The organism is Legionella stuttgartensis (assembly GCF_977063405.2).
In genome coordinates, this window is the sequence record NZ_CDRUHA020000056.1 from 115,344 (window position 1) to 173,014 (window position 57,671).

Here is a 57,671-nt window from a genome sequence, read left to right on the forward strand (position 1 = left end):
CAAAGCACAGGTACACACGTCGTTCTAACCTCTTATGATTCTTTTAAGAATTGGTTTTCCGAACTTCCCTTGAGAGAAAACATTCCCCTTAATCCTGACTTTGGAATGTATAAAGTTAATGAAAACACCTTGGCTATAAATAGTGGGCCAAAAACTCCTGGAATCCAAATTCAAAAAAAGGGCGATACATTTATAGTCTGTAATAACTTAACTGCAGATACCGCAACCAGCAAGATGTCACCTGACGAATTAAATTTAGCAAGAAAAAACCATCTTGTAATGCTATTAACCGCGCTAAAACAGACCTTACAAGCAGAGCCTAAAAAGGTTCAAACAGAAATTAGAGAACAAGAACAAGAGTCAGTACCCAAAAGCGAAGAAATTTGTTCAATACAATAAACTCTGCTAAAAAAGCCCTCCTTTAAGACGCAAAAATATTTGTGCATCCTGGCATAAAATCAAATTTTTTGCGTCTATGGCTTCGAAAGTAGCCAAGCAACTGTTACTTTTCTGTATAATACATCCCTATACTTATCCATCAGAGAATTCGTACTTGAATCACGAGAATCAAACACCCTATGCGCAACTCAATCCCAATACCATTTTGGATGCAATTGAAAGCACGGGGGTTCTTTGCACAGGCAGCCTAATCGCACTCAATAGCTATGAAAACCGCGTTTATCAAATAGGCATTGAAAATGCCGAGCCTCTCATTGCTAAATTTTATAGACCGAATCGCTGGTGTTCAAAAGCTATTATAGAGGAGCATCAATTCTCACTTGAGTTAGTACAACATGAAATTCCCATTATTGCCCCCCTAATTATAAACGACCAAACCTTACACCATCATTGTGATTTCAGATTCGCACTCTTTCCTAGGCGCAGCGGCCATGCACTAGAATTGGATAATAGCGAACAACTAGAATGGATGGGACGCTTTTTAGGGCGCTTACATAGAGTTAGTGCATGCCAGTCATTTCAACATCGCATCCAATTAAATCCCCAAAGTTATGGCCATGATCCCTACAAACTTCTCCTTGAACAGAGTTTTATTCCTGATTACTTAACCTCTAACTTTTGCAAAGCAGTTGAAACAGCATTACATAAAGTAAATCAAATATTTAAGTCTATAGGTGATATTGATCAAATACGCTTGCATGGCGATTGTCATGCAGGAAATGTGTTATGGAGCGAATCAGGTCCTCATATCGTTGACTTAGATGATTGTCTGATGGGCCCTGCGATACAGGATATTTGGATGTTACTTTCAGGTGAACCAAAACAAATGGATTTGCAACTGGAGAAGATTTTACAGGGTTATTGTCAATTTCATGATTTTAACCCGCGTGAACGTCATTTAATCGAAGCATTGCGTACACTACGCATGCTGCATTATTCAGGATGGATCGCAAAACGTTGGGCCGATCCCGCATTTCCTTTGAGTTTTCCATGGTTTAATACGCCGGTATATTGGCAAAATCTGATGATGAATCTTAATGAACAGATTGAATTATTAGATCAATTTGAATGCTAGTTAGCGCGGCAGAACAGACGATTTTTCCAGACTTCATCCTGCTCTTACTGCAAAAAATTTTAATGAATGCTTGGTGTCTTTTAAAGCAAGCGTTTAATTAAAATTTTTCTTGATTTTAAGGTCAGTACCTATATCAGATCCCGAGAAAAAAAGGCCAGTATCAGTGTCTTATTATTACCATAGTATGAAGTGCTGTATTACCTACCATAACCAAGTTGATTTTACCCTTAATAAATCAATGTGCATCTTTGCATAAAAACCAGCTAGCTACAACTCAGCCACGTTGCATCCTGTTTTAATTCTGTCTTTTAAATTTAAGCAGTAAAACGCAGTAAGCGTAGTCTCACTTCCATTGAGTTAAGGCATAATTTGATATTATATGTTTGAAATTATGCCCTAGGGCCACACAAATCGCTGTTACATTTAGCTTGCAAATATATGCTATATTTTTATGAGAAAAAGATCGGAACAAGTCTAATTCATAAGCTCATTTTTCCTATTCGTTAAAAGCCCTGGGCAGAAGGAGGTAGGAATGACAACTGCTGCGGAACACTATAAAGATTGCCCTAGAGGCATGACTATTGACGAATGGAGCGCACGTATCGATCTAGCCGCACTCTATCGTCTTGTTGCCTTGAAAGGTTGGGACGATCTGATCTTCACTCACATATCAATGCGAGTACCTGGGAGCAAACACCATTACCTGCTAAGTCCATTCGGCTTGATGTTTGAAGAAGTGACCGCTTCAAGCCTGATTAAGGTTGATGTAGAAGGCAATTTGATTGGGTCGGGAAGCAAAATGATAAATCCAGCAGCTTTTGCCATCCACAGTGCAATCCATAAGGCACGTGACGATGCAAAATGCATTATCCATCTTCATACTCTAGATGGTGTTGCGCTTTCTGTGTGCGCAGAAGGGTTATTACCACTAACGCAGCATGCCATGATTATTGGTGGCGAGCTTGCCTATCATGACTATGAAGGTATTGTACTTAATTCTCACGAAGGGGAGCAGCTGGTTAATGATTTAGGCTCCAAACATCTCATGTTGCTTCGCAATCATGGAACGTTAGCGGTGGGGCCTAACTGTGGGGCTGCCTGGTTACTGATTTACTACTTAGAATCTGCTTGCTCCATACAGTTGCGCGCCACAACTCATAACAGAGAACTTAATAAACCAATCCAGGGCATTCCTGAAAAGGTTCAAAAAATGACGAGCGCTTGGTACGATGGAACCTTGGGTACATTTGCCTGGCCTTCTTTTTTGCGAAAACTTGAGCGCATTGATCCCAGGTACCGAACCTAAAGAAGTCTCCGTATGAAAACATATACCGCTTTAGAACAAGGCATTCATTTTCTTAATAGAAAACATACGTCAATTCCTACACAAGAGCTTAAAGGAGAATGCGCCTGGAAAGTTAAGGAAATTGGACGTCTTGAAACAATCGCACATCATGTGTCTTTAGCTGAAATAAACGCTATAGATACTTTAATTGATGAAGTCGAAGCAGCAGATATCAGGTTTGATGAAATCGGTCCCGGAGACTGGGGTAATACCAATTTACAATTACTTATTGATGAATGTTGCACTGCATTGTTTAAGGGGCGAGGATTTATCCTGATCCGCGGTATTCCGATTGAGCGTTGGTCAATATCACGCGCTAAATTATTTATGGCAATTTTCGGCAGTCAATTTGGCCATTTAGGCATCCAAAACCTACAAAATGACATCATTGGGGAAATATGTAACCGCCCCGAGGCGAATATCAACTATGCACGTAATTATCTCACTAACCGGGAATTTCGTCCTCATTGCGACGGCGCTGACCTACTTGGGCTTCTTACCATCCGACCTGCGGCACAAGGTGGGGAAAGTCGTTTGACGAGTTCCGTTTCAGTATTCAATGCATTACGTAACGAATCACCACATCTGATACACCGATTGTTTGAACCTGTATTACTCGACTTACGCAACGAACAAGCTCCAGGGACTCCCCCGGTTGTATGGATAACACCTTGTGCACACCATGAGGGTCAACTTAAAACGGTTTATCTCTCAGATTATTTCCGAAGTGCAGACCGCCATCCCGGAGTTACAATTGATCCTGAAGCGAAAACTTTGTTTGACTTATATGATCGTCTTGCTACTCACCCTGATCTAGAATTACGCTTCACTCTGAAAGCAGGAGATTTACTAATTATCAATAACCACGTTATTCTCCATGCACGTGATGCGTTTGTCGATGTACCCCATGCAAAACGACTTCTGCTTCGTTTCCTGGTATCCTCTAATCTCATGCCCTCTCAATTCGGCAATCCCTAGTCTTCTGCTTTTTGGCAGACTCAATCCAACAGAATCATTCATTGCGGGCAAGCGGTGTAATGTTCTCTTATACAGCTAGCGCCTTCGTATCAGAAGATGATACCTTTTGAAAATCCATTGGCAAATTATGCACTACACCAATTGTGATGTTCTTTCGAGTCATTATCTCTATGAACAAAATTTTTATCGGAAATTTGTGTTTTATATGCTTCCAATATAGGAAGCATGACACGTTGAACCATGGTTGCAATCAGGATCAGTATCACCTAATAAAATCGATAATTTCTGCATCGAGATCGCTACCCTTTAACTTATTCATAAGCGCTTAACTTTTTGAAAATAAAACGAGTTCTGCGTGAGATTTTTTAACCTCGATAGGATGTTGCATCCCTATATGACATCAATAATGTCCAAGCCAGATCCTAAGAGCCGTACACTTTAAAATTGCAATTAATCTTGATTGACAGTTTACATCATTAAATTAATCTCGTTATAGTAATAGAGTAAGTGTCTACAAATTAAGGATAATTAGTGAAAAAAAATATAATTTATATTATTTCGGGTCTAATCTTTTCTGGAAACTTATTTTCAGGGACCATGGGAACAGATACACCACTCAGAAATTTATATATAAGGGGTGATTTAGGTTACAACTTCTTTAATGACCCCTCTGCCATTACTGCGAGTTATCTTTCAAATACTCAAATCAGTGCGCTCGATACGCATATAGAAGACAGACTGGGCTATAGTGTTGGGATTGGTTATCGGTTCATGCCGCAATTGAGAACTGATGTTACATTTACTTATCGCCCTTCTATTTCGTTCCAAGCAACGGATGATGCACCTGAAATAGGTACTGCGAAACTCAAAAATTATACCGTTATGGCTAATGGTTATTATGACCTGGACATAAACCTCCCAGTTATGCCTTATTTAATGGCGGGTATTGGCCTGAGTTCTAATAAAACCAATAGCATTTATTGGCCTTTCGTACAGCAAAATGAATTCGGTCATACAGTAAATCACTTCGCTTGGCAGGTAGGTGCCGGATTATCTTATGCTCTCTGTGATCGTTTGTTACTTGACTTTAATTACCAATTTGTAGATCTGGGTAAATTTTCCAATACCGGACACTATGATACCGGAGGTCCTTTTAATATTGGTTTAATTGGAACACCAACCAGTTTCAACACCCTTTATAGCAATCAGATTCAATTGGGATTACGATATTATATTTTATAAAGCCCATGGTGATTGTGCTAATATTCGAGAGAATTGTTCCTTGTATCAAGGCTTTTTAGAAATTAAAAATAAAGAGTAACGATCTTAGAAAGATTGATGGTACTCATTTATTAAACAAATACTCTATACTCTTTAAATGACTTCTGAAATTTATTTTTGGAGATGCAATGAATAACACGGCTCCCCCTTATAAAAAGCTTTGGCGATCCCGGGATAATAAAATTATTGCAGGTGTTTGTGGGGGGTTGGGAGAATATTTTAATTTTGATCCATTTTGGGTTCGTATTTTATTTATTGTGTTTTTCTTAGCTGGAGGGGCGGCTTTTCTTGCATATGTAATTATATGGCTTATCGTCCCATTGGAACCTTTAAACAAAGAAAAGAAAATCATTAACCCGGATTTGTAAAAATATTTTCTTAAAGCTAAATCATTTAAGAAAACTTTTTGGTAATTTTAAATACCAAAAGTTTTTCCATTATTCTCTGTGAACTATTATTTCGATATTCTATCTTCCGGGCGCGCCATTTTTCGATAAAAACAATAAAAGCAAAAATCACTCCAAATAGTAGCCAAGACCTCCTATGTCTTTGGCCCGGAAATATTCGAACCGAACGAGGTTCGAAAAAATGCGAACGCGAAGAGCACAAAGCGTGGCGTTTTGATCTAACAAATAATCTCGGCTCTTCCCCAAATCCAGGGGCACTTCACTCATCCACAAAGCACTCTAACTCTTTATGTGGATCGATGACCTAACCTACGCCTGGTATCGAAGATCAAAGAAAAAATATGAAATATCAGATCTAGAAAACCGGCTACTGAAATGTAAGTATTCAAATACATGGAGAAGCTCAATAGGATAAATTATGGACCATGGAAACCAATACTTTCTTCGTCTTCTTCATCGGTAAAAGGATTAAATTTTTCTTGCTCTCCTTTTTTATTTTCACTTAGGGTTGGAGAGACCTGAGAAAAATTTTGATCATCTTCGTCATCCTTGAAAGGATCAAAATTTGGCGGCTCTACTATCTCATCTCTAGTTTTTGTTTGAGAGAAACTCAAATCCTCTTCCTCATCTTTAAAAGGATCAAAATCTGGCGGCTCTACCACCTGATCTCTAGTTTTTGTTTGAAAGAAACTCAAATCCTCTTCCTCATCTTTAAAAGGATCAAATTCATAGGATGTTACATTTTCTCTTTTAGTGTTCATTTTTGAAAAGGTATAATCAGGCTCTTTGTTGTCACTTTTATTAAATCTATTTTGTTCATTCGATTCATGTTCAATGGAAAAATGTGATGCCGTTGATGAACCACCCATCATTGATTCCATCTTCTGATGGGACGATTTTATCTCAGCTTCCGGATTTTTAGATGGGGCTTCCGTAACTAAACCGCATTGTTCCGCCTTGGTAATTATGTTTAATAGTTGTTCAGTGCTACCATGTTTGCCACCAAATAAATGAAAAACCACTTTTCTGTCATCAATAAATACCTCGATTTGTCGATAATTAGGATTACTCTCAAGTATCATTCCTTGTTCGTCCAACAAAGGAAGATGGAGACGGCCAAACAAACCGAAAACTAATTGGACTTGCGGATTGTTTTTCAAGTAATGGATCATATTTTCCTTAGATATGGTGTTAGAGATTGCAATGATATTTTTAGTATAAGATTCACATCGCGCCTTGAATTGCTCTTCGTCGCTTCCAAAATATTGGGTGATAACCCCTCCAACAAATTCTAGAGAATTTTGAGGATTTATTTGGGTTACCCACGTAGGAATTGAATCAAAATAGTTATTTTCAACCAAGAATTCAAAAGGGTCTATTATGGCTTCTTTAATGGCAATTTCTAGGTTTTTCTCGGAATTGGGATTATCTTTTCGTGTAAATGTAGACAATAAATAAGCAACAAATATTTTTTGTTCCTCAACACTCGATGTTTTTAAAAACTGTGAAATTTGTTCTACAGTATAAGATTCAATCGGATCATAGATTTGAGCGTTGTTTATCTCAGCAAATGACATGGTCAAGTCAATCTCTGGAAATAGAGCTCCTGTCCCATCTTTAAATGTTCTTAATCCTTCTAAAAAGAATGCCGTTGTCTCGCCCATAACACTCCACCTCTACATATAAGTATAGATTTAGAAATGGGAGTAATACATAGCCATGTATCAGGCGAGCCTTGATACCGCCAAGCGAGATCAAGGTTTGATTAAATCATAAGAATAAAATCCAAAGATCTAGGAATTCAATTGAAACAATTAAAAAGCTATTTCTTTCTGAAGGTATAATTACCAAAAAATTAATCAAAATAGGTTATTACATATAATTCTAGAATAGAAAAAATACTGATTATGCTTCGCGCCATCAAAGCTATTATTTATGTTTATGGGTGTCGTAATATAGGGATTATTCCTAAGTTTACAAGAGTAATCTTTACTAAAATTTTTTTAAAACCAGCATTGAAATTTCCCTTAAATGTCTCTATAGATTAATCAACAACGCATTTAATAAGGAGGATTAATAACAACTACTTAGTAATATATGAATCATATCTCTTACCATTAAATTGAAAATTTTTTTGTTTTAAAAATTAATTTAAATTAAGAGGATTTAAGCTATGTCATCAGTTCAAATAATATTTCGATCTATTTCATACTCATCAGCAATTGAATGCTATATCGATAAGCATTATAACAAACTCAAGAGATTCTATAGAAAAATAAATCATTGCCGAGTGGTCATCGATAGGGAACAAAATAATCGACTTAAAGGGATAATGTTTCGTGTAAGCATTAATATGACTTTACTTGGCAAGGAAATTAGCAGTAGCAAGCAGAACCCCAATTTATATATTGCTCTACGTGATTGTTTTATGGCAATTGAAAAATTACTGGAAAAACAGTTCAAAAGAAAAATTAAAATATCTAAAAAACATTTTTTTACTCTTAGTGATCATAAGATTCACTCGGAAGTACAAGCATATTAAAAATAAATCAGGACTTCTAAATATCAATATTTTATAGAAGTTATTTGGAAGTCCGGAAAAAAGCTCATAAGCAACGAATCTATCCTTTCCTTGAATCTTGAACAACAAAAAATTTTCGATATTGCCCTTTCTAAAAAATATGTGAGATAGTTCATTAGCTTAGATTAAATCAACTAATCGATTTTTCTATCTCGTAGTCCCCTCAGAACCTATTATCAATATATGGCCTATAATTTAAACATGTTGTATTAATTTGTATCCAGCCATGAAACTTAAAATTGATCCCACTTTGATTAATAATTCCCAACAAGAAGCACAAGCATTAGGTGATTATCTGATTAAGAATGATTCAGCTTTTCTAGAAAAGAAGGGAGAACATAAGGTAACCCCCTCTCTCGAATTAGAAATAACTCATAATTTGATTCTTGATCAAGAAAACACCAATTCTAACATTAAAAGGTACTATGTTATAAGTAAAGACTTCCTAGGAAAAGGAGCTTTCAGTAAGGCTAGAGGAACTATGGGTTATATTGAGGTTGATAAAGCGAGTGGTGCGGTTACCTATACACCAAGTGAGGAAAAAGCTATTAGAGTAAAAAACACTCACTATGCTCAAAAGAACATACTGGATACAGGTGCAGCTCCATATAGCCACTCAGAAGCAGTTGCAGCTTATCAGCAAGCGAAAAACTTTAGTCATCTAGGCATGCAACCTCCTATCGAGGTTAAAAAATCACACGCTCAACTCGGTTTATTTTCAAAAAGTTATGCACTCATGAATAAGTTAAAAGGTAGCGATCTAGACACAGAAGTTGTCAATTTCATTGCTGATAATGATCCTGATACTGCAACAATGGTTAAACGTGTCATCCTCCCTATATTGGAAGCATATAAAACACAAATTTCAGATAAAAATTTTGTTCACAGAGATATTAAATTAGAGAATATACGGGCCTATTTATCTATGACGGATTCTAAAATTAATTTTTTAGATGTAGATAGTGCTTTAAAAGTTGGTGAAAAGGATACTATTTATGGGAGCCCTGCCTTTTTACCCCCAGAGCTCGCTCAGATAACATCTTCAAATACCATCTTAGTAACTCCTGCAAGAGACATATTTCAACTTGGGGTGTTGTTAATAGCGTGTCTAAATCCAGATTTAGATCCTAACTTTTACTTTCCTGAAAAGTTAAATGCACAGAGTGGTGCGGAGGTTGTTAAATTCGCACTTGATCAAATACACCAAAATGGATGTTACGATCCAGACAAGATGGGATCTAATTTATTTGAGTACATCCAAGGCTCACAGGTTATTCCGTTATCAGAAGAAACTGACCTACGTAATGAGATAAAAGAGATTTTAAAAGAAATGACAAAGGAAGATCCGACTCAGCGTCCTGACATTGGTACTGTTATTTCAAAACTTAATGAAATATTAATTAAGTTAGAACCACAGCAACCGCAACTAGGTGTCACACCTTAGAAGCTCGGTTCCTAATCCACATTAAGCGTAAATCAGCATTAATGTGCGCCCCGCCCCTGCCCAATAAGGAGAGCGGATGTTCGACAAAATACGAAGTGAAGAACACGAAGTGAGTGCAACATTTTAGACGCGCTTCAGATTGTACGGATATAGTGCTCACTTGAATCCTCTAAAAAGAGACCAATAATGAATTAATTAGTAAAAATTTAATTAAAAATGTTGTCCGAACATCTAGGCTAATCCAACTAAGCCACCAATTATCAAATTACGAATTCGTGACTATGTGAATGATCGGATTTGCATGCATCAGACAATATAGTAAAGGGGTAAGTGACAAACATAGTTGCTAATGCAAGTACCGCTGCAATAGAAGCAATTGCAATAGTTACGGAGCTAATTGCTGGTAAAATAGGAACGATAGTGGATAAAACAAGACAAGCACCGATTCCTAAAGCAAGGTCATTTGGATCAGGATGTTCAGAGTCCAGGAAAGCCTTAATTGTTAATCGATAGGGGGAAATAGCTAATTTTGTGCAGTTCCAAAAAAAAGATCCATAAAAATTAGTTAATCTTTTAGTAGCTGACATACATTGTTCTCCATTACAAACTTGTTATTTAAAAATAATTATAAATGAAATACTTAAAAAATATTAGCGCTTTATTTAAAGCGGGTGATCTAATATAGACCAGTTCTTATTTAAATTAAGTTTTCCTCGTACTGAAACCAATCTCTATTAACAACCACTGTAACTAAATTTTGTAGAGGGTAATAACTCACGATGAGACGCTTGAATGGTCTCCCTATGATCTTTTAGGTGTTTAAGATAAAAATGACTATATTTTTCTAAATCAAAATTATCCACTAATTGATATTTTAGTTCTTTATATGAACAAGAAGGGCCTTTTCCAAATTCCTTTTTCATTTCTTTAACTATTTCTTGAAATATAAGATCACTAAGTGTTGAATAATTTGGACCACTCATGAAAAACATAGCTAATGCTTTTGCATTACAATAACTATCAGTATGACTATCAAAATAACTCCCAACGCTCGAGCGTCTTGAAGATCCCCACATACTTCCCCATGATTGTGCTTCATATTTTTTAAATGAAGACATAATTAGACTTTTAAATGTGGTTTTAGGGAAACTATCTACCCAATCATAAACAGCACGATAAAATAATGACATCCCCACCTCGCTATAAGGATGGGTAAATCGTTTATCATTCTTAGCAAAAAACTCTATATCACGAGTAAAATTAGATATTTCTTGTTCAAATCTTTTATTTCTAATTGCAATTTCTATATCGGGTATGAAATGCCTCTGCAACATTAAAGGAGTAAGCTCCTGGATGAGCAGCATATTTAAAGCTCCACTTTGCGCTCCTGAACATAAAATATACGCTAATCGATTATCACCACTTTCATGCGTACTCGCTTTTAAATACTCTTTTACAGGAAATGTTCTTAGTCTAAAAGTAGAAAGTGCAGGAGCATATTTTTTATCGATAATTTCAGTAATGTAGTACTCGAGTTCGTCTGGTTTCAAACTTTTTGCCCAAATAAATAAAGAGTCATGGTATTGTTTCTTTACTTCATCACCAGTAATTACCTCTAGTTGACACTTTAATGAAGTCAACTCCTCTTCCTTGCAGTTTAATTTTTCAGGGGTAAATTGAGTGAAAATAATATCTAGAAGCTTGTCTGAAGGAAATAGCGTGGCAACAGACTGCAGTTCTGAGAGAGAACAAATAAAAGAATCCAAACGGAATAAATTTAAAAATCGTTCATAACTGGAATTAGACATATAACCCAAACATTTTTCAAATAAACCTTTGGTGTTAATGAGTGATTTAAATTCGGTAACAAGTTTTATGCGTCCTTCCTCATTGGTCGCCTTTAACAGATCAAACAATACATTACTATCAATTATATTATTCTTAAATTGAGAAAAAAGTTGCTCTAATAATAATTCTTGAATTGCGGTATCACTTTTCCAAAGCATAAAATGAGTTTTCCATGCTTCAAAGGAAATACAATGATTTTTTATTTGCTCTGCATATTTTTGTCTGAAACTTTTCTTTACTGACTCGCCCAGTTTGGACATTATTAATTGATATTTTTCCGGTGTATTATATTCCCCCGCCAACTCTGAAAATTTTGACTCTACAATGACTTGTTGTTGCTCTTCAGAAAAAAATGAAAGCAGTTTATGAATTTTAGTCATATAGGGCAGTTTATCCAGGCGTGACTGAGCACGTGTGGCTACTGTTTTAAAAAGCTCAGGGGTATCGGTCAAATAGTTAAAATGTTCATAATCTTTAATTCCCGGCGCTATAAAATCGGCTGCAATGAACACATTATATCCCGTGCTTTGACGCACTAATCGAATTAATAGGGAAAATAACCCGCTATCATCACCATCCAGCATTTGGGGACGATGAGCTAAGACTTTTAATACCCCATCCAATAAAGAAGCCAGAGAGGGTAAATCCTCTTTCGCTTTTGTTGCTTCCGCATGAATAGGAATTTTATAGAGTTCAGGGTATTGATTGAGAAATTCGAAAAGACAATTGGAAATTTGAAAGGCGCAAGGGAAAATATCTTCTGCCTTTTGTTGCACAAATTCTTCTTCAGTGAGCGGACAATCCTTATGGCGTACGAATAAAGCCAGTAAATAGCTCTTAATCGTAAGATTCGAACCCCCATAACTTTTAAGGCAGAGGTTACTAATCAGAGTTTTGTGCGGTTCAGGTAAACTGATATCTTTGGGAAGTTTGCGCCAAAGTTCATAAAACGTTTTAATCGCTCCTGCAACAACCTCATTATCAGCCCATCCCTCACTACCTGAATCAGCAACTGACGCTTTTTTAAGCTCCAAAGCCAATTGACCTAGAGCAAAACCGAATGACTTATCGTCATATCTATTTCTATGGTGTTCCTTCAATACTCTGATAAATGTTTCACTGGCTTTTCCTGCAACCTGCTCTAAATTTAGCATGTCTCTACCGCTCAATTGATAGACTACTTGGTTCTCAGGTGGTTGAAAATCAGCAATCACGAGATTACTATCCACTTTAGCCATTTGAAAGACTTCTGATACAGGGATTAACCTGTTATATGCATGATTAATAACATAATTCTCAAGCTCAAAATGCCCCTCTGTCTCTGTTTCAAATTTAAGATCAGCACCTTTTCGATTTAAGCCAACAAGCCCAGGCATTAAAATTTGACATATTGCTTCGTCAGGTCCGGCAATAACCTCCGCTATTTTGAGACAGAACTGATTAGCAGGTAAAAAAGGATGACGGGTATAGACTAGATTCGATTTTTTCAGTAGCTCCCAACGATTCTTGAAATAACGCCTAATGTGACTAATAATCTCTTGGGGAAGAATAGTATCCTCGTCCCCATGAGTGAATTGATTAAAAAAGAAGAACACATAGTCAGACTCTTGTTGCATCGCATCCAGAGTTTGAGCATCTAATGTAGAAGAAAAAATAGCTTCTTGTTTTTTATAAATATGCAGGAGGTTTTTTAATGTTTTTATAGTAAGCATGGTGGGTGTTATTTAAAACGAATGTTATATTTTATTGTTTTCTAAAGATATTTCAATAATCACAACCAGCGGAGATACATAAAACATTTGCATCTTTTGAAAATTCAAGGATTGGATTCCCGCCTTCGCGGGAATGACAATAGCGATAGGCGCTAACCCTGGACCTATCTATTCCGGGGCGTGCCATTATTCAATTTTTATCTAATTACAAAGCGATTGATATTGCTAATTTGCATATTTGCTTTTCCAAAGGAAGGCGCGGGGAAACCCGGTATGCTAGGGTCATACACACCTATTCCTTCACCACCAGCAGCAAGATTAACATTCAAATAATAACCCTTGTCAAATCCATGGGTTAATGAGTCGAACATCACTTCCGCTTCGGTTAAAGGCATAGGAACACTTAATGCTAGATTGCATCTGTTTGATTCAACAGTACAACATCTTGGGCTAGAACTTGTACACCATATTAATTGCTGTACCCCGTTTACTTCTCTTTCTGCACTAAAAATCATATTACCTGTGGTCTCACTTTTACAACGAGTTATTGTAATAGAAGTGTACTTAATACCATCATAGTACCAGCTGAGAACATAACGAGTAATCGAGGTTCCATCCTTTTTCTCCCAAATGAAGCCATAGTTATGCCAGTTAGATGAATCTGCTGCAGGATATAAGGGCATTATTGGTCGGTCAAAATCACCTATATTATTGATATAATTCCATGAGGTTGCAGTTGCGTTTGCTAAATAACCATAATGTATTGAACCAATAATAGGAGTAGTTGCCGTCCAACCGCCGTTGATTAATTCCAAAATATCAATTTCCATAGCAGATGGCCAAAGATTTTTTGGTGTAAACTTTTCTGAATTAAAGCGAAATGTATCATCTATGTAGGGTGACATTATCCATACAGCAGGCCACGCCCCTTTTTGATAAAGCTGGTCCATTGTTAAGTTGGGATCATCTTTTTCAACTCTCAATCTAATCTCTATACCACCATGATTAATCGTTTCACCCTTAGAACCTTTATTAACATAAAACCCCTTACGATATGAATAAAAAGCTCCTGACGTGTAAGTGCATGTTCCAGTAGATACTATAGCCCGATTATTTGGATCTACGTATCCCCTTCCAATACAAGGAAAAGCACTTGAAGGTTTCGCTGATAATTTAATAAATGACGGATTTTCCTTATTTTTTGGGATAAAAGAAACATTTTTTGGTAGGTACTCTTGGTATTCTTGTGTCCCAACATGATATCCATTAACTATGGTAAAATAATTATCGAAAGTTGACTTTTCACCACCAAAAACCGAGAGTTTCTCCGTACATGAATTTGTATCACATAATGATTGTATGTTCTTTATATTAAGTAAATTTTCTTCGCTTGGTTGATAACATTGATGGGCGTTGCCTTGGGTGCATACTTTTGGTCCGCCAACTACATTACCTTTCAAAACCCTGCCATCGATATACAGACTTAAAATGCAAGACTCTTTATATCCTAAGGTGAATACGTCTGTACAATATCCAGGGCTTGTTAATTGACTTATACCTGGTATAGGCGTCATTACTAAAGAGTGTGTTTTTTTCGAGTGGTTCGTGACTCTATATTTTATAGTTTGTTTACTATTTCCAATGATAATTACTTTAGTGTCGGTCAAAGGAACAAAAGTCCATAAAGGATTTGCAGAGGAAGACATAGCCATGGGCGTAGAAAGACACATCCACAACACACAGAGTTTCTTGTTCATCAAATAATATTTTTTCATAGCTGTATCCGTACATAAAAAAGTAAGTATGGAGTACAAAAATCATGAGTGAGTTAGAGCTAGAGTCCATATATGGTCAGGCGACAACCTCGCATTAATCAAACCATCATCACTTACTTTTTTATCTCCATCAAACATTATCAAGGACTTGATAATAACAGTCAATGCGACGTTTTCCATAAAACGGGTTGATATTAAAATAGGAGAACCTAAGGGAATAACACCTAATGTGAAGCGCAAAATGAAGTACTTTTTAATGATGACAAGTGTAATGTATTTCCATTTTAACGAAGTAGTAGCCCTTCTATATATTTTATTTTTGTTGAAAATAATGATTCAATTTAAAAATTAAAAAATGATTTTACATGTATTGGATGAGAAACTTGGAACAGAGGCTCTATTTGGGCTGCCACACGTTGCAGACATAATGGGATGATAAAATTGAAACAGAAAAAACTAGCACTCCGACTCCATTTCACGTTTATAGGAATGTTGTTGCTACTTCCTTGCACTATCAGTTTTGCGACAAATAAGCCCATTGATGTGATTGTTATTGGCGCTGGAGTTTCTGGAATTACTGCTGCCCGTCAATTACAAAAACAAGGATTATCTGTTCTAATTCTTGAGGCTCGTGATCGTATCGGAGGTCGAGTCTGGACTGATTATTCCCAATTAAAGCCTTTTGAACTAGGGGCTGGCTGGATTCAGGGGACAAAAGGGAACCCTATCACCGCTCTTAGTAAACAGTTTGGGCTACAAACGCTTCCTTACAACTTCGATAATGCAAAAATATATAATGCTCATGGAGTACCTTTGAGTGATAAAATAAACGCTTACATGGACAAATTAGAAAATCAATTCATGCGTTACATAAATGAGCACCAAGAAAATGATAACCAAGATATTAGTGTAGAAAATGCATACAACGATTATGTAATAGAGAAAAACTTAAATGAAGAAGACGCTCGCTTGCTTCATTATAGGTTGCTTGCCTCTATTCAATATGAATACGCAGGTGACTTATCACAACTTTCTATGTTTGAATTCAACCAAGACGATAGTTTTGAAGGCGGGGATTTAGTTTTTCCTAATGGTTATTCGCAATTGCCTGTTAACTTAGCTAAAGGACTCAAGATAGAACTCAATAAAGTAGTGCAAGACATAGACTATCAAAATCTCCCCATAATTGTTTCTACTAATCATGGACGCTATAAAGCGCGCTATGTCTTATGTACCGTTCCCTTAGGTGTATTGCAAAAAGGGATTATTCATTTTCATCCCGATTTACCTGATACTAAAAAGATGGCAATGTCTAAATTAGCTATGGGGGTCTTGGACAGGGTTTATCTGCAATTTTCTCATGTATTTTGGGATAGTGCGGTGGATGAAATCAATTACCTTCCTGCACAAGGCGCGCGCTGGCTCGAAATTGTCAATCTTTACAAAATCAATCAAAATCCTGCGCTTATGGCTTTTGTCTCTGGAAAACAGGCAGAGCAAATGGAACTGGAAAGTGATGCAGAAGTAGTAAACGATTTAATGGGTCATTTACGCATTATCTATGGTGAGAAAATACCTCAACCTAGTTATTATAAAATTACTCATTGGTATTCTGATCCCTTTAGTTATGGTTCCTACTCATTTATTAAAATAGATGGTGATGGTAATGCATACAATGTCTTAGCCCAACCTGTAAAGCAACGTTTGTTTTTTGCAGGAGAAGCAACTAATGCTAAATTCCCCGCCACAGTACATGGCGCTTACCTATCAGGCCTGCGAGCAGCAAATGAAATATGGGTAGTTGAGAATGAAAGCAAAAAATCGAACAACGTATAGCATCAACAAAGTGGATATATATGAGAAAGAAAATTGAAAACCAAGATACTGAAAAGGAAAACGAAGAGCAGCAGAAACCCAGAACCATTATCACCTCCAACAATTCGACCTATACAGAAGCTATGCTTCTAAATCGTCTTGCTGAAACGGGGTTGTTAGACGACTATATTAGCGGCAGTGAAATTACAAAGCAAAGCGTGAAGTGGGTTGAAAGTTTTTCACGAGACGATCTAGTAAACATATTTACTACGTTCCCCAATGTATATGCACGCTGTATAGAGCAAATGAGCAAAACTCTAGGTCCGTCAGTAAAAGATACTGTATTATTCAATGAGGCATTTTGTAATCTGTTTGAAAATATTTTAAATAAGGCCAAAAATATTCACCTTAAACATAAATGGGCTTTTTCTGGAAATACTCCTCAATTCCATGAGTTTGAATTTGCACTATTTTTATTTCATACCTTTGTAGAGGAGGACTATCAAGTATCTACCCCCAAAGACTCGAGCTTAATGAGAGCATTAAATAGATTTGCCGACTCTGATTTTGTTAATTTGAGAAACATAGGGGCTCCCATATATTCTCAGTTAAATGAAATTATTGAACATGGAACTTGCAGTGCAGGACTGTCGGAACAATTATCCAAAATTTACACAGCAATGATGCTCGCGCGCGCTTTGTTATTTTATGGGAATGTGCTCAAACAACAACGAAGTGAACACTGCAGCGAACACAATGACTCCAAGCTATGGAATTATCCCCAGGCAGCAGCATTCTTCAAGGTAAAAAAAGAAATAAAAAAAGAGATGAAATTTCCATTGTATCACGGCAATATTGATACCGAGGCCGCGAAGTGTTTACTTACCAATCCAGGTGACTATCTTGCCAGATATTCATCTAGTCAAAAGAAATATTACTTCACCATACTTCTGGAGCCCAACATCAGACATAATAAGATTGTACTTAACTTTGTAATATCCACAGATAAAGTGAAGTCCTGGATACAAAATCCAATTGAAAATCATGCAGAAATAGAATGCTACATTAAAGAACAACTATCTATGGAACAACCAAAAAATATTCAACCATATGTAACTAATTTTCTCCTAAATGAAAAATATTCCCCTGTATTTAACCCTATATGTAATGCAGATATGCTCAACGCATCCCTCAGAGCAGGATAATCCTACTCTAAAAAATTAAATGATTAGGGGCGCTATAATTTACAGTTTAGAGGCCCTTTTTTTATCTCAAATAGTTGCCCTTAGATTCAATGTTTATTACTTGTAGGGCTAAGTTTTAAGTGATTTTCCAAGACGTCTATTATTTTTGAGTACGATTCTATGATTTGCTTGTTGCCCCCACCGCTCTCACGATATTGCTTTAGATTATGTTGAGCTATTTCAAGCGCTGTTTGGCCTTCACTTTCACTATTTTTATTTTTTAAATTTAAATCAGGATTATATTGAAGTAGTAATTCTACTCGTTCAAAATCCGCTTTATCAATAGCAAACATTAAAGGTGTATATCCAAATTTATCTTGAGCGTTTAGGATTTGATCTAAATAATTTGTCGTATTAAAAAAAAGTGAAGTGTTTGTTGTTAGCTTTTTTACAAAGTCGAGATAGTTTGCAATCGTGCTTAAATCCGCCTCTGCAACTAGTATATGAAGTAGTCTTATATCGTTATAACTAAGATAGTTAATGCACTCTTTTCGTGTGGGATCGTGGATAACTTGCCAAGCAGCATCTTTTTTAAGAGTTTCCTTTATTACTTCGACTCTTGTAGTATCAGCAAATATTGTAGAGGAAAAAGCAATATACTTATCTACATCTTTTCTTACCAGGGCGTTAAAAACCCATTCAGCAAGCTTTCCAGTATCTGGGGTTCCATCGATTAAATAGTCCTTTTTTATGTCCTCGCTGTTGGATATAAACCATTTTTTAGTTGTCGTATCATAACCAATACTAATGGAGTGCGTAGTAGTCCCCATTAAAAAGGAAACTGCAGGATTAGGTGATTCGTTTTCTTTTGTGGGTTCTGTTTCTAATGCATTATGGAGACGATCAAAGTAATGTAAAAATTCTGTTTTATTATATATACCAACCGAAAACTTTTCGACGCTACACTTTTTATATTCTTTTGGAGTGAACATTAAAGGATATACCAGCTCAGCAACTTGGCCAACAGGCTCTTTAGGAGAACCTTCAAACAAAGCAGTAAACGACGCTGGATCATGGTAGACCACTAGTTCTTGTGCAAATGAAGTCAAATCGTTAAGAATAGGTAGATCACCATTTACAAAAAAAGAAGGTTCTTGACTGTTGGTCTCTTGTTGAAGAGACAATACAACTTCTCGAATAAGGTCCTGCATATGCTCAGGAACCGTACTTAAAGTACTAATAGAGGACGTTTGGTCCTTTATCTTAAGTAATTCTCTGATGATTTCTATCCGTCGATAAAAATCTGATCTCCCCTTCTCACCTTGGCGCATGCTATTCATGAATAAGCTGGAAAATCCATTGCAGTGTCCAAAGCCTTCCATTTCATCTGCTAAGTATGTACCCTCAAACATATATTTTAAAAACGATGTAAGTTCCTCATATTTCAATACAATACCTGTTGTTTCAGTTGGAACCATAGTAATTATCTCAATCTATACGCTTGTAATTTCATAGCTCATGAATTTCACTGCGTGAAGAAAATCCCACACTTATATATTAGACTAAAATCTGTTCAACCATCTGAAGCAATGGTAGTTTATGGAACCTAATAAAGCATATCGCTAAAACTCATCGCTTGATCGCCAAAGATAAGAAACCTACAATAAAATCATAGGTTCTTTGTATAAAAAGGGTAACAAATGCACAATGTTTCCCAATTGATGGTTGATTATATAAACCAACATAAATGGAGCACAGTTTTTTTCCTAATCTTTGGAATATTTTGGGCTATAACCCTGCCTTATATGGCCTATCTATTAGGAACGATCATCGATCAAATCAAAAACAATGGTTTAAATGGAATGTCAATTTGGTTTGTCGCAGGTGTTCCAGTGGGTTTGTATATCACTATTCATATCTTACGTAGTCTTGGCTATTATGTTCATGCACTGTTCATGTTGTTCAGCATGACAGCCCATAAGTCGCACATGATAAATAAACTATTTTCCCATTTAACGGATCAATCCATTGCCTACTTTGAGCATCAACAATCAGGGTTTCTTTCCAATAAAGTGACCAATGCATGCATTAGCCTTGAACCCATAGCGCAAAATATCTTTACAATTATTTTCCCACAATCACTAGCCATCTTAATCACGGGGATCCTTCTTTCTACAGTGGTTCCCTATTTTGGCTTGGTGTTATGGATTTGGGGGAGTGCTATTATCATTTATACCTATCGAGCAGCCAAAATTGGCCGTGAAAAAGCTTCAATTTTTGCTAATGCATGCAGCCTCTTTAATGGACATATGATCGATGTGGTAACGAATATTCAAACGGTAATCCAAAATGTGACCATTGAAAGCGAATCAAATTTATTGCAAAAAAACATAGACAATTTAGTTAAAACCGAACGTATTCGGAATAAGCATGCGGCGAAAGTAATGCTCATTCAACATTTAGCAATGAATGGATTAGTTGCTTTTTACTTGATTGGTTCTGTCATAGGCTATGAATATAAGTTGGTTAGTGTTGGAGAACTTGTATTTGTGATGACTTCTGTAACCGCAATCGCAGGACTAACCAATAGTCTGGGCAATGCTTTTCTAGAACTCATTTATAACCTTGGCTTGATAAAAGATGGATTAAGTCTGTTAGAAGATAATCCTGATGTCCAAGACAAGGAAAATGCAATAAACCATATTATCCAAGATGGGGAAATAAACATTCAAAATGTATCATTTGCTTATCCAAAAATGCTTTCGGTATTTAATGACTTTAGTTTAACTATTCCTGCCAAACAAAAAATTGGTATCGTTGGAAGTTCTGGAGCAGGCAAAACAACATTAATTAAATTATTAATGCGATTGTATGATACAACATCTGGAGCTATTTATATTGATGGGATTGATATCACGGATTTTAAAAAAACGTCACTTCGCTCTCAAATCTCAACTGTATCTCAACATCTCAATTTATTTCATCGCAGTATCTTTGAGAATATTGCCTATGGTTGTGGAAAAGTAACTAAAGAGGAGGTAATTGAAGCAGCCAAAAAAGCAAATTGTCATGAGTTCATTATGAAACTAGAGCAAGGCTATGATACGGTTATTGGTGAGCAAGGTGTGAAATTATCAGGAGGTCAAAGACAAAGAGTTGCTATTGCTCGCGCCATTTTAAAAGATTCGCCCATCTTATTGCTTGATGAAGCCACCTCCGCACTTGATTCAGTCACTGAACAAGCTATTCAGCGAGCACTAGAAACTTTGATTTTAGATAAAACAGCCATTATTGTGGCTCATCGTCTCTCGACATTGAAAGCTATGGATAAAATTATTGTGCTTGAAAATGGTAAAGTGGTTGAGTCAGGCTCACATCAAGAATTGATCGATGCAAAAAAAGTATACTATGAATATTGGAGCCATCAATCGAATGGATTCATCAAATAATTTTCATCTAGTTATATCAAAAATCCCAAATATCTATCCATCATGAAGGCAAACTTATTGAGTTTTATGCTGAATAATAATTATTAAGAAGTATGCAATGTATAGAGTGACTCCTATAATGAAACCTGAAGAGTTGATGGCAAAAGAGCAACTCTTCTATTTCAATAGTATGAGGCATAGATTGTTTGGATAGCCCCCCTTTTATATGCCAACTATTTATATTTAAGAAGTTGATTTATATCTGGTTCCGCTTCAACAATATTATCTAGATTATTAATACTCTCATTTTTATCCTTAACTGCTTCTATTTCTGAGTTCTTTAAATTTTTTTCTTCATCTAAGACTTGTTTGGACGCACCTAAAAAAGACCATTTCTTTGATTTATCGCTAGATTTTTGCGCATCACTAGCTGTTTTCGATTTCATATTAACTCCTTGTGAATAAATTATGACATTGGATCAGGTTATATATTAAACTAAGTATATAGGTAAATTATACTTTAAATGCCAAAGAAGCATCTTCCGTTGGATATTTAAGTTCGAAACCCCTCTCAATTAAAGGACCAAAATATTCGTCAGTTGCACGAACCGGTTTTTCTATATATAAAGATTCACCTGGTCTTGCTTTAGGATTAATGTTTTCTTTTTTAATCCAATTTTGCATCATTTCCTCATTATAAATAATAATCTCTTTCTCTCTCATATTAACCGAAGCAAACATAGTTAATTCTCTTGTAGGACTATTGTTATCAAAAATCGCCACAGATACATTAGAACCCATTAATTCCTCTTGATTTAATGACTTCATCATTTCTCCAGGAACAGCTTGATGAGATCCTAGTAATCCCTCTGTATGCTCGTATCGTTGTGTATCTATCCCTCGACCATGTGCTCGTCCGATTGCAGCAGCTGCATCAGTAGAAATCGCGACAATATCTACTTCCCCATAGCGTTGATTCGCCTCTCTAAGCTCATCGGGTTTTAATTTGGTTTGATCATGAAGGAAACAAGGATACCTTTTTCCACCCAATTCACTGCTTTTTTTTGCAATAATTTGCATCACTCTTTCTTTAACCAATAAGGCTTCTTCATAGGTAAATTGAGAATATCTCAGGGGATCCACTTCTGGTTTTTGCAGAAAAGGCTTCAGTCTATCCGCATTATGATGAACGAGTTGATTCCATGCAACAGATTGGGGTTCATATTGTCCTATAACTTTTGCCACGAGTTTAAGACAACTTCCTTTTCCAGAAGCAACTCCTCCAGTAGTAAATAATGCTACGGCTCGTTCTTTTTCTAGATACTCTAATGGCTCTAAATCACCTTGTTCACAAAGATCATGAATAACACTGGTTACAATAGGTTCAATTATTGCCCGTGCTCTTTGAGTATAAATCGATGCCATAGCTCGCTGAGCGCATATCGTTTTAAGTAGTTGTTTATTGCTTTCCCAGGGTTCCTTTCCTGAAATTGACGAATAAAATGATTTCATGGACTCCAACTCATCAGAGGAAAAAGGGTATTTTTCTTTTAATTTTCCAAGTTCTAAGTCATCAAAAAATTTTATAATATCTACGTAGAGATGGGCATGTAATATAGTTATTTTAGAAGTAATTCCATCATATACCTCTCCCTCTAATTTTTTTTGTACTTTGGTAAAAGCATGTCCAAATGTATCCATTTCATCATCAACATGCTTATCCAATTTTATGGTTGCTTGTAACTGAGCGAGTATCTCATGTTCAATAAGTCGCTCTGGATACAAACATACTAAATTTCTAACCATTTCTTTGGGAAAGGCAACCATAGTTTGTTCTAATAACTCAATGGAATGTTCATCGTTACCTGAACTAGAATAAGCTATTATGGTAAAATCTTTTGGAGTAACTTCCTGTTTTGACTTTATTCTTTCTTTTAGTTCAACTGTCGGCACAAAGAATCGCCCTTCATATGATGTTTTGACCACCTTTGATAACATTAAACACCCTTTGAATAATTAAAGAGCTTATATAGTATAATATGTAGATTAAGTGCACATTAAGAGCTCATTAAGTATTTTTGATGTAACATGGATGTGGCTTGATGAGGCATACAGGGGAAATGTGTCATAAAATGTTTACTTTTAGATGCTTAACCCATTATCTTCAATCTTTCCCTGTAGGTTATTTTTAACAAATAAAATCCTAGCGCTAATTGACGAAGAGAGTTTAAATTTAAAGGCGGATCCATAAGGACTAGCGCTTTCACCATGGAGGGTTGAGTTGCAGCAAGCATCCCTCCAATCATTGCCCCTAAAGAATGTCCAATTAATAGTACAGGTTCTTTTATCACCTCTTGGATGAAAAATTGAATATCTGCCAAATAATCATCCAAAAAGTAATGACCTGTTTTTTTTTGGGATTTGCCATGACCACGAAAATCCGGAGCATAAACATGAAAAAAGGTACGTAGCTCGAGCGATATGGACGAAAGAGATTGCCATCGATGTGTGGCTCCATGAAGCAATAACAGCGGCATACCATTATTAGGCCCCTTGCATAATTAATCTGAGCCAAATGATTATGATGCAAATATTCTTTCATTCGAACCTCTAGAAAACTATTAAATAAACAAATCAACATGTGTTCTTATTCTCTGTGTCTAATTATAGTCAAATACAAATAAAGGTTTAAAAAGCTGGTCAAATGAGTAATTTATAAATTTGGACGTTTAGTAGTTTGATCTTGGAGGCGTTTAAAGTTCTTAACGTTGAATTAAACGTTTCGACGATATCACAGTATCCTTCATACCATACGCCTCTATTGTAAACACAAATAAACTGTGCAATTTTTTATCAGTTTTCTCGAATGAGATCTATAATTAAATAATACCAAACATTATTGTATGGTATTGAATGAGGGATTATGGAAAAGATCTTTGATTATAACAAAATAAGTCTTAGCCAAAAAATTATGATGATGTATGTATTTTTAGTCGTATTTAATCTTGTAGTATGGCTTTGGACTTTTTACGCATTTTATAATTCACCCTTGCTATTTGGAGCTGCGGTGATGGCCTATAGTTTTGGCTTGCGCCACGCGGTAGATGCCGACCATATTGCAGCAATTGATAATGTTACACGTAAAATGACGCAAGAAGGAAAAAAACCGGTTGGGGTAGGTTTCTTTTTCTCCCTAGGCCATTCTTCTGTTGTTCTCATAGCAACTATAGTAATCGCCTTATCTACTAAAGCATTCATGAATTCCAACTGGGCTCAATGGCATGAAATTGGAGGTATACTTTGTACTTCATTCTCTGCCATATTTCTTTTATTTATAGCCTTAATAAACGTTATTATTTTTCTTGATATCTATAGGATTTTTAAACAACTTCGTCAAGGGAAGATATTGACCGAAAAGGATACTAATGAAGTAATTGATCAACAAGGATTTCTTGTTAAACGTTTTCGTAGATTCATCAGTCTCATTTCTCACAGTTGGCAAATGTTCCCTTTAGGACTGCTCTTTGGGATTGGTTTTGACACCGCAACTGAAATAGGTCTTCTTGGACTATCAGCCTCACAAGCAGCGAATGGGATTTCAATATGGTCCATACTTTTATTTCCTGCTCTTTTCACGGCGGGTATGGCACTTATTGATACAAGTGATGGGGTTTTAATGTTAGGCGCTTACAGATGGGCGTTTTTTAATCCAGTGAAAAAGCTTTATTACAATTTAACGATCACACTCGCTTCAGCTCTGGTTGCTTTTTTTATTGGAGGAATAGAGGCATTGCATTTAATAGCCGAAAAATCGGGTTTAAAAGGTTCACTTTGGGATTTCATTAATCAACAGAATGCACGATTTAATAGTATCGGTTTTTTCATTGTTTTGTTTTTTATTCTGAGTTGGATTATCTCGATTCTTATTTACAGATGGATGAATTTTGCGGTTTTGGAACAAAGAGTCGAGCAACAGAGTAAAGTAGTTTGGAAATAGGAGGATATTAATATGTCTCACGCAGCAGAAAATTACACATCTTTAGTGGAGATAATTAGGAAACTTGTTCCCGTATCACGGGGGGAGATGGACTTACCCTTTTCATTAACCCCTGAAGCTGCTCAAGCGATACTCCATGTAGTTCATGATATTGGTGGTCAACCCGATGGTCCTCTTGATAAGTCTCTTCATGATACCGAACTTTGGGAAATGTATACACATGCGACTGCTGAATGCTTGGCTTGGAGAGGTCATTGGGTTTCAGAAGAGCGTAGACGGCGTGAAAATGACTTGGGTGTAACTCTCTATTGTGGAACACCTTATTACGCTCGCTGGTTATTGGCTGCAACGAAAATGTTACTTGATAAAGGCTTGATAACCCCGGATGAATTGATGTTGAAATTAGATCAAATTAAGAAACGTGAGGAGGCCTGTAAATGAGCACTAAATATAAGGTTGGCGATAAAGTAAAGGTTATTGATTTACCCTCACTCTTTCATACACGAACTCAGGGATATACTCGCGGAAAAATAGGCGAAGTCGTTATGATTAGACCCTCTTGGGTTATTCCAGAAGATGAAGCATGGGGTAGATATGAAGGACGAAGAGAGCCCTTTTATATGGTTCGTTTTAAAATGACAGAGCTGTGGGAAGACTACGGCGGTCCCGCCAATGATACGTTAGAAACAGAACTATCTGAGCGATGGATTGAGAAAATATAAATATATTTTTGGAGAATTTCATGACAAAGAAAGCTAAAAACTCAACTTGTTGCGAGGGACACGATCATCATCATGAACACAATCATGGAGATGAGTATGTCAATCTGCACCCGATAAAAGAGCGTGAAGAAGCTGAAGAGTTTACTATTTTAGAAGCAGCAATACGTGAACTATGTATTGAGAAGGGTTTATTTACGGCAGACGATCATCGTCGTTTTGTGGAATGGTATGAAAGTATAGGCCCTATGGGTGGCGCTCGCTTGGTTGCTCGCGCTTGGGTGGATCCTGAGTTTAAAAAAAGATTACTCAAGGATGCAGTAGCTGCATGCCTTGAAATAGGTATCGATTGGCTCAAACCCACTGGCGAAGGAACACCCAGTGACTATACATTCTTACTGGTATGCGAGAATACCCCAAAAGTTCATCATACTATGGTATGTACACTGTGTTCTTGTTACCCAAGACCACTACTCGGCACATCACCAGCTTGGTATGAACGCATGAATTATCGCCGTAGAATGGTACGTTGGCCTCGCCAGCTTCTTGCTGAATTTGGCACAATTATACCCGAGGATGTTGAGGTAAGGGTTCATGATTCCAATCAAAAAACTCGTTATGTAGTTTTACCTATGCGACCTGAAGGTACTGAGAACTGGACCGAGGAACAACTTCAAACGATAGTTACACGTGACACTCTGATAGGAGTAACTATACCTAAAATTGAACGGTTGAAGGATTCTCATCCAGGGAATCAGAAATGAAGATAATCGCTTTTGACAACTGCTCTGAAAATCGGTTCAGTTGTCAAAAGTGTGTTCCATGTCCTTGCTATCAAAATCTTACCCTTATAACTTATAAGCAGTAAGAAACAAACGGCCTTATAAGAACTATCAATACATTAATCTATATTTGAATTTATTGCCTCTCTTTTAGACAAAAACGTCAGTAGCTGCTATACCTTATCGTAAGTCTATAAATTAAGGAAGAATCATGAACTGGATTATTCGACTAACTTTATTTCCTCTCTTCTTATTACTAAGTTTTTCGGCTTTAGGTGCTGAGTGCAAAGGCAATGCCGAACATTTTGAATCGGGAACAGCAAATCATGAGAAATGGAGATTAATCGGTAATAGTTATAGCAAATCCACCAGACAAGCAATTTTATTTAATGAATTTAAAGGAGGAATCGTAAAACTCCCTAAAGGCCACAACCATCCCAAACACTTCTATAAACAGAAGTTACTGGTTGTCATCATGGAGGGAACGCTTCACCTTCATCTTAATGGTAAAACAACGACCTATAAAAAGGGAGAATATTTTATTCTACCCGCTTACACTTGTTTTAGTAGCCATACTAAAACTGGTGCAACAATAGTCATTGTGGGGGCGAAACCTGGAGATAGTTATCCTGCTAGTAAGGAATAACTAGGCAACTACTTTGTCCAATACGAAGGGCTTAACTATTGGGGCCCTTCTAACAAAGTAGGCTTAAGCAGGAAAACATACATATATTCAGCCACCTCATCAACTAAATGAAAACTTTGGTAAAAGAGTAATCTATGGTTGGGATACAAAGGAAGAACTAAAGTCGCCGCTTGCTCCCCATACTGTAATTGTCGGTGCAAAAAAGATTACTAATGAGTCTTACGTATATTTTTTAGATCCACAGATGGCAGTTCGGAGAATAATCCGAAGAAATTGTATAAATTTCCGTAGGGAAGATTATTACTCAATATTCGTAATCTTCATAGCCAAAATTTATTTGAGACCGGCACATCAAATAAAACTAATATTTCCGGGCCTTTTGCTTATCAAAATGAAAAAAAGATAAGCTATGTAAAAGAATTTTATGACTCATTAGAAACGTTTCTTGCAAATGACTCTATCGATGAAGGAACAATGCAGCATTCAGGGCTTATAATTGCGTAGAATAGATACATAGGTTTGGTTAGACTGGGCAACAAACTCAATCCAATTCATTCCTATTGAGATTTTTATACATAGCGTAATCAAGCCTAGAGGGAAGCCAATAATTTTGGTTATTTATCGATGGGGACAGCCAGGCCAATAACAAGGACGGCGCTTACCTTTTTTAAGGTCATTACATGCCTTCTCAATTCGTGGCTCCCTGGTCTCCTGTTTTTTGGCAGACTCAATCCAACATATCCATTCATTACGCGCAAGCGATGTAATATCTTCCCAAGGCAACCAGCGCTTTAATGTCAGAAGATAATGCGTTTTGAAAACCCATGGTACTTTATGTACTAGAGCAATCGCACTTTTTTCGAGTCATAAATTTAGTCCAAAATATCAAATTCATACGGTTGTTTATGAAAAAACTATATCAACCAATTATTGAGGGATTGATACACTATCACTATTAATTTTAATAGGGATACTTTATTAAAACTAAATGATATCCTTAAATGAAGAAATCTTAGGTCTGATTATCAAAAGAGCCCACCAATGAGAGCTAGATTATTTAAATTGTTAAAATCACTCACTAAGCTTGTTTGCTTATCTCTTGTAATTTTACTCGGGTTAAGGATATTTGATTCACAGCGTGGCCCCTCCTTAGAACTATGGCATACTTATGTCCCCAAAGAACTACATGCGAAAGAACTAGATAAAATTAATTGGTTCCAATACATAAAAATAGAAAATGCTCTTTTTGATACGATACGAATTGAAGTAACTGAAAAATTAAACAGCAACGAGCGTGTTCCGATTAATCGATATTTCGCCGGAAGCCCAGTTTATCCCGAAAAATTTTCCACTGATTGGAATCGGTCTTATATACTTGAACCGCAAAGTCCCCCTGTTGGGGCGGTTGTATTTTTACATGGACTAACTGATTCACCTTATAGTCTGCGTCATATTGCCAGACGATATGTCGCCCATGGTTATGTTGCCATTGCTATTAGACTACCTGCTCACGGCACAGTACCTGCTGCCCTAACGGATGTGAAATGGGAAGATTGGTTAGCTGCAACCAGGCTTGCCATACGTGAAGCTCGAAGACGCATAGGTCCCTCTAAACCTCTTCATCTCGTAGGTTTTTCTAATGGCGGAGCACTGGTATTAAAATATGCTCTTGATTCTCTTGAAAATAAACAATTAGCACGACCGGACAGAATTATCTTAATTTCACCCATGATAGGAATCACCCGCTTCGCTCGCTTTGTGGGATTTGCGGCCCTACCGGCTATCTTGCCACCATTTGCAAAAGCAGCTTGGCTCAGTATACTTCCTGAATTCAATCCATTTAAATACAATTCTTTTCCAGTTAATGGAGCACGTCAATCTCATCGTTTAACTGCAGAATTACAACAACAAATAGTTCGTCTTGCCAATGAAAATCGACTAATCGAACTTCCACCTGTATTGACGTTCCAGTCTGTAATGGATTTTACAGTGAGTACTCGTGCAATAATTACTGCTTTTTATGCCAACCTTCCTGCAAATGGTAGTGAATTAGTATTATTTGATTTGAATCGAGCTGCTAAATTGGGTCTTTTATTACGTCCTTCCGCAGATATGGCAGTGACAAAGCTTTTAAATGCCCCTCCGCGAAAATTTCGCACCGTAATCATCACTAATGCGAATCTGGACAGTATCGATGCTGTCGAACGAGTCACTGAAGCTGGAACAGTAAATGAACGTGTTTCCCCTATAGGATTGGCTTATCCACCCGATGTTTACTCCTTGTCACACGTTGCTATACCGTTCCCTGTAACCGATAGTCTATATGGCATTTCCTCCGAAACGAAAAAATATGGTATTCAATTAGGAACCACCGCTTCGCGGGGTGAACGAAATGTACTTATCATGAGTTTGGATTCAATCCTTAGACTTTCATCCAATCCGTTTTTCCCCTACATGATTAAGCGAATAGAAGAATATATTCCCTCAACTCCGAATCACGCAACAAGTAGAGTGCATCAATGAAATTTAATGTATATATTAAAATTTTAACTGCATTCTTTGTGATATTTTTAATTTTTGCTTTGGCATTTTTTAAATATTTAAAGTCGGTTGAGTCAGCGATTGTTAATAATGCAGGGAAAACGATGTCACAAGGACTTTTAATTAGTTTAGAAAATAAATTAATTACTAATCCAACATCAAACTGGAACGATATAATAAAGAAAGAAACGAATAATGATGTCCATATCATAGCGATCGACCGCCTGAATCTCACCTCTTCACAAAATAATCAGTTAAAGAGTGGTGAGATAATTTACTTATCAGGTACAACTTACCAATTTCTCAACTTAGTACTCGTACAACATACCGCATATAAAGAAATTGGCGACAGTTCTTACGCTTTAGCTTATTATTTTTCGGATCCAGGCCAAGTCATTTTTCATTATATGACCCCTACTTTAAAACAAATCGTTAAACATTTACTATCAAAGCCCCAAAATACCTGGGCTAAAGAACTATTAAATTTAGAAAAAATATATGGTTTCCCACTTCATGTTTATAAAACCAATAGTAAACTCCTGCCAAGTACTATAACTAATTCTTTATTAACAGATCGTCTTGCATTTGAAACAAATAAAAATTCGTCACAAATTAGTAGTCTCTACTATGGTTTTAGGGGTGGAATACTCAAAATTGGCCCACTTAACTACCTGCCAGTTACAACAAGAATTAGTGATGTAATGTACTATTTTATCTTAGCTTTCTTTTTCTTATCTCTTTGTCTTATTACATTTTTTTCTCTGCTTTTTGTGAAAAACATGAAGAAGGTATACCAGATAACAAAGCACTTTAGTCAAGGGAACTTCGACTTTCATCAGAAAATAGGGACCACATCTGTTTTGTATGGGCTTTATATAAATATCATCCACATGGGTGGGAGATTAAAAGAGCTCATTGAATCACATAAACAACTGTGCCGATTTGTCGCACATGAAATTAGAACGCCTTTGTCAACCATACAAATGGCGGCAGAGAATATCAAAAGGAACAACGCAGAAGATGGATTACTCAATAAACAAGTAAACAGCATCCAGGAAGATATTGCTGATATGAACCGCATCGTAAGCACCTTCTTAATCTACTCAAAAATGCATTCAAGTGAATTAAAATTAAAACAATCCAGAACAGATATCATAGTATGGTTAAGGATGTTATTAGAACCTTACTCTTCATCAAGATTTGAAATTACATTTCATGTTACGGAGTTAAATTATTTAGAAGCGTACATCGACAAAAATATTTTAAAACATGCAGTTACTAATTTGATTACAAATGCCATGAAATTTGCAGTGCGTCACATTTCTTTGACCCTATCCCAGGATGATAATCATATTTTCATTCACGTCGATGATGATGGCCCAGGTTTACCCCATGATAGTGTGGAGGACATTTTTTCTGAATATACCATTGCTAAAAACGTCGAAATTGGAGATAAACATATTGGGTTAGGCTTAGCTATTGTTAAGAAAGTTGTTACTCTACATGCAGGAAAAGTCATGGCTACACAATCACCGATATTAAACGGCGCACGATTCACAATTGAGCTACCAAGACAAAGTGTTTAATTCTTTGTAAAGCTCACAAGTAAAACTCGGATTTTGTCTCTGTATTCAGATCACCTGGCTGTGATTCCCTTAATTGTCTCATTTCGTCCTTATAGTGTAATAATGATTTTGGTGAGGGGTCTTTTGATAAAAATTTATCTCGGCCACCGTGGATATAACTAATGATCATTTGCTCTCCATCAAATCTAATTTTGAACGATTGGTCTTTTTCAGGTAGAAAGTCAGTTTCAGTTATCCGCACCAGTTTCATCTCTTGATCAAATTGTTTGAAGATCAAACTACCCTCTCGTATAGACATCTCCACATCATCGTTATAGCGATTTTTGTAATTTCCAACCAACGCGTTTAATGACGAGATAAATTTTTTCGCTGGAAAAAGATAATGTATCGCATTAAACCATTCTAAACGTCTCAGTTTGGTTTCATCCTTAGGTGCTAACTCCGTGGCTCTTTGAAAAAAACCTCTAGCCTCTTCAAATTGGTCCTCAACTTCAGCAACTTTTCCTAGAATTGTTTCTTGCCATCCTGGCTCATCACTTTGAGTATAATGTAAGTGTTTATAAAGCTCTTGCATGTTTCCAATAACTAGTAAATCATGGGAGTTGAACACTTGATTTGCAATACTCATCCCATTCTCTGAGTTCGTAAAAAATACGGCCCCCTTTTTTGTCGTTAGATTAATCGCAGCAAAAGCTCGAGTATTTGGGTTTTCACCAAATTGATATACAATTAGCTCATCTTTATGTCTATAGATATGCCAGCCTAAACCACATGTCATGAAGTCTGCTGTGCTCCTTGGTTCAAATGCTTGCTTTATAAGTGGATCATTCATATTCTCTAGCCAGGCAGCCATAAATTTCGAGAAATCTTCCCCCGTAGTGAGTAATGATCCAGCCGCATTAAGATGAGGGTCGCCCACATAAATTGAAGTCGGTTTTCCAAGCTCAGTATGAACAGTTACAACATTGGTGTCGGCCTCAGATGGCGGCATAAATGTAGAACGTCCCATTCTCAAGGGACCAAAGACATACTCTTGAGCTAACGCTTCTAAATCTTTACCCATTTTGGTTTCGATGACTTTTTGCAAGTATAGAAAAGCGTCACCTGAATAGGAGTATCCCTTACCCAGCTCCGACTTAGGATCAAAGACGAGCGCTGAAGATAAACTTCCCCCAAAATTCGGCAAGCCTGTAGTATGTGACAATACATGTCGCGCCGTTAGTTCCTTAGCTTTCTTTGGATATTCACCGTCCACTAAGAATCGCTCATATTGTAATATATTATGTAATGGTTCGTCCAAATCGATTTGCTTATCCTTGACTATCTGCAATACCAAATAAGTAAACACAATTTTGCTGAGGGAAGATGCTGGAAACCTGGTTTTTTCATCAACGTCCATTTCAGAGTCGTTAGATTTTTTGCCAACAGACATTGAGGTTCGTATAAACTCATGTTCATCTTTTTTTGGAGATTGAACACAACCATAACTAACAGCAGGAACATGACCAAGTTTAGTTATTACTTGTAATGCAATCATTAAAGGAGGAGTAGCCATATCATCGAATTCCACTTAAAATAAATTTGATATTTTAATTTTATCAAGAATTCTCGAGCCAAATGTATATAAATTGTACATCCGTTGTTTTTAAATATGCTACAAAAATTAACTCCTCATTCCCAAGCCTCTGACACAAATACATATCCTTTTTTATGAATTGTTTTTATACGATAAGGCTGGTTATTATTATCGTTTAATGCTTTCCTTAAACGAGATATTTTTAAATCAATACTTCGGTCAACTCCATCATATTCGCGTCCAGAAAGTGCATACATAATGCTATCCCTACTAAGCAGCCTATCATGATTCTTAACCAGCAAAGCAAGAACTTCAAAATCAGTAGTACTTATTGAAACTTCTTCACCAAAGAGATAAACACTCTTAGTACTAAAGTTGATAGAAAAATTTCCAAATTGAAATTGATTTTGAATATTAACTAAATTAGGTCGGCGTAATAATGCTTCTATCCTTGCTTTTAAAACCCCGTCTGCAAAAGGTTTGGTTAGATAGTCATCTGCCCCTAAGTTTAAAGAGGATACTTCACTTTCAATGTCATGAACTGCAGTTAACATGAGTATTTTTCCCAAATAGTCCTCTCTAATGGTGTGACATATTTGATCCCCATTCATCCCAGGAAGCATGATATCTAATAGTACTAAGGCGGGTTGCTCACGGATAATGCGATAGACTGCTCTATCACCACGTTTTTCAATAGAAACATCATAACCGGCTTCCTGGAGACTTTCTTTAAGGTAATTTGCTAGTTTGATATTATCCTCTACAAGCAATATGGATTTATCGTTCATTCGTTCTGCCTAAGCTTTCTTTAAAATAACAAAAAGAAAAGAGTTTCTGAAATACTGTCTCAATTAAGTTTTACATAGATATATACCTGGAAGCAAACATACGACGTCCAATGTACATTTTATATACAATTGATTTTTAGTAACTCGGTATACTAACAGATAAGTCGATCTTTATTCGAATTATCATTATGAACGTGTACTGGAGAATTCTCATGAAAAAAGCCAACGAAAAACATCCGCCTGTTTCGAAATCCATAACGGAAGATGAACCTAAAATCTCTTCTATAGCATTAGCTTTACAACAATTTAGAAAAGAAACAGAAAAAAAGGAAGCCGCGGAGGAAGCTGCAAAAGTACGTTGTCGGGTTTGTTTTAAAGAAATCGCCCCTAAGCCTCTTTGTTCTGGACATGGAGGCGGTAGCGCTGACGGTAAAAGCGATAGTGCCAAATCTGATAAGACACCCGAAGAAAAAGCTCGTCTTGGTGAAGATAACTTTCTAACTAAACCTCGCAAAGTAGTAGAAACTCCAGAAGAATTGATGGTCGAGTTTGCTCCGGAGTCTTTAGGTGAACTAAGTTTTGACCCTAAAGTAATTGAGGCATTGATCGCTCAAGGACGATTGCTGGTTGACAGTGATCGCGAATCGAAGACGCTTACCATTAAATTGCTTTGTGAACCTAACTCATTAACGGAAGAACAAAGAAGAGAGTTAAAAAAATTCATGGAAGCGATTATAAAAGACTTCCATAAGTTTAAAGAAGAAAATCATCGTTCCGATGACTATCCGCGCATTACTCAAGATAAAGAAGGTAACATAATTGCTCTTCATATTAGCATGCCCACGTTAAACTTATATGATGCATTTATTCAACGGCTAGCCAATAATTTAGTGCCAACATCACAATTAAAAGCCCCATTCACAAAGGATCAAAGTTGTGCTCCAAATCCTCTTGCCATGGAACCACAGCCTACTTCTATAGAAGAGAAAATTGAAATGGATGATGAAAAACAGGAACTATTTAATCCATCGCCTTTCAAAATGCAGCCATGGTAAGAACCTTAACTTCAAAGGAATTATATAAAAGCTACTGTCTTGAACAGGTTTGTTCAAGACAGTCACTAAATCCATCAATCTTTTTAATAGTTCTATACTTTAAGAATATACTGAATAAAGAATGGAGTCTGTCATGCATTCCAAATATGATAAACTCATTTACATCAATCTGACCCAAGATCAAATAACAGCAAATATTGATACGCTTATAATACATGAAGACCCCGCAATACTCGTAAAATTACCCAATGGATGCGATCTTAAAACTTTGCAGGGTCGTGATTTCTTTCCCAAACCGATTACAAACCATACCAAAATATATTTTTCAGCACATGGACGTGAAGAATTAGTTGATATGGTACTTGATAAACAAAAAGGGGATGCAACGATCTACACTTTAAATGATGTTGCTATTTATTTTGGAAAACTCCTAACAAATCCTGAATTTAAAGATCCTAATGTCATCCCTCGGTTGACACTTGTGATGTGTGTATGCGAAGGAGTAGGTTTTGCCAAAAAATTACAAAAAAAATTACTTGACGACTTTGGACTATATATTGATGTGATTGCCAATAAAAATGTATTACACGAGCAATTTGTAAAACCTACTCCTGAAAAAATGGTGTATCTTACTCATAGAGAAACATCCATAAAAGAAGTGGGTAGAGAACACAAACGACAGCATAGTAAGGTTTTATTGAGCATTGATCGAACAGGTGCACAACGAGAAATTGATGCTTATGAATTAAAATGGATTGAAAATGTTCTCAATATGACTCATCAGCAAGTACTAACTTTTAGCAGATGGGCTGATTTCGAAAATCCAGAAAATATTAGAATATTAGAAGGACTCACTGCATTTTCTAGGGATGTTCATACCCTCATTTCGTTATCCATAGAACAAGATACTCATTTGACTGCTAATAATCTCTTTGCGTTATTACAAAGTTGTCAGAAAACCTCTACCGAACCGCTATATCAACAAGCAATGAATTATGAAATGTTTCAACTCATAACCAAAAATCTGATTAGTGAAGGAGTAAAATATATTAATCCAAACCCGGAGATGCAAGAATATCTCCATGCTCTTGAGGCCTTAGAATCACAGAAAACCAAAATAATTCGTGATGCAGTTGTCCCTAATATATTCAAGGCAAAAAAAGCAATATTTTCTGGATTACTTTTTGAGGCTTCAGAATATGGTATAGAATCGGTATTAGAGAAACTTGAAAAAGCTATGCAAGACCTACTCCAGGGGATGAATCCCTCTTAACATCGAAAAAGCGTAGGTCGAGGCAAGGATTCAGGCTTAATTATTGGAACAAATATATAGAGGTTGTTTCATATGACGAAACGATACCTAGATAAGTTAACAGTTGCTATCTAAATTTCAGACCCAAATCATCAAACTTCTACCAATATGCTATCTATTTATCACTATAATCTAAAATTTAATATAAAATTATGGGTGATTTGGATTCAAAATTGATAGTTTTAATATGCAGTATAAATTTTTTTTAGATAATACCAATCAGCAATTAAGTGCCAAAAGCACATTCGCTCGCATACAAGAAAGAATAAGGAAAGGAAAACTCAAAAAACATTACTGTAAAGATTTAGCACATGAGTTGATAAATTATTTATGCGGAAGACAACGATTTGAAAAGCAACCAGAACAATTTTCTATCCCATATTTTCTTGAACATGTACTGCAAGAAAAACTACTAGACAATAAATGTGATAATAATATATTTCTGTTACAGATAGGCAAAGACTACCATTCGTTTGTTATAGAAAAAATATACAATGGAGAAGAATTAAAATTTATCATTTACCAATCTTGGTATAGTACGTTTACTTTAGCTTGGTGGTTGGGAAATGACAAAGCGTCTCATCAAACTTCGGAAGAGCAAATTTTATTACGTGAACAATACGGTAAAGGAAAAGAATTAACTATTGATGATTTGAAGAACTTTATCTTGCTCCTTAGGAACCCTAAAGACCAAGCATTCTCAAAAAAAATAGGTATCGTTGGTGCTTATAAATCATGTGAATATTGCTTTGAAAACAACAAGCCACAATTTACTTAATGACAAGTAGATGCAGCTAATCATTGATGCAATAAAAGGATATAATTGACAAAGAATTTCAAAATGATTGAAACGATGCAGAGCGAACTAGACGTACCTTTTACTTATAATTACAAACAACCGGACGAATATCATTTCAGTCTTGATTCAATTCAGCTTGCAAAATTTGTTGCAACACAATTGAAAACCCAACCAGATCTTGGTTCATTAAGGGTATTAGATCTCTGTGCGGGCTGTGGAGTCATAGGATTCGAACTATCATGGCACCTTCAAGCAATACGACAAATTGATTTTATTGAAGTCCAGGATATTTATACTGAATATTTTCATCAAAACATCGCTACCGTCAATCGGCCTGAATTACAACTTCGGTGGCATCTTTTAAATTATGATCAATTACATGAAAAAAAGTGGGAAGGAAAATATGATTTGACAATTAGTAATCCACCCTATTTCCAATTAGGCCACGGAGTTCTTTCCCCTTCCCAATTTAAAAATCGTTGTAGATTTTATTTAGATAGTTCTTTTGAGAGTTATATTCGTGCGCTAGAAAACTCCCTTGCTAATAATGGTAAGGCTTATTTTTTATTACGCTCATTAAAACATCATGGTCTTGATTTATTTTCAGATATACAAAAAATCCTACAAGATCCGTTAGTAACAGCAAAAAAAATTTCCCATATCCGTGGCTCAGATATTATTTTATTAGAAAAACTGAAATGAATGGTAGCCTGCGTGCCCTGAGAAAGACTTAAGCTACTCAATGCCTATGTTAAAAAGTGACGTAGGTAATACACTTTAGTGGGTTTTAAGCGTACCAGAGCAAGGAGGTTAGGTCATTGTGACTAATCCTCCTTGTTATCCAACATGAACAATCATTACTTTAATTTATTGGCAGCTTTTGGTTGCACAGTGCAATACCTTGATATGCTTAGCGGTTGGAGTATAGTAACTAGCAACCGGATTATTATTTGCATCAAGCACTAATGCACTATCGTACCTTTTGTCGTTGGATCAACAGCCGTTATTACATTCCCGGTAGTACATGATGCATTACCACAATACCGTATCGACATCGTAGTATTTGTTCCAAAGCTCACCATTGGATACCCTGTTGAACTATCGATTTCGATCGAAGATTGTAATCCAGTGTTCGCCCTAGTTACAGGCGATGCAATAGTATTACCAGCGTTACATGCAGGAATTTCCACAATACAAAACTTTTAACGCAGAGTTTTCGGTATCCCAATATGCTGCAATCACTGGGTTGCCACCAGCGTCTAAAATAACTGATGTAGCACGGTGATCGGCGGCTTGAGCGCCTGGATCCAGTACTGTTAATGTATTATTTTGCCCAGCACAATCAGCATCCCCACAATGTAGCAATTTCAATTGGTTTTATCCGCTCGATAAAAACTAACCACAGGAAAACCTGTTGCATCAAGCACTAATGAGACACCACGAACATCAGCATTAAAGGGAAAAGCCGGAGAATCCGGGGAGAGTACTTGGGATCAATTAAATCAGCGTATCACATTGAACATTACTTCAAAAAATCTTTTTATATTAAATGCCTAATTTTTTGGATTAAAAAAAAAGCCCCATCAGTCCACAACTGATAGGGCTTTCTAAAATGTATTAACGTGCTTACGCCATAGCAGCAGCTTTCTTTTCCTTTTCTTTGGCGATTACTGCTTCAGCTACGTTGTTTGGACAAGCAGCATAGTGAGAAAATTCCATTGAGAATTGACCACGACCAGAGGTAAGAGTACGCAATGTACTAATGTAACCAAACATTTCTGAAAGTGGAACATCAGCCTTGATACGGACACCAGCTGCACTTGGTTCTTGACCCGAAATCATACCACGACGACGGTTCAAATCACCAATCACATTACCAACATCTTCTTCTGTACTATAAACGTCAACCTTCATGATTGGTTCAAGCAATTGTGGAGCAGCTTTGGGTATTGATTGACGGAAAGCACCCTTCGCTGCGATTTCAAATGCAATTGCTGAAGAGTCAACAGCATGGTAAGCACCATCAGTAAGGTCAACTACAACATCCAGTACAGGGAAACCAGCTAAAGTTCCTGAGTCCATCATTGAACGGAACCCTTTCTCAATTGCAGGGAAGAATTCTTTAGGAACGTTTCCACCCACAACAGATGTAATAAACGTAAATCCAGTGTTTGGCTCGCCTGGTTGAATTGTATAGTCGATTTTACCGTATTGACCGGCTCCACCTGATTGTTTCTTATGGGTATAGCTGTCTTGAACCATTTTTGTAATGGTTTCACGATAAGCAACCTGAGGCTGACCTACTATTAACTCAACATCGTATGTACGTTTCAGAATATCCACTTTAATATCAAGATGTAATTCACCCATACCACGCAGAATGGTTTCACCAGAATCTTGATCTGTTTCTACTCTAAACGTTGGATCTTCTGCAACCATCTTACCAATAGCAATAGCCATTTTTTCAGTGGCGCCTTTATCTTTTGGCGTAACTGCAATAGAGATTACTGGCTCAGGGAAAACCATCGCTTCCAGTGTACACTCATTATTTGGATCGCAAAGAGTATGACCGGTGCGAACGTTTTTCATGCCCACTATCGCGATAATGTCGCCTGCTTCAGCACTTTGCAATTCAATACGATCATTTGCTTGCATCTCAACCATACGGCCGACGCGTTCAGTTTTACCAGTAAAGGAGTTAAGAATCGTATCACCTTTATTTAGTTTTCCTGAATAGATACGTATGAACGTTAGCGCACCAAAACGGTCATCCATGATTTTAAATGCCAAGGCACGGAATGGCTCATCAGCAGAAACGATAGCGAACTGGCCGTTTGGCACACCTTCAGCATCAGTCAAAGGTTGTGGATTAACTTCATGTGGAGCCGGTAAATAGTCAACCACCGCATCCAATAATAACTGCATCCCTTTATTTTTAAAGGCAGAACCGCAATAAGTTGGGAAGAAGGCTAATTCAAGCGTGCCTTTACGGATACAACGCTTAATTTCTTCCAATGAAGGCTCTTCTCCTTCTAAATAAGCCATCAGCAATTCGTCATCCATCTCAAGTGCGGTTTCAATTAATTGCGCACGATAGATTTCAACATCGTCCTTCATATCGGCTGGAATATCAGTAACTTTGTAATTTTCTGGCTGGCCAGATTCGTCCCAAACATAGGCTTGGCGAGTTAATAAATCGACAACACCTACGAAGCTGTCTTCGAAACCTATAGGCAAAGTCATAATTAATGGATGTGCACCCAATACTTTTTTAATTTGCTCAGTTACTTTTAAGAAGTTCGCGCCAATACGGTCCAATTTGTTTACAAAAATCAAACGAGATACTTTTGAATTGTTCGCATAACGCCAGTTAGTTTCAGACTGAGGCTCAACCCCACCAGAACCACAGAAAACACCGATACCGCCGTCGAGAACTTTTAGTGAACGATAAACTTCTACAGTGAAGTCCACGTGTCCTGGGGTGTCGATAATATTGAAGCGATGACCTTTCCAGAAGCAACTAACCGCAGCTGATTGGATGGTAATACCGCGTTCCGCTTCCTGTACCATAAAATCGGTTGTTGATTCACCATCGTGAACTTCACCTATTTTGTGGATTTTACCGGTGAGCTTTAGAATACGCTCGGTAGTGGTGGTTTTTCCGGCATCTACGTGGGCGAAGATACCAATATTTCTATAAAGGTTTAAATCATTCATAGCGCTCTTATTTAAAGTTAATGGATAAAAACTAGTCATATATTGTACAGTATTTTATCCAGATTTGCAGCAAAAAAATGTTCCAATCATCATTTTTATGATGTTTTTTCCTATCTCCATAGGGCAAAATAGCTAATAATCCCTAAAAATTAAAAGAAAGAATACAAATAGGAGTGCTTATTAGTAGTTGGCATACATAATCTCTGCTAAAAAAGGATTTAATGGTGTTCAATTTTGGAATTGGTGACTTAATTATTAAAGATCCTTTTCCTAATCCAATTAATAATCAGCCGGTTATAGAAAATAATATATCTTTATGTTATTACCTGATTAAAAAAAAACAAAGTGTTGAATGGTACACGGATAGAAGCATAGATCATGAAACTCTATGAATCTTCCACATAAGAACATTATTTTTTGAATTATCGAAGGGAGACTCCAAAAGAATGAAAGCGAAATTATTTGACCCGAAAAAAACGAGCACAAAGACATGCCCATACTCCCTAAATACAACAAGAAAGTCAGCAACGTCTCCGCATGAAGCATTGCCTGACATATCTGAAGCAGAAACAGCCTCTAAAGTAGTACCTCAGCACCAACAAGGATGGCGTAACTTAGGACGTTTATTGGATCAAGGAGCCTCTCCTTTCTTTTACGAGATGGCTGCACGCACAAAACAAAAATTTTTTAAAATCTTCATCGGTACTCAATGCGTATACATGGTAACAGATGGCAAAATTGCAAAAGAACTGCTGACAAAACATCCAGAACTTGGGCGTGGAGACATCCTTGAACCTTTTACGCATATGGTAGGAAGAGTTTTTTTCGCGGAAGATGGAGCAAAGGCTTCTGAGCCACGCAAAGTTTTTTTGAATACTATTGTACGTGGATCGATCAATTTCGAAAAAATCGCTGCAGTTAATAATCGTACCTTTGCCTCCATGCAACTAACATCCAATGGAGGATTTGATGACCTGTATGCTTCTGTCGCATGGCATACTATAGGTTGCATTGCTGCATGCTTTGTAGGTACTTATGATCTGTCCGCTCTACCATCAGATACACACAAAACGTTCATGGAAGCAACTCGCCTAATTACAAAAGCAAGTATGGATCCCTTAAGCCGTTTAGCCCATCCCAGCCTACGATCTGACTTTCGGGTGACCAGCAGAGCAATGGCCGATATTGCACAGAAACTTCTTTTTTCAAATATTGAAAACATTTGCAAAGGAAATAATTACATTTGGGATTTAGGTGTATTTCGTGCCGAACAATTGCACCCACAGATAAATTTTGATGAATGCACACACTTTGAGGAAAGCAATTCACAAGCAAAAATTGTGCGGGACCTTATCGAAAATGATCGCTTTATACGTGAACACGGACCTCTCACGATTTTCGCCTCTTCTAACATAGGGGCAACGATGTTTTATATGCTCGACGTGCTCAGCCAAAGACCTGATGTTGTAGACAAGATGCGGGAGGAAATCACTCGTGTTTTGAATAAAGAACCCTTTACATACAAACACATGGCCCACTTGCCCTATGTACGTGCGGTTGTTCAGGAGGCGCTATGGCAAGCAACTCCTATTCCCAATTTTCCTCGAGCAGTACTCAAACCATTTCAAACGAATATTAATGGAGAAACAGTATCATTTCAGAAAGGCGAAATGTTGATGTTTCTTTTTAGACCTATGCAGGGACCAAATCGAACGTTTTCTCCAGAGAAATGGCTTGAGGGCGATGCAGACCTATTCTCGTTTGGAGCCGGGCCCAGACATTGTCCGGCAAATCCATTTGCAAAACAAATGTTGACTCAATTCCTGGTGGACATGACGCTACATGGACTGCGAATTATGCCAACGAGAAAAGCCACCTACACCACGCGCAACGGTTTGTTAGGACCCGATTATCAGCCAGATCAGCCATTGGCCGCAGAGGTGGAGCATATTACAGAAGAGGAATATCCGAGAGTAAGTGCAAGATTATAACCGTTAACCAAGTTAAGTCGGGCTTGGTCCGACTTATGCTAGCTAAACCCATTATAGGATTTAACTCTGTCCAAGGTTTTCTCTATCAGTTGAGTATTTTTAATATACGCTTCATTTCTCTCCATCTTTGCCCAAAAGTTATTTCTAAACCCTGCTCCTTTTTTAGATTCTGAATCTCGCAGATATTGGTTATGTGTTGTCAGATAAAAGCCAAGATATTTATGTTGGAACTCGCTGATCGATTGGAAATCTGTTTTTCCACTCGTGTCCACTTCAATGGGTAATTTTTCATTTCCATCCAGTAGCACCGCTTGAGCATAAAAATGAGTATCAAGATTGATGTATAATGTGCCTTCATGTTCTCCAATGATCGTTCCACGTTTTTTTATGCCGTGATCTGTGAATATTATGCGGTCTAAAAATTGAAAATGGTAATTTTGCAGAGTTTGAACATTGAAGTAAACATAACCCTTTTCCTTTAAAGGAAAATAGAAACTTTCCCATGTTCTTACTGGCTCAGAGATATTTCTAATAAATTCCAGTATTTCGCTGTCTACTATGGGAGATTTATCTTCTACTTTTGCTTTCATAATATTATCTACCTTTTGCAATCACAGGCAGATTCTAATGGATATCGATAAAATATGCACATTTTCGTTTTTCGGAGTGTTCATTGAATTTGTCACAAGATACTGTTCCGGCAGGATAAGATCTTTAAATTGCATAAGAATCTCAAATTCTGTTGATGTATTTGTGTATTTAGATGATTTGCGCGTATTTTATGCGCTATAGTATAAGCAACATTATATGATAGAGAGTATTATGGTAAACGTCGTTAATCTTAATAAAAAAAGAAAAGCTAAAGTTCGTTTGGAAAAAGAAAAAACCGGTTCTGAAAATCGTGTTAAATTTGGAAGAACCAAAAAAGAAAAGCAACTCGCGAAACAAGAAAATGAACGCGAGGAACGTCATTTAGATGGTCACAAGTTGGAAAAAAAAGAGAAGTAATCGAAGTGCGACTTTTTTGATAAAAGAAATAGTTCCTTTGAAGGTCCAATTTGAGAATAATCAAGACCTGAAATAAGTACACATTAGTTATCAAAATAAACTATCAGATTAGACACTCATGCAGTTAATGTAAAAATTAACTTAATGCAAAATGCCTAAACCTAAAATGCCCGCAATAATAAGATAAATAGCGACAATGTAGTTTAATAATCGTGGCATAACCAGAATTAAAATTCCAGCAACTAATGAAATAATCGGTGTAAGATTATCAATAACCATTATTTATTCTCCTCCGTAAGCTCAATGCTATTATTATAGCATTAAAAGCAACTCCTGAATTTTAAACATTAATTAACTTGAACTACTTGTATCGAGCATGGAATGAAGCTTTAAAATTTCAACTCCACATGCAGGTTTCTTTTCTATTAAACATGCCCCATATCCCCCTGTACTATACTTTATAAAACCCTTTGCTTTTTAGGTATTGCCATGAAAGCACGATATGAACAAATAGTTGATCCCAACAAGGCGGTTAAGAAGGAGTTTAAAAAGGCTTATGATCAAAGTGGAAGTAAGTTTGATATAGCTTTGAATACGACTAGTTTTGTCATGTTTACAGATAAAACTTTGCGAGGGCAACGTGCGAATGATATAGGTACAAATTGGAAGGCCCATATTAGTATTCATCCTGACGATCTCCCAAGAGCCTGGGATTTAATCCATGATAAGCTTTATAATGGCGCGCAACAGTTTAAAGTAGTCGATTTGAATAAACTTCGTGAAATAAGGGAACAACACTATAAAACATATATGGAAGCTGACGAAAGGCGTCAAATATTTACTGAAAATTATTTAAAGGGAGCCCTCGAAGCACCTGAATTAGAGCATCTCGCTGAAGGCCTCTTCCCCACCGAAATTGATTCTCTGCGTGCAAGAAAAGATACTTTGTCTATCGACGAATATAAAAGAACGTTATTTCAACGCATAGATGAGAAATATGCGGCTGATCTTCTTAAGATGCGTCCAATTCTTGCAGAGGACGAACGACTTTCAGAGGGCATGCAGATTTCAGTCTATATGTTGCCTGGCGAAGAAGAAGATCATGAGGAATTGTTTGAAGAAATTGAAGAGATATTACTTAAAAATAATATAAGACCGGGGCTTGCATATCCAACAGATCGTAGATTAGGCAATTATGTCTCCATTAGACATCCAGGTTTAACTTATCGTGATGCGGTCACCGCAGGATCTTATAATCCGGATAATCAACAGGATCCGTTTTCAAACTTACCTGTAAAATATGTAGAAGATTTTGAAACGCGAGTGCGTCAAAACATTGAGCTTCTCAGATCATTCAAGCCACATGAACGCATGACCGAAACTGAGAGACACAATACGGAAGTGAAACATGATTTGGCAGATTGTTTAGAAGAAAAACTTAACGAGTTCTCAAGAAAAAGCATGCACCAAAAGACTCAAGATATTTATCAGTTTCAAAATGATGTCTATGATGCAATCGAGGGTATGGACTCTACTCTTAAAAATGATTCAAATGCAGCATTTTTTAAAAATATAGCTATGCTAGTCAGTGGGGTAGGAACACTTTGTGCCCTTATTTCTCTAGGCAACCGTTTCGTTACAGGGCGTTATTTATTTTTTGATGATAAAGAATCGCTTTTTACCCCACCGAAAGCGCCCATATATTCTTCCCCCGATCCGGGAGTTGGATCGAGCATCGCGTCATCCGAATCCAACCACGTGGATAAATTCAAAGAACAAGTATCCGCAATGAAATCTGATGGCAAAGGAGTAGGATTGTCGGATTCTGAAAGTATGAGAGAACCACTTCTGAGATCATCCTCGTTCGACATATCATCGCATTCATAATATCTTAATAATTGTAATGAAAAGGCGGGAAAAGCCGCCTTTTATTTGGCTGAACTTTCTCATTGATTGGCTTGAGCTAGCAAAATTGGTCAAGGCCCAACATACGTTTTATGGATATACACGTAGATTTAAGGCGAGAAATCAGAATCAGAAGACAAAGTATTATCTTTCACTTTTCGTAAGGTTGCCATAGTTTTTCTAAATTCTGTATACGTTTTGGCCGCTTTATCTTCAACGATCACCCCACTTTTTTTATCAACCTCTACTTCACCAGGCTTGCCCCAAAATCCCCTAGGCCTTGCCATTTCCGCTAAAACAGGGAAACTTTTTTTAGCGGGAGACTCGTAATCAAAGTCAAGGTTTCGTTCTTCCACAGGAACATTTACCAGAGCCTCTTCAATACTTTTTGCTTTAGCACTCGCTCCAAACTCCATTTTTGCGGAAAGATCCGTGAGTGTTGTTTTTAGGGCATCTGATACAGGTTTTAATTGCTTATAGATATCATTTAAATTTTTATGAAGCTGAACTAACTCGTTTAAATTTGTGCAATTTGCTATTGCTGTTTTTTTAGCGCGAATAAACTCAGTCATTCCTACATCATCATTAAATCGGCATGCATATATCTGAGTTAATTTCTGCATGCATTTTTGCCTATACGCACCCTTTTTTTCGTCTAATACTTCGGCAAGTAATGTATTAAATTGAACCGACGGCATAGCCAATTCCTCTGCAGTTTTTCCATTTGCATCTCGTAATGAATCATCCGCACCTGCTCTAAGTAACAGTTTTACAGTTCTTTTATCCCCCTTTTCAGCTGCCAACATCAGTGGTGTTTTTTGAGACTCTCCAACATGATTTATAAAAAGACATTTAGGGTCAGCTGTTACTAATTTTCGCACCATACCAAAATTATGGTTTTCGACTAATGTTAGTAATGCGTCCCCAGCTTGATTAAGCCCTACCTCATGTAATATCTCTCGAAATGCCATACTGTCCCAATCCTCAATTTTTTCGAGAAGAAACTCTGAATTTGCTCCTGCTCTTAGCAAGACTTTTACCAGAGGTATATTTGTGTTTTCAATCGCAAATCGCATGGCGTTATATTCATTTTCTTTCGCATTAACATCTGCACCAGCTGAAAGTAATTCTTTTACAATATCGATATGATTATGTTTCGCTGCAAGGATGAGTGCTTGATCGAACTCCTCTTTAAGAGGTCGATGTTCTTTGGATTCCGCCCTAGAACCCTCTAGTGCGATTAATTGTTGTACACTCTTGAGGTCGCCCTTCTTTACCGCGGAAATAAAAGGAGAAGAGGTTTTAGGTTTTGGAGGTAAAAGTGAGGCTTGTTTTTCCAAATCTTTGACAATATCGGGTGGCAATAAAATTGTGCCATCCGAAACAAGGTCAAGAAGTTCTACAGGATGCTCCGATAAAGCTTTACCTGGATTTTTCATATACCAGGTTTGACTATCTTCACGCCAATGTGGCGTTGCTTGTTTTTTATGGTTATATACCAATAACCATTGATCTCGTGAATATACAGCATTTTGATCCGTGGAAAAATCAGACGAGGAAAATTCGTGAAGCCCCATATCCAGATCAAAGAGTTTAATACCATCTTCGGTATAAAATTCATTTTGAAAACTCGTATGATAGGGAGAAAGGCAATAGTCTGGATGCGCATACCCATGCTCGTTTGCTATTTTTAGTGCATGAATAAATTGAATTAATGAATCATCATTTATATGCTGAGTTTCCTCTATTTTAGGCATAATATATTCAATATGAGCATGTTCCCTATCTAACTTTTTATCCAATGCCCTTTTATTATTATGTAAACCGATAATGAAATGTTTATCAATTTTAAGGTGGTGCAGATCAAATTTTTGATTTAAAAGTTTCAGATTCATTTCTTGAGAATCGTGCAAGTTTTTTAAAGGATCGTCATCTTGATAGCTCGTTTTAAAATGTTTAGCAGCTTTATCTTTTGTTTTTGTAAACACTACTCCTTGCAAGCCTTTATCTAAAGGGACTCTTGAATGAGCTGATTCTTTGTTATGACTCCGCCACATCGCAATGTATTCCGTCGCTTTAGGTGGATTATCGTCATACCTGACAGCATATACGAATCCTTGATGGCGAAATACTTTATACTGTTGTTGGGGAGCTAGATAATGACCGGTTATATCAACTCCTTGATGAACAATCGTTTCCAATCTCATTCTCATATCACTAGCCTTCCATGAGTGTTACTGTGTGAGAACAATAAATTTCCAAGCCGAATCAGTTTTTGCACTCCAAAAATTGATTGTTTATATCTACTTAGTATAGTCTAAAATAGTTCGTACCCCGATGACGGCTCTATAGCTAAGTTTGATCATACCGAAATGAGGAACTCTCATATTCTCGTGTTTTATTCCATTCCAAATAATGCCCTTTTACTTCCTGAAACTGAGAGAGCGCATCGGCAAAAGTGGCTGCTTCCTCACTACTCAGACGTGATAAAAGCTCTGCTGTATCAACATTAGGGGTTACCATTTCTTCACTTGAAATATAGTGTGGAAAATCCAGGATTTTCTCCATTTCTTTTTCTGCTCGTAAATACTCGTCTACAAGCTCTCTTACGGAATAGCCTGGAATAATATTTGAATTAACAATTAAAACGGGCAAAAGATTTTCACGCATTAATAAGTATTGTAATAAAAGCATGGAATAGGTGCGACCAACCCCATCTTGGAAGGGATGATGTAATACATCATGCTTTAAGTAAGTAAAAATTGCAGTCAATTTCTCTTTTTTGGTTTCAGCCTTTTCTAATGTGTCCTCTAACTCATGAATATGCTCTGAACATACGCTATGTAGAAACTTACTTGAATCAACCTCTTTTTTTTCTCGAGCATTATAGTAAATAATCGCTCCATCCTTTAACGCATTCCATATTTTATTAGCTAGTAAATGAGTATCTTCAGTGAGGAAACTCGAGATATCTTCATCCCCATCCTTACTTTGTATATAAATATCGAGACCTGCGGTTCCCATTTTGGTCTCTACTGATTTTAGATAATCAATCGTTTCGATTAATCCTTCGAGTGAATCCATTTTAGAATCCATTTGCCATGAAGCGCCCCTACTGCGAAATTCACCCGAGATTTGAGCCAACATATTTTTCACCCCTTGAGTACTGGTTTTATGCAGATCCTTAATGAAATCTAAGGTAAAGGGTTCTCCAGACAATACATTTTCAACAACAAAACAAAATCCTTTAGTGACATTAAATAAATAGCCTGGTTCATTATCTTCAAATCCCAGCCAACCTTGATGTTTATTAAAAAGTGAAGCAATGCGCTCATCTTTTCTATTTTGAGCATGAAATAAATTGTTTAGGGCAGTTAAAGCCTCGTGGTCACCCAATTGGTCTACAAGCTGGTATACTTGACCTATCGTGATGTCCTTTACAAGATCTTCAATTTCAGAAACTGGGATTTTTTTTGCATTTTCTTCAGATATCCCGTTCATTTTAGCAAACAATTTTCGATATAACTCTGGTCTAAAATCATATCGCGTTCGTTCCACAAAAAATCGCCAAAATTCATTTTCGGGGAAATGATTAAAAAATCGTTTTAGAGAATCCTCTTTAGAGGTCTTGGATTCCTTCATCCTAAAAAAACTTTGGCGCATGATGTTGGATCATTTTAAATGAAATTAAGATAATTATAGGACAAATAAATAACTTACTGATCATTAAATGTTCTTTAATTGAGTGAAATAGAACTCAGCCCCATACTTCAAACTGAGCAAAAATAGATCACCCCCTAATCGTAAACTATAATTAATAAAAGATGTTAATAATCGATTCCAAGCAAGTAACTTTGAGGTGGAGCAAATTATGAGTTTCAATAAAGTTGACAAGGAAACTCAATCTGAGCAGCTAATGGCACAGATTGGGAATTATAAATCGTCATCTCCAAGCAATGCTGATACGAATCAAAAGGAAATAGATAGTCATTTTGTAGCTTCTCGTCTTTCATCAGAAAGTACAGAAAAACTTTATGACGGGATTGTTGAATATAAACTTAAGTATGAAGATAAAGTTAAGCAATATAAGCAAGAACACGGTATTCCAATTGATGAGGACAAAGAAGAAGTCAATGATCCTACCTTCTTTAGAAAACAGCTTATAAAATTGATTGCAGAAAAAAATGCTTCAAAAGATGGCAAATATGGCGGAGATCCCAAAACACGAGAAACTAATCCCGACCGGGCTACTATTTCAATGGAGAAGTTTCTCGGTAAAGATGGTGTTGAGTTGTATAAAAAAGCATTAGAAGAGGAGATGAACAGTACTGAATACATGAATGCAGTTTTTAGAACATCGACCACCCATTATGAAGGAGAGAAATGGACACAACGTCCTGTTGTTATTGTTGCAGGTCCCTCTGGTAGTGGAAAGTCATTTGCCGCTAAAGCGGCTGTAGAGAAATCAACAGAACTTCTTCCTAAAATAGAAGGTGATACATCTGGAAATGATGTGGTATCTGTTGATGGTGGTGTTATTCGAGAAGTCTCTCAAATGAGAAAATTAGTAATTCAGGCTGCAAATAATAAAGGATATACAGGTATTTCAGATTTACACTCAAAAAGTAGTATCTTGGAGGATGTCAAAGATAGAGTGCGGGAGGCAGTCTTGGTTACCCCCTCGGATACCAGTGGTTTGCCATTACTCGGTGTAGTCATCCCCGAAACGTTTTCATCTAATCTTAATCCAGCAAGAGGTCCAAAATTACTTAAGGACATTGAAAAATTACCTAATACAAAGCCCATATTTTGCCGAGTTGATGGTGAAGACTCATCTTTATTTCGAAAAGTTGTTACATTTATGGGAACAAGAAGAGCCTGGAAAACGTCAAATTTCCCCGAGGGAGACCCACCAAATCCTCTTGATTTGAATAATACTGAAATTCCTGAATCCAAGGCCTATGGGAAAAAAGGATTTAATTTCGGGCAATGGGGATCAAAATTAGCAGAAAAATGGTTTACAAGTCATAGTAAAGACAATCTAAGAATGATTATCACCAATGATCTGGTACTAAAGAAAGAAGATCCAGAAGGTTCTCATCATTGGATTGATGCAAAGCCCGATGATAAAGGGACCATTTTAGTTTCAAAAAGAGTGTTCCAAGGGTGGTCCAGCGGAGATGAAATCTTTGCACCAGGGCAGAAACGAGTATCATTACAGGATTATATTAAAGAGTTTAAGTTTGGTTCCCTAATAAATACTTCAGCAGAGATGGATCTCGCTATAGCAAAAGAAGAAATTAATATACGAAAGAAGATAGTTGAAGCAGATAAAAACAAAGCATCAATAAAATACGGACCTCAGCACCGTGAAGTAGAGAAATTAAATGATAAATTACAGCATTTAAATATTATTTTACAAAACATTGAGATTGTTGGTAAAAAAGATAAAGGCGGTGTAGATACAGTACGGAAACAATTAATAAGCATGATCGAGGGAATGGAAAAAAATGATGAGTTTGGCTATTTCAGCAAAACTAAAAAGGCTTTAAATCATGCAGTTAAAGCTTTAGATAAATTATCTTATGAGTTAAAAGATGCTGAGAAAAGTACCCAACTTCAACAAGATTACAGAGAAAAAATGCAAGGTCTCAGAGCATTATCCTCAGATGCGACAGAGACTCTCAAACCTACGGGGCCAAATATAAGCACATAGCCGTATCTAGCCCATCTTACTTCATCAACTTTGTCTTAATTTGGTATCGAGTACTCCGCCCTCCTCCAGGCAATTTTTCAATACACCCTTTCTCTAGCAAATCCGCAAGATGCCTAGTCGCTGTAGCCTTACTTACTTTGGTAATTTTCTTATATTGTGCTGCACTTATTCCATGTTCGAACGCTTTATCTCCATTATCGAACATCAGATTAATAATTTTTATTTGTTCCTTGGAGAGCTCACACTCCTGAAAAGTTTGCCAAAAACGACTTTTAGCAAGGGTTTGGTCAATCTTATTGATTGCAGTTTGAATACTATTTTCTAGAGTTTTTAAAAACCAAGAGAGCCATAATGTTATATCTGTAGTCTGGCGCTGACTTTGTTCTAATATTTGATAATAATCATTACGATGAGCAAGAATGGTGGCCGACATAGCGTATAAGCGGATACTCTGCTTATCCTCTTGCGCTAAAGCCAAATCGGTTAGAGCTCGTGTGATCCGCCCGTTGCCATCTTCGAATGGATGTAGTGTTATAAACCAAAAATGGGTAATCGCTGCTCTTAATAATGGATCAAATGTTAACTCCTTCGCGCTTTGGTTAAACCAATCGGTAAACGCAGATAATTCTTTTTCCAATTGTGCTTTTGGTGGTGCTTCATAATGCACAGTAGGATTATCGATACGCCCAGAAACAACCTGCATAGGCTCTTCACCTCGTAGATGTCCTGCTTTGATTGGATATAACAAAGACTGTGTATTATCAGGAAATAACCATTTATGCCATTGGAGTAGGCGCTCTAGTGATAAAGGTGTGTTTAAATTATAAATGGCATCCAACATCATTTGTGCTAAACCTTCCGAGCGCTCAGTGGTCGGATAAGGTTGCTTTAAATGCAATCCAATGCGTTTTGCAAGCGAAGAACGAACAGATTGTTCATTCAATTGTTCCCCTTCAATTGCTGAAGAAGCAATAATATTTTGTAATAAAGTATCCAGAGCCGATTCTAAAGAGATATCTTCCGTTACCGCCCCAGTTTTGCCTATGAGAATCCCCTGCTTTAATCGTACTTCTCGTAGCAAAGGCTGTATAATCGCATCTTGCCAATGAAATTTTGGCCAATCTACGGATTGCCAAATCCATTCTATATTGGTGTTATTCATATGTTATACCTTTGTGAGCCAATTAATCATTTTATTCGGCTCATTATTTGATTTTAATAATAGACCTATTCGGCTCATCACTCAAGCCAATAAAAATATTTATTCGGCTCATTCCAATATAATCGTGAATAACATTTGTTTAGCTAAATTAGCTTAATCATGACTTAATAATAGAAAGCTTTCGTCTAGCGACAGTTTAAGCGAAATTCAAAAAAAAGAGATACATTTATAGTCTGCAATAACTTAACAGCAGATTAATCTCAGAGCAATATAAGTCCAGAGCAATTAAAGGCAGGACGAAAAGCTAACCTAGGAGCAATGCTAGATATACTCAAAAAAACATTACAAATAATCCCAAAACAAGAAAAAACACCCGGTGCTGAACTGGAGCAAGAGAAAGAATCCCCGAAAAATTGTTCAATCCAATGATAAGTTAAGGTTGGGTCAATGAATTAGAGAGAATCCTTCCTTTCAATTGAGCCTACCGAACTTTAATAGAACCAATAGAATGTTTCACGTTACAAATAGTAGTAATTATTATTAAAAATAACGTCGGTATAACTTCAAATAAGTCCCATCATTTTCTAATTCAATAAGATATTTGTTGATGGTATCAATGAGATCCCTATGGTTTTTATTAGCCATAAACCCATAACCTGCACCAATTGGAGCCCCGACCACTCTAAGTCCCCCACTACTATTAGCAAGCCAAAACTCAACCACACCCTTATCGAACAAAGCTACATCGACCTCTTCGTTATTGAGTGCCTGCAATACCTCATTTAGAGTATTATATTCTTGCACTTGAGCTGAATCACCAAATTGCGATGAAATCCAAGCCTTGAAAACAGTTCCCTTTTCTACTCCCACAATTTTGCCATGGATATCATTAATTTCTTTAACTGAACTGGAGGCTTTGGTTGCATATTGCCCACCACCAATAAGATAAGGCAAACTGAAAAGAAAGTTTTTTTCCCTCTCAGTAGTAATAACAATCGAACCTACTGCCAAGTCAACTTGACCATCTTGTACTTTATTAAATAAATCATTGAAAGTTATGCTCGTGAAATGACAATCTAGTTCTGCACGTTGACAGATTTCCTTAATAAGATCGATTTCAAAACCATAAAAATGGGCTTTATCTTTTAATAACATTTTAAAAGGAGGGCCTGAGTCTGATGTACCAATAAGTACAGGTTGCGCAAACAAATGCATTGAGCATAAGAGGCAAACTAAAATTGCTTTTAGATGCATGAGACTTCCTTATCTATTTACTTTTCATTTTAGACTAATTTTGAGGCACTTATGGAACAATTATGCTCAATTTTGTTCTAAGTTTTTTTAAATCACACTTTTGTTAATTATATGTTCCAATTGAGGCTATAATTTGATCAAAGAGTATAGGGATTGACATGCTTCAGTTTTATAAAATGAAAATGTATACAGGTTGGCTCGATAAGGCCTACCATCATCTTTTCGATGAATCACCCATTTGTAATTGGGGTTACATGTATTATGACTTAAATGGTAACTATTTCCAGGTCATGTCGGAGCAATATTTATTAAGTGATTTTTTTCATAATGAGCTCTACGCAGAGCAAATACTAAGTGATATTGAGATACTGGATCATGAATATTATGTCTCCAGCATTGTCGGAGATAATTTATTAGATGATAAACTGAAAGGAGTTGTGACAGCCCGGGGCTACACTTTTTTTTATGATTTTATAAAAAGAAATAATACCCCTAATAAATTTTCTACAGAAATAGTTACTCTCGCTTCTACTTCTGATCCAATTAAGTCAAATAATTTTATATTAAATAATTTAGGTATATTAGATAAAGTTTGTGAAGACATAACAAATAAATGTCGTAGGCTCTTAAGTAAAGAAAATTTATTAATATTACCCAAAGACCTCACGATAAAAGTGAATGAAATTTTTGAAAATAAAAAATCCCCAACACTCAATTTACATAATAAAATATTAAGTTACGCGAATAAATCGCAATCATTATCTGAATTTTTTGATAAAACCTTTGATTTTACGCAGTTGCCATTTAGCTTTTTAGCATGTAAAAAACTGACTCATAAAGAGAAGGAAATTATTTACCTATATTATTTTGGTTTCAGTTTGCCTCGCATAGCCAGCATACTAGAAATTTCAAAACGTACGGTAGACAAGAATTTTGAACATATAAGAAAAAAACTCCAATGTGAAAATAGCAGTCAAATTATTCCTGCCTTATTAAGATTTGATAAATCGATTATGTTTTCCACAAAGAATCCTGCCGTTTAATTTTTTACGCAGAATCATAAGTTCGATTGTGAGCACACTTCCCTGAACGTTAAATCTTTTGGGAATAATCTCAATTAATGTTCTTAGATCAAATAAATTAGAAAAAAACACCCTTGTTTTCATTCGTCTAGCTATAATTTTACTATTGGAGAACAATTCCACATCTATGGAGATATGATGAAAATTTCCCGGCATATGATGAATAAAGCCATTGAGGCTAATATTATCTCTGAAAAACAAGCCAATGATTTAATTGAATTCATAAAAAACCTCCCCGAACAAAGCCCAGGATTTAATTTAACGAATGTTCTTTACTATTTAGGTGGGCTTATAGCCATAGGTGCTATGACAATATTCATGAATTTAGGATGGGAAATGTATGGAGGCTGGGGAATTTTATTTCTCTCATTGTGCTATTCCATTCTAGGTATCGCGCTGACTCACAAGTTACATGATACGGGTTATAAAATACCGGCAGGAATATGTGCAACCTTTGTAATTTGCCTTACCCCGCTTGCTATCTACGGACTACAACAAGGTATGGGTTGGTGGCCACCAGATAATACGGTTTATCAAGACTATCATGCCTATGTCAAATGGAACTGGATCTTTATGGAGCTTGGAACTCTTATCGTTGGAATTATAATGGCATGGCTCTATCGCTACCCCTTTATGATTATGCCCATTGCAGTTACTCTTTGGTACATGTCTATGGATCTTACTTCCATGATTGCTCCAGATACTTATACCTATGAACTAAGTGCTATGGTTTCTATGTATTTTGGAATAATTACCATATTAATTGCATTTTGGGTGGACGTTCGCTCAAGCCAATCAGCAGACTATGCTTTCTGGTTGTATATATTTGGAGTTATGACCTTTTGGGGAGGTCTAAGTGCCCAACATTCAGATAGTGAACTGTCTAAATTTATATATCTATGTATTAATCTCTTACTGATCTTAATTGGGGTAATTTTAAATAGAAAAGTATTTGTAATATTTGGTGCTTTAGGTACCTGTTGCTATCTAGGATATTTAGCATTCCGGGTATTTAATTTCAGTTACTTATTCCCTGTCGCTTTGACTGCTATCGGCTTCGCCATTATTTACTTAGGAATTATTTGGCAAAAAAATGAGGCACAGATAACACATAAAATGCGTTCGATACTGCCTCAACCTATACAGGATTTATTACAATCTAGAGATCAAATGGAATAAATTGGATGATAGGACAGTTCACTTTGTTTTTCATTTTTTTTGCAAAGCCAAATAATGTCTATAATTAGTACATGGTGACATCGAAAATACGCACTCTACTTTAATCAATTTCGATTATTGAAGTATTTTTATTTATCCGGAGTGGTGGTATGAGTATTGGAAAACAATTCCTCAGTTTTTTTAAAACCAAACCACAGGTTATTAGCAAATTAGCCTCAACAATAGATCATAATGTCCCCTATTATAGAATTCATGGCACTTTTCCTGATAATGGCTTACCAATAAGAGGAAATTTCGACAGGGTAACCATTGAAGCACTCGCAAAATACATCTCAGGTAACAAACCACTTATTACCTATGGAGGAACAGTTGTCCTCGATGTTTTATTTACAAGCTTTCTAAAAGACAAGGAAGTTGAAAATGGAACAAGTGGGCTTATTGTAGGAGTAGCAGAACGAGTTATAGAGTTATCTTCTTTATACGAGCCCCTAGTAGATCATTTAGTCGATTTAAATCCAGAAGAATCACCTAAGCAAGTTTCTCATTTTGTAAAAAAATATGAAGCCATTATCGAACGCTTACCCGAAGAACGCATTATCGCTTATGTAACTGATTTAAAAGACTTTCTAAACGGAGAAGTAGTAAAAAATCATTTTGCAGACGTGAACCCCCTTCTGCCCCCAGCTGTTACGATACATGAGTTAGAAGATTCCGACTTTATTCGAGATTTATGGGAAGATGTTATGTCTTCTAAAGAGACATTAAAAAATGAATATTAAATAACCGTTAGCTCCAGCCTCAAACACGCTTTTATCTTTTTTATATAATTAAAAACCATTTTCTTTGCTATTGGTTATTTTATAGACATTATTTGTATTTAATATAAAATATTTTCCGAGATTAATCGCATACCGGAAAAGGTTTTATATGAAATTCGAAAATTCTACATTTGAAGAACGCTACAATGATTATTGGAATGGAAATGTAGTTAGGTTGGACTCCGCTATTCGAAGATGCACATTAGGCCTTAATTTATTTGAGATGAACTCCAGTGTTCACCAATTGATTGAGGCATACCAACAGCATGTACTGAATATTTTATCAAATTTAAAGCGCCAGATGGGTTTGTTCGAAGATAAAGAGTATGTCAAGGAGTACATTAAAAATACGGTGAGTCAGACTATTGAGGACCTTTCTTATTATCAACACATATTCCCGGAATATAAAGAAATTCCTAATAAATTTTTAATAACGCTTAACAAGTTTTTACCAGAAGAAACTGCAAAAAATATCGGATCACATGGCTTTATCTAAAATATATTTAGAATCTTTCATGATAAGCGACATTTATTTGCAACAATTTCTCGGTATTTTTACGAGTAAAGGCAGCACCTTATTACTTCATAATCTGGAAGAATATCTTCATTGAAAAATGGGTAAAGCAAAGCCCATTTAATCTTCATAAATTAAGCCGAAATATCTTTTTGTGCCCTTTCTACAGATAAATAAACACTGATTATAGTA

At 36.5% G+C, this 57,671-nt stretch carries 50 protein-coding genes (2 of these 50 cut by a window edge); 30 read left to right on the forward strand and 20 right to left on the reverse strand.

Annotated features, from left to right (window positions below; genetic code table 11):
- From ACWTEW_RS14845 to ACWTEW_RS14870, 6 genes are all read left to right on the forward strand, one after another.
- Positions 1-399: the 3' end of a hypothetical protein gene (locus ACWTEW_RS14845; RefSeq protein WP_454782429.1), read on the forward strand. It extends 555 nt beyond the left edge of the window; the window shows 399 of its 954 coding nt (coding positions 556-954); its start codon lies beyond the left edge, outside the window; its stop codon occupies positions 397-399.
- Positions 400-553: 154 nt separating this feature from the next.
- The gene (locus tag ACWTEW_RS14850; protein ID WP_454782430.1) at positions 554-1,534 is read left to right on the forward strand and encodes a serine/threonine protein kinase; all 981 of its coding nucleotides are present in this window, start codon (positions 554-556) and stop codon (positions 1,532-1,534) included.
- A 532-nt stretch (positions 1,535-2,066) separates the two neighbouring features.
- Positions 2,067-2,840, forward strand: coding sequence for a class II aldolase/adducin family protein (locus ACWTEW_RS14855; RefSeq protein WP_454782431.1), 774 nt, complete (start codon positions 2,067-2,069; stop codon positions 2,838-2,840).
- Between the two features lie 12 nt (positions 2,841-2,852).
- Positions 2,853-3,857, forward strand: coding sequence for a TauD/TfdA family dioxygenase (locus ACWTEW_RS14860; protein WP_454782432.1), 1,005 nt, complete (start codon positions 2,853-2,855; stop codon positions 3,855-3,857).
- Between the two features lie 531 nt (positions 3,858-4,388).
- Complete coding sequence (locus tag ACWTEW_RS14865; protein ID WP_454782433.1) at positions 4,389-5,099, forward strand: outer membrane protein; 711 nt, start codon at positions 4,389-4,391, stop codon at positions 5,097-5,099.
- A gap of 167 nt (positions 5,100-5,266) precedes the next feature.
- Entirely contained in the window at positions 5,267-5,506 is a 240-nt protein-coding gene (locus ACWTEW_RS14870) for a PspC domain-containing protein (RefSeq protein ID WP_454782434.1), read from the forward strand.
- A 455-nt stretch (positions 5,507-5,961) separates the two neighbouring features.
- Here the strand turns inward: ACWTEW_RS14870 and ACWTEW_RS14875 are convergent, their stop codons facing one another.
- Positions 5,962-7,209 carry a hypothetical protein gene (locus ACWTEW_RS14875; protein ID WP_454782435.1) on the reverse strand — a complete coding sequence of 416 codons (1,248 nt, stop codon included), beginning with the start codon at positions 7,207-7,209 and terminating at the stop codon, positions 5,962-5,964.
- Between the two features lie 509 nt (positions 7,210-7,718).
- On the opposite strand from ACWTEW_RS14875, the gene ACWTEW_RS14880 reads away from it, so the two are divergent.
- Positions 7,719-8,087 carry an HPF/RaiA family ribosome-associated protein gene (locus tag ACWTEW_RS14880; RefSeq protein WP_454782436.1) on the forward strand — a complete coding sequence of 123 codons (369 nt, stop codon included), beginning with the start codon at positions 7,719-7,721 and terminating at the stop codon, positions 8,085-8,087.
- Positions 8,088-8,352: 265 nt separating this feature from the next.
- The gene (locus ACWTEW_RS14885) at positions 8,353-9,570 is read left to right on the forward strand and encodes a protein kinase domain-containing protein (protein ID WP_454782437.1); all 1,218 of its coding nucleotides are present in this window, start codon (positions 8,353-8,355) and stop codon (positions 9,568-9,570) included.
- Positions 9,571-9,830: 260 nt separating this feature from the next.
- Here the strand turns inward: ACWTEW_RS14885 and ACWTEW_RS14890 are convergent, their stop codons facing one another.
- From ACWTEW_RS14890 to ACWTEW_RS14900, 3 genes are all read right to left on the reverse strand, one after another.
- Entirely contained in the window at positions 9,831-10,157 is a 327-nt protein-coding gene (locus ACWTEW_RS14890) for a hypothetical protein (protein ID WP_454782438.1), read from the reverse strand.
- A 147-nt stretch (positions 10,158-10,304) separates the two neighbouring features.
- Entirely contained in the window at positions 10,305-13,130 is a 2,826-nt protein-coding gene (locus tag ACWTEW_RS14895; RefSeq protein WP_454782439.1) for a hypothetical protein, read from the reverse strand.
- A 197-nt stretch (positions 13,131-13,327) separates the two neighbouring features.
- On the reverse strand, positions 13,328-14,905 hold the full coding sequence (locus ACWTEW_RS14900; protein WP_454782440.1) for a glycoside hydrolase family 16 protein: 1,578 nt from the start codon (positions 14,903-14,905) through the stop codon (positions 13,328-13,330).
- A gap of 441 nt (positions 14,906-15,346) precedes the next feature.
- Here ACWTEW_RS14900 and ACWTEW_RS14905 point away from each other — a divergent pair, with 441 nt between their 5' ends.
- Both ACWTEW_RS14905 and ACWTEW_RS14910 read left to right on the forward strand, forming a co-directional pair.
- Positions 15,347-16,741, forward strand: a complete 1,395-nt coding sequence (locus ACWTEW_RS14905) for a flavin monoamine oxidase family protein (protein ID WP_454782441.1) — start codon at positions 15,347-15,349, stop codon at positions 16,739-16,741.
- A gap of 20 nt (positions 16,742-16,761) precedes the next feature.
- Positions 16,762-17,925, forward strand: coding sequence for an SH2 domain-containing protein (locus ACWTEW_RS14910; RefSeq protein ID WP_454782442.1), 1,164 nt, complete (start codon positions 16,762-16,764; stop codon positions 17,923-17,925).
- A gap of 86 nt (positions 17,926-18,011) precedes the next feature.
- Here ACWTEW_RS14910 and ACWTEW_RS14915 read toward each other — a convergent pair whose 3' ends face one another.
- Complete coding sequence (locus tag ACWTEW_RS14915; protein WP_454782443.1) at positions 18,012-19,382, reverse strand: ankyrin repeat domain-containing protein; 1,371 nt, start codon at positions 19,380-19,382, stop codon at positions 18,012-18,014.
- Positions 19,383-19,604: 222 nt separating this feature from the next.
- Between ACWTEW_RS14915 and ACWTEW_RS14920 the strand changes: the two genes are divergently transcribed.
- Positions 19,605-21,353: an ABC transporter ATP-binding protein gene (locus ACWTEW_RS14920; RefSeq protein ID WP_454782444.1), complete on the forward strand. Its 1,749-nt coding sequence runs from the start codon at positions 19,605-19,607 to the stop codon at positions 21,351-21,353.
- Between the two features lie 212 nt (positions 21,354-21,565).
- Here ACWTEW_RS14920 and ACWTEW_RS14925 read toward each other — a convergent pair whose 3' ends face one another.
- From ACWTEW_RS14925 to ACWTEW_RS14935, 3 genes are all read right to left on the reverse strand, one after another.
- Positions 21,566-21,778, reverse strand: a complete 213-nt coding sequence (locus tag ACWTEW_RS14925) for a hypothetical protein (protein WP_454782445.1) — start codon at positions 21,776-21,778, stop codon at positions 21,566-21,568.
- Positions 21,779-21,845: 67 nt separating this feature from the next.
- Positions 21,846-23,330 (reverse strand): hypothetical protein, encoded by a 1,485-nt coding sequence (locus tag ACWTEW_RS14930; protein ID WP_454782446.1) that lies wholly within the window; start codon positions 23,328-23,330, stop codon positions 21,846-21,848.
- Positions 23,331-23,482: 152 nt separating this feature from the next.
- Complete coding sequence (locus tag ACWTEW_RS14935) at positions 23,483-23,869, reverse strand: alpha/beta fold hydrolase (protein WP_454782447.1); 387 nt, start codon at positions 23,867-23,869, stop codon at positions 23,483-23,485.
- A gap of 386 nt (positions 23,870-24,255) precedes the next feature.
- Between ACWTEW_RS14935 and ACWTEW_RS14940 the strand changes: the two genes are divergently transcribed.
- The 5 genes from ACWTEW_RS14940 to ACWTEW_RS14960 all read left to right on the forward strand — a co-directional run bounded on the left by ACWTEW_RS14940 (position 24,256) and on the right by ACWTEW_RS14960 (position 27,476).
- Positions 24,256-25,329 (forward strand): HoxN/HupN/NixA family nickel/cobalt transporter, encoded by a 1,074-nt coding sequence (locus ACWTEW_RS14940; protein WP_454782448.1) that lies wholly within the window; start codon positions 24,256-24,258, stop codon positions 25,327-25,329.
- A gap of 12 nt (positions 25,330-25,341) precedes the next feature.
- Positions 25,342-25,770 carry a hypothetical protein gene (locus tag ACWTEW_RS14945; protein ID WP_454782449.1) on the forward strand — a complete coding sequence of 143 codons (429 nt, stop codon included), beginning with the start codon at positions 25,342-25,344 and terminating at the stop codon, positions 25,768-25,770.
- Complete coding sequence (locus ACWTEW_RS14950) at positions 25,767-26,051, forward strand: SH3-like domain-containing protein (RefSeq protein WP_454782450.1); 285 nt, start codon at positions 25,767-25,769, stop codon at positions 26,049-26,051. Before ACWTEW_RS14945 ends, ACWTEW_RS14950 begins: the two co-directional genes overlap by 4 nt.
- A 20-nt stretch (positions 26,052-26,071) precedes the next feature.
- Complete coding sequence (scnC, locus tag ACWTEW_RS14955; protein ID WP_454782451.1) at positions 26,072-26,812, forward strand: thiocyanate hydrolase subunit gamma; 741 nt, start codon at positions 26,072-26,074, stop codon at positions 26,810-26,812.
- A gap of 229 nt (positions 26,813-27,041) precedes the next feature.
- A complete protein-coding gene (locus ACWTEW_RS14960) occupies positions 27,042-27,476 on the forward strand; it encodes a cupin domain-containing protein (protein ID WP_454782452.1) in 435 nt (144 codons plus the stop codon).
- A 618-nt stretch (positions 27,477-28,094) separates the two neighbouring features.
- Here ACWTEW_RS14960 and ACWTEW_RS14965 read toward each other — a convergent pair.
- Positions 28,095-28,259 carry a YdeI/OmpD-associated family protein gene (locus ACWTEW_RS14965; RefSeq protein WP_454782453.1) on the reverse strand — a complete coding sequence of 55 codons (165 nt, stop codon included), beginning with the start codon at positions 28,257-28,259 and terminating at the stop codon, positions 28,095-28,097.
- A gap of 258 nt (positions 28,260-28,517) precedes the next feature.
- Here ACWTEW_RS14965 and ACWTEW_RS14970 point away from each other — a divergent pair, with 258 nt between their 5' ends.
- Positions 28,518-29,999, forward strand: a complete 1,482-nt coding sequence (locus tag ACWTEW_RS14970) for an alpha/beta hydrolase (protein ID WP_454782454.1) — start codon at positions 28,518-28,520, stop codon at positions 29,997-29,999.
- Complete coding sequence (locus ACWTEW_RS14975) at positions 29,996-31,603, forward strand: sensor histidine kinase (RefSeq protein ID WP_454782455.1); 1,608 nt, start codon at positions 29,996-29,998, stop codon at positions 31,601-31,603. Before ACWTEW_RS14970 ends, ACWTEW_RS14975 begins: the two co-directional genes overlap by 4 nt.
- A gap of 13 nt (positions 31,604-31,616) precedes the next feature.
- Here the strand turns inward: ACWTEW_RS14975 and ACWTEW_RS14980 are convergent, their stop codons facing one another.
- Positions 31,617-33,158 (reverse strand): serine hydrolase domain-containing protein, encoded by a 1,542-nt coding sequence (locus tag ACWTEW_RS14980; protein WP_454782456.1) that lies wholly within the window; start codon positions 33,156-33,158, stop codon positions 31,617-31,619.
- A 116-nt stretch (positions 33,159-33,274) separates the two neighbouring features.
- Positions 33,275-33,967: a response regulator gene (locus tag ACWTEW_RS14985; protein ID WP_454782457.1), complete on the reverse strand. Its 693-nt coding sequence runs from the start codon at positions 33,965-33,967 to the stop codon at positions 33,275-33,277.
- A gap of 212 nt (positions 33,968-34,179) precedes the next feature.
- On the opposite strand from ACWTEW_RS14985, the gene ACWTEW_RS14990 reads away from it, so the two are divergent.
- The 4 genes from ACWTEW_RS14990 (at position 34,180) to ACWTEW_RS15005 (ending at position 37,835) form a co-directional block, all read left to right on the forward strand.
- Positions 34,180-35,022 (forward strand): hypothetical protein, encoded by an 843-nt coding sequence (locus tag ACWTEW_RS14990; RefSeq protein WP_454782458.1) that lies wholly within the window; start codon positions 34,180-34,182, stop codon positions 35,020-35,022.
- Positions 35,023-35,155: 133 nt separating this feature from the next.
- Entirely contained in the window at positions 35,156-36,295 is a 1,140-nt protein-coding gene (locus ACWTEW_RS14995) for a hypothetical protein (RefSeq protein ID WP_454782459.1), read from the forward strand.
- Positions 36,296-36,521: 226 nt separating this feature from the next.
- Positions 36,522-37,112, forward strand: a complete 591-nt coding sequence (locus ACWTEW_RS15000) for a hypothetical protein (RefSeq protein ID WP_454782460.1) — start codon at positions 36,522-36,524, stop codon at positions 37,110-37,112.
- Between the two features lie 63 nt (positions 37,113-37,175).
- Positions 37,176-37,835, forward strand: coding sequence for a methyltransferase (locus ACWTEW_RS15005; RefSeq protein ID WP_454782461.1), 660 nt, complete (start codon positions 37,176-37,178; stop codon positions 37,833-37,835).
- A 468-nt stretch (positions 37,836-38,303) separates the two neighbouring features.
- Here ACWTEW_RS15005 and ACWTEW_RS15010 read toward each other — a convergent pair whose 3' ends face one another.
- Both ACWTEW_RS15010 and fusA read right to left on the reverse strand, forming a co-directional pair.
- The gene (locus ACWTEW_RS15010) at positions 38,304-38,504 is read right to left on the reverse strand and encodes a hypothetical protein (protein WP_454782462.1); all 201 of its coding nucleotides are present in this window, start codon (positions 38,502-38,504) and stop codon (positions 38,304-38,306) included.
- A 255-nt stretch (positions 38,505-38,759) separates the two neighbouring features.
- The gene (gene fusA, locus ACWTEW_RS15015) at positions 38,760-40,850 is read right to left on the reverse strand and encodes an elongation factor G (RefSeq protein ID WP_454782463.1); all 2,091 of its coding nucleotides are present in this window, start codon (positions 40,848-40,850) and stop codon (positions 38,760-38,762) included.
- A gap of 545 nt (positions 40,851-41,395) precedes the next feature.
- Here fusA and ACWTEW_RS15020 point away from each other — a divergent pair.
- The gene (locus tag ACWTEW_RS15020) at positions 41,396-42,841 is read left to right on the forward strand and encodes a cytochrome P450 (RefSeq protein ID WP_454782464.1); all 1,446 of its coding nucleotides are present in this window, start codon (positions 41,396-41,398) and stop codon (positions 42,839-42,841) included.
- Between the two features lie 38 nt (positions 42,842-42,879).
- Here the strand turns inward: ACWTEW_RS15020 and ACWTEW_RS15025 are convergent, their stop codons facing one another.
- Positions 42,880-43,431, reverse strand: coding sequence for a hypothetical protein (locus tag ACWTEW_RS15025; protein WP_454782465.1), 552 nt, complete (start codon positions 43,429-43,431; stop codon positions 42,880-42,882).
- Between the two features lie 232 nt (positions 43,432-43,663).
- Between ACWTEW_RS15025 and ACWTEW_RS15030 the strand changes: the two genes are divergently transcribed.
- On the forward strand, positions 43,664-43,849 hold the full coding sequence (locus tag ACWTEW_RS15030) for a DUF4169 family protein (RefSeq protein ID WP_454782466.1): 186 nt from the start codon (positions 43,664-43,666) through the stop codon (positions 43,847-43,849).
- A gap of 141 nt (positions 43,850-43,990) precedes the next feature.
- On the opposite strand, the gene ACWTEW_RS15035 is transcribed toward ACWTEW_RS15030, so the two are convergent.
- Positions 43,991-44,128, reverse strand: a complete 138-nt coding sequence (locus ACWTEW_RS15035) for a DUF3096 domain-containing protein (protein ID WP_454782467.1) — start codon at positions 44,126-44,128, stop codon at positions 43,991-43,993.
- 210 nt (positions 44,129-44,338) lie between these two features.
- On the opposite strand from ACWTEW_RS15035, the gene ACWTEW_RS15040 reads away from it, so the two are divergent.
- On the forward strand, positions 44,339-45,736 hold the full coding sequence (locus ACWTEW_RS15040) for a hypothetical protein (protein WP_454782468.1): 1,398 nt from the start codon (positions 44,339-44,341) through the stop codon (positions 45,734-45,736).
- A 128-nt stretch (positions 45,737-45,864) separates the two neighbouring features.
- Here ACWTEW_RS15040 and ACWTEW_RS15045 read toward each other — a convergent pair whose 3' ends face one another.
- Both ACWTEW_RS15045 and ACWTEW_RS15050 read right to left on the reverse strand, forming a co-directional pair.
- Complete coding sequence (locus ACWTEW_RS15045) at positions 45,865-47,967, reverse strand: ankyrin repeat domain-containing protein (RefSeq protein WP_454782469.1); 2,103 nt, start codon at positions 47,965-47,967, stop codon at positions 45,865-45,867.
- A 139-nt stretch (positions 47,968-48,106) separates the two neighbouring features.
- Positions 48,107-49,417 (reverse strand): hypothetical protein, encoded by a 1,311-nt coding sequence (locus tag ACWTEW_RS15050; RefSeq protein WP_454782470.1) that lies wholly within the window; start codon positions 49,415-49,417, stop codon positions 48,107-48,109.
- Positions 49,418-49,625: 208 nt separating this feature from the next.
- Here ACWTEW_RS15050 and ACWTEW_RS15055 point away from each other — a divergent pair, with 208 nt between their 5' ends.
- On the forward strand, positions 49,626-51,470 hold the full coding sequence (locus ACWTEW_RS15055; protein WP_454782471.1) for a hypothetical protein: 1,845 nt from the start codon (positions 49,626-49,628) through the stop codon (positions 51,468-51,470).
- Between the two features lie 16 nt (positions 51,471-51,486).
- On the opposite strand, the gene ACWTEW_RS15060 is transcribed toward ACWTEW_RS15055, so the two are convergent.
- Positions 51,487-52,632: a Fic family protein gene (locus ACWTEW_RS15060; RefSeq protein ID WP_454782472.1), complete on the reverse strand. Its 1,146-nt coding sequence runs from the start codon at positions 52,630-52,632 to the stop codon at positions 51,487-51,489.
- A gap of 540 nt (positions 52,633-53,172) precedes the next feature.
- Positions 53,173-53,886 carry a transporter substrate-binding domain-containing protein gene (locus ACWTEW_RS15065; protein WP_454782473.1) on the reverse strand — a complete coding sequence of 238 codons (714 nt, stop codon included), beginning with the start codon at positions 53,884-53,886 and terminating at the stop codon, positions 53,173-53,175.
- 158 nt (positions 53,887-54,044) lie between these two features.
- Here ACWTEW_RS15065 and ACWTEW_RS15070 point away from each other — a divergent pair, with 158 nt between their 5' ends.
- The 4 genes from ACWTEW_RS15070 (at position 54,045) to ACWTEW_RS15085 (ending at position 57,461) form a co-directional block, all read left to right on the forward strand.
- Complete coding sequence (locus ACWTEW_RS15070; protein WP_454782474.1) at positions 54,045-54,929, forward strand: helix-turn-helix transcriptional regulator; 885 nt, start codon at positions 54,045-54,047, stop codon at positions 54,927-54,929.
- Positions 54,930-55,106: 177 nt separating this feature from the next.
- Positions 55,107-56,147, forward strand: a complete 1,041-nt coding sequence (locus tag ACWTEW_RS15075; protein WP_454782586.1) for a DUF2157 domain-containing protein — start codon at positions 55,107-55,109, stop codon at positions 56,145-56,147.
- Between the two features lie 149 nt (positions 56,148-56,296).
- Complete coding sequence (locus tag ACWTEW_RS15080; protein WP_454782475.1) at positions 56,297-56,926, forward strand: hypothetical protein; 630 nt, start codon at positions 56,297-56,299, stop codon at positions 56,924-56,926.
- A gap of 148 nt (positions 56,927-57,074) precedes the next feature.
- Positions 57,075-57,461: a hypothetical protein gene (locus ACWTEW_RS15085; RefSeq protein WP_454782476.1), complete on the forward strand. Its 387-nt coding sequence runs from the start codon at positions 57,075-57,077 to the stop codon at positions 57,459-57,461.
- Between the two features lie 152 nt (positions 57,462-57,613).
- Here the strand turns inward: ACWTEW_RS15085 and ACWTEW_RS15090 are convergent, their stop codons facing one another.
- Positions 57,614-57,671: the end of an MFS transporter gene (locus tag ACWTEW_RS15090; RefSeq protein WP_454782477.1), read on the reverse strand. Its footprint extends 1,241 nt past the window's final position; the window shows 58 of its 1,299 coding nt (coding positions 1,242-1,299); the start codon falls outside the window, past its right edge; it ends in the stop codon at positions 57,614-57,616.

Excerpts from the sequence above, each read along its gene's own strand:
- ACWTEW_RS15030 (WP_454782466.1), top strand. The coding sequence starts at position 43,664 with ATGGTAAACGTCGTTAATCTTAATAAAAAAAGAAAAGCTAAAGTTCGT.
- ACWTEW_RS14890 (WP_454782438.1), bottom strand. The coding sequence starts at position 10,157 with ATGTCAGCTACTAAAAGATTAACTAATTTTTATGGATCTTTTTTTTGG.
- ACWTEW_RS14915 (WP_454782443.1), bottom strand. The coding sequence starts at position 19,382 with ATGGTTCCAACTGAAACAACAGGTATTGTATTGAAATATGAGGAACTT.
- ACWTEW_RS15060 (WP_454782472.1), bottom strand. The coding sequence starts at position 52,632 with ATGAATAACACCAATATAGAATGGATTTGGCAATCCGTAGATTGGCCA.
- ACWTEW_RS15005 (WP_454782461.1), top strand. The coding sequence starts at position 37,176 with ATGATTGAAACGATGCAGAGCGAACTAGACGTACCTTTTACTTATAAT.
- ACWTEW_RS15085 (WP_454782476.1), top strand. The coding sequence starts at position 57,075 with ATGAAATTCGAAAATTCTACATTTGAAGAACGCTACAATGATTATTGG.
- ACWTEW_RS15040 (WP_454782468.1), top strand. The coding sequence starts at position 44,339 with ATGAAAGCACGATATGAACAAATAGTTGATCCCAACAAGGCGGTTAAG.
- ACWTEW_RS14885 (WP_454782437.1), top strand. The coding sequence starts at position 8,353 with ATGAAACTTAAAATTGATCCCACTTTGATTAATAATTCCCAACAAGAA.
- scnC (WP_454782451.1), top strand. The coding sequence starts at position 26,072 with ATGACAAAGAAAGCTAAAAACTCAACTTGTTGCGAGGGACACGATCAT.
- ACWTEW_RS15070 (WP_454782474.1), top strand. The coding sequence starts at position 54,045 with ATGCTTCAGTTTTATAAAATGAAAATGTATACAGGTTGGCTCGATAAG.
- ACWTEW_RS14870 (WP_454782434.1), top strand. The coding sequence starts at position 5,267 with ATGAATAACACGGCTCCCCCTTATAAAAAGCTTTGGCGATCCCGGGAT.
- ACWTEW_RS14880 (WP_454782436.1), top strand. The coding sequence starts at position 7,719 with ATGTCATCAGTTCAAATAATATTTCGATCTATTTCATACTCATCAGCA.
- ACWTEW_RS14930 (WP_454782446.1), bottom strand. The coding sequence starts at position 23,330 with ATGTTATCAAAGGTGGTCAAAACATCATATGAAGGGCGATTCTTTGTG.
- ACWTEW_RS14875 (WP_454782435.1), bottom strand. The coding sequence starts at position 7,209 with ATGGGCGAGACAACGGCATTCTTTTTAGAAGGATTAAGAACATTTAAA.
- ACWTEW_RS14855 (WP_454782431.1), top strand. The coding sequence starts at position 2,067 with ATGACAACTGCTGCGGAACACTATAAAGATTGCCCTAGAGGCATGACT.
- ACWTEW_RS14940 (WP_454782448.1), top strand. The coding sequence starts at position 24,256 with ATGGAAAAGATCTTTGATTATAACAAAATAAGTCTTAGCCAAAAAATT.
- ACWTEW_RS15075 (WP_454782586.1), top strand. The coding sequence starts at position 55,107 with ATGAAAATTTCCCGGCATATGATGAATAAAGCCATTGAGGCTAATATT.
- ACWTEW_RS14970 (WP_454782454.1), top strand. The coding sequence starts at position 28,518 with ATGAGAGCTAGATTATTTAAATTGTTAAAATCACTCACTAAGCTTGTT.
- ACWTEW_RS15065 (WP_454782473.1), bottom strand. The coding sequence starts at position 53,886 with ATGCATCTAAAAGCAATTTTAGTTTGCCTCTTATGCTCAATGCATTTG.
- ACWTEW_RS15000 (WP_454782460.1), top strand. The coding sequence starts at position 36,522 with ATGCAGTATAAATTTTTTTTAGATAATACCAATCAGCAATTAAGTGCC.
- ACWTEW_RS15080 (WP_454782475.1), top strand. The coding sequence starts at position 56,297 with ATGAGTATTGGAAAACAATTCCTCAGTTTTTTTAAAACCAAACCACAG.
- ACWTEW_RS14950 (WP_454782450.1), top strand. The coding sequence starts at position 25,767 with ATGAGCACTAAATATAAGGTTGGCGATAAAGTAAAGGTTATTGATTTA.
- ACWTEW_RS14985 (WP_454782457.1), bottom strand. The coding sequence starts at position 33,967 with ATGAACGATAAATCCATATTGCTTGTAGAGGATAATATCAAACTAGCA.
- ACWTEW_RS14960 (WP_454782452.1), top strand. The coding sequence starts at position 27,042 with ATGAACTGGATTATTCGACTAACTTTATTTCCTCTCTTCTTATTACTA.
- ACWTEW_RS14980 (WP_454782456.1), bottom strand. The coding sequence starts at position 33,158 with ATGGCTACTCCTCCTTTAATGATTGCATTACAAGTAATAACTAAACTT.
- ACWTEW_RS14925 (WP_454782445.1), bottom strand. The coding sequence starts at position 21,778 with ATGAAATCGAAAACAGCTAGTGATGCGCAAAAATCTAGCGATAAATCA.
- ACWTEW_RS14990 (WP_454782458.1), top strand. The coding sequence starts at position 34,180 with ATGAAAAAAGCCAACGAAAAACATCCGCCTGTTTCGAAATCCATAACG.
- ACWTEW_RS15055 (WP_454782471.1), top strand. The coding sequence starts at position 49,626 with ATGAGTTTCAATAAAGTTGACAAGGAAACTCAATCTGAGCAGCTAATG.
- ACWTEW_RS15035 (WP_454782467.1), bottom strand. The coding sequence starts at position 44,128 with ATGGTTATTGATAATCTTACACCGATTATTTCATTAGTTGCTGGAATT.
- ACWTEW_RS14860 (WP_454782432.1), top strand. The coding sequence starts at position 2,853 with ATGAAAACATATACCGCTTTAGAACAAGGCATTCATTTTCTTAATAGA.
- ACWTEW_RS14895 (WP_454782439.1), bottom strand. The coding sequence starts at position 13,130 with ATGCTTACTATAAAAACATTAAAAAACCTCCTGCATATTTATAAAAAA.
- ACWTEW_RS14975 (WP_454782455.1), top strand. The coding sequence starts at position 29,996 with ATGAAATTTAATGTATATATTAAAATTTTAACTGCATTCTTTGTGATA.
- ACWTEW_RS14995 (WP_454782459.1), top strand. The coding sequence starts at position 35,156 with ATGCATTCCAAATATGATAAACTCATTTACATCAATCTGACCCAAGAT.
- ACWTEW_RS15025 (WP_454782465.1), bottom strand. The coding sequence starts at position 43,431 with ATGAAAGCAAAAGTAGAAGATAAATCTCCCATAGTAGACAGCGAAATA.
- fusA (WP_454782463.1), bottom strand. The coding sequence starts at position 40,850 with ATGAATGATTTAAACCTTTATAGAAATATTGGTATCTTCGCCCACGTA.
- ACWTEW_RS14935 (WP_454782447.1), bottom strand. The coding sequence starts at position 23,869 with ATGCCGCTGTTATTGCTTCATGGAGCCACACATCGATGGCAATCTCTT.
- ACWTEW_RS14945 (WP_454782449.1), top strand. The coding sequence starts at position 25,342 with ATGTCTCACGCAGCAGAAAATTACACATCTTTAGTGGAGATAATTAGG.
- ACWTEW_RS14920 (WP_454782444.1), top strand. The coding sequence starts at position 19,605 with ATGCACAATGTTTCCCAATTGATGGTTGATTATATAAACCAACATAAA.
- ACWTEW_RS14910 (WP_454782442.1), top strand. The coding sequence starts at position 16,762 with ATGAGAAAGAAAATTGAAAACCAAGATACTGAAAAGGAAAACGAAGAG.
- ACWTEW_RS15045 (WP_454782469.1), bottom strand. The coding sequence starts at position 47,967 with ATGAGAATGAGATTGGAAACGATTGTTCATCAAGGAGTTGATATAACC.
- ACWTEW_RS14900 (WP_454782440.1), bottom strand. The coding sequence starts at position 14,905 with ATGAAAAAATATTATTTGATGAACAAGAAACTCTGTGTGTTGTGGATG.
- ACWTEW_RS15050 (WP_454782470.1), bottom strand. The coding sequence starts at position 49,417 with ATGCGCCAAAGTTTTTTTAGGATGAAGGAATCCAAGACCTCTAAAGAG.